The following is a 57,671-nucleotide window of genomic DNA, read 5'->3' as shown; positions in this document are numbered from 1 at the left end:
TAGAGCCGTTAAGAAAACCAGTTTCTAAACCTATAGCTGAAGAAGCACCGATTCAAGAAACAGAAGAAATGATGCAACTGTCTTCTCAGCGTTTTGCTCAGTGGAAGCAATATGAGGAAAATCAAAAAGAGAAGCTATCATTTCCTGAAGAAAAGCCAAGTTCTTCAGCAGCTGTAAAAGAACAGGAAGAGGCGCCAGCTTTTGAAGAATCACACGCGGTCGAACCGTTAGTGGGACAAGAGAGAACTCTTGGCTGGGATTTAGCGAAAGGTATGACAGCGGCCGAAGAAGTTCCAATTTCAGAGGAAACGCGTCCGTCTGAATCATCAGTTTCTCTCCAACAAGAGATAGGAAATGAGACTGAAGAAGTAGAAACAGAAACGTTGATGGACGGAAGCGCAGTGTTTTTACAAGCAGCAGAAGAAGTAGAAGCACTAAAGCCTAGAAAGAAAGAAGTTCCAGCTGCTGAGAAAGAAAGTGACGTCATTTTAGAAGAGCCAGCAAACAGTGTTCATATGGAAGCAGAACATGAGCTGAATTCTGAAAGTTTAAATTCATCGCAACCCGCAGCTGATGAACGGCAACCAGAAGCGGCATCGGCTGTTGTTCACCAAGAGCTTGAAAATTCGGTGATAAAAGAGGAAGGGAGCAGTATGCAGGAAAGTCAAGAGTTACAAGAACAAGTACAGCAAGAGTCAGCTGTAGAACCTCTTGTACCTGCAGAACAGCCAGGAAATGCTGAACGAGCTCGCGGTAAGCGATTAGTGCCTTTTAACGTGATGATGCTGAAAAAAGACCGCACGAAGATGGAGAACGGCTCTCGTGAGAAAAGTCAGCCGTCACAGACTTCCCACCAAAAGCAGGAGCCACAATCTCTGCAAAAAAAAACGGAAGTAAGTAGGCAAGAAGAAGTTCACGGTGAAAAAACCAAAGAAGCGGTTCCGCAGGCTTCGTTAAAAGCTGAAGAACCTGTAAATGTAAAGGCTTCTTCTCCTTATGCATTTCCTGGAATGAACTTGCTTAACATTCCTCCAGCTGCTATTGAAGAAGATAATCAATGGGCGGATGAGCAGCGTGAGCTTTTGGATATGACATTAAAAAACTTTAACGTTCGAGCTAAGGTCGTAAACGTCACGCAAGGTCCTACTGTGACCAGATTTGAAGTACATCCTGAACCCGGTGTGAAAGTGAACAAAATCACGAATTTAACAGATGATATTAAACTAAGCCTAGCCGCGCGTGATATCCGAATTGAAGCGCCGATTCCAGGGAAAAATACGATTGGAATTGAAGTGCCAAATCGTCAAAGTAAGCCGGTGTTAATTCGTGAAATTTTGAGGCATCCTTCTTTTAGAAAAGATAACTCTCCTTTAACGGTGGCATTAGGATTAGATATTTCAGGAACGCCGGTTGTGACTGACTTGAATAAAATGCCTCACGGTTTGATTGCCGGAGCGACAGGGTCTGGTAAAAGCGTGTGTATTAATACTATTATCGTCAGCTTGCTTTATAAAGCTGCGCCACACGAAGTCAAGCTTATGTTAATTGACCCTAAAATGGTTGAACTAGCTCCTTACAACGGTATTCCGCATTTAGTCAGCCCGGTTATCACGGATGCTAAAGCAGCTACTACAGCTTTAAAATGGGCAGTAGAGGAAATGGAGCGCCGTTATGAACTGTTTGCACATGCGGGCGTACGTGATATTACAAAATACAACGAACGTGTAAAAGAACATAATGAAAAAAGCGGGGAGCTGCCGTATCTAGTTATTATTATTGATGAACTTGCTGACTTGATGATGGTATCTCCAGGGGAAGTAGAGGAAGCTATTTGCCGTATTGCACAAAAGGCAAGAGCGTGTGGCATTCACTTATTGCTTGCAACGCAGCGTCCTTCTGTAGATGTTATTACAGGCTTAATTAAAGCGAATGTGCCAACGCGTATCGCATTTTCTGTTTCTTCGCAAGTTGATTCACGTACAATTATCGACACAGGGGGAGCAGAGAAGCTATTAGGTAAAGGTGATATGCTGCTTCTTGAAAACGGATCTTCTAAAAGCGTTCGAATTCAAGGGAACTTTGTTTCAGATGAAGAAATTGATCGCGTTGTAGATCATGTCAAAAAACAAATGAAGCCAACATACTTATTTGATCAAGAAGATTTGTTGAAAAAGCAGCAAAGCTTTGCTTCAAATGAAGAAGATGAGCTTTTCTATGAAGCATGCGAGTTTGTGCTAGATCAAGGCGGTGCATCTACTTCCAGTCTGCAAAGACGCTTCAGAATGGGGTACAATCGGGCAGCGCGTCTAATTGATATGATGGAGCAGCAAGGAATTATTTCAGAAGCAAGAGGAAGCAAGCCGAGAGATGTGCTCATTACCGAAAACGAGCTTCAGGAAATGGAAAGTCAAACAGCCACTTCTACATTTTAAGCTGTTTTTCAACATGTAGGTTAAAAAAGAGGCTATGCAAAATCAGCAGGATACAGCATTGTGTGAGCTAACGCTCTGTCACTGTATCCGTGGCTTCTTTTTTTCCTGCTTTAAGTTCGTTTATACAGAATTTGAGTAGAGATTTTGGAAGAAATCCATGAAGAAAAAAAGGAAAAGGTTTGTCAGAACTAGTAAAATGATTTACTATATGTAAGGATAATGTGTGTGTTGGTTTTTCAGCATGTGATAGTTTGCTATCATTTCTCACCAGCAGAAACATATGAGCTGAAGGCGTATAAAGAGGACAAACTAAAATAATTAGAGTACGAGTGAAGAGTAATGACAGAAGAAAATCATGAACTGATTAACTTTAATGAAATTCGTGAACAAAAGCAGCTTCAGTCTGATAATGCTATTTGCGACTTTTACAATCAATATTTCTTTTTTGTGAACCGCTATACGAATATACGAGAAAAAGTGCGGGCTTCACATTTATTTAAAGAATTAGTAAACTTGCCTCATGAGGCGCCTCTGTCTGATTCCCATGAACAATTATTTTTTCAGTGGTTTGCATTTGAATATGTAACCATTCAGGGGAAAACCCTGCTGCAGCTTTTTTTAGCTGATCAGGCGAAGCAGAAAACAGAGTCGTTTTTGATTCAAGGAGCCTTTTTTTTGACGAGTGTACTAGAGCCAATTATTGTGTCTAAAGTACCTAATTCGTTTTTCTTAAAAGGATATACCCCATTGACAAATGAGCAGGTTATCATCAAAGATGTAAGAGGAAGATTTGCAAATTTAGAGGAACAACAAGTAATTTGGATTCGAAAAATAAAATCAATCGGATATGACGTGTTAATTGACTCTTTCTTTTTAGGACATAAACAACGCATTGAACAGTTAGTAACGCAATATAATGACAAAAAAAATGCAATGACATGGCGCTCGTTTTTAAAACAGCAGGCTATATACTATGTGATGAAGCCAAAATAAAAGGCCGTTTCGCAAGGGAAGAGAGTAGAAATGGAGTCATGGAGTTATGTTATAAGAAGTGATATAATGTACGAATGTTATCGTGAAATCAGCAATCAAACGACATTTATATACGTTTGTAAGAGCAATTCTAGATAACCGTCATATACTGTCTTACAGATAGACGAATGTTGGAGGTTCTTTATATGACAGTTTACCATTTTGTAGGTATTAAAGGAACAGGAATGAGTGCGCTTGCGCAAATCCTAAACGATATGGGCTTTCAAGTTCAAGGATCGGATATTGAAAAAGAAATTTTTACGCAAAAAGCACTAGAGCAGCAGGGAATCCCTGTTTTACCATTTGATAAAAATAATATTAAAGACGGCATGACTGTAATCGCAGGAAATGCTTTTCCTGATACGCATGAAGAAATTGCAGAAGCAGCTTCAAAAGAAGAAGTCAAGCTTGTACGCTATCACCGTTTCTTAGGTGACTTTATGAAACAGTATACGAGTGTAGCCGTAACAGGAGCACACGGAAAAACATCCACAACGGGTATGTTAGCGCATGTGATTCAAGGAGCTGAACCTACTTCATATTTAATTGGAGACGGTACGGGTAAAGGTGTAAAAGACAGCAAGTATTTTGCGTTTGAGGCATGTGAGTATCGCCGCCACTTCTTATCTTATACGCCAGACTATGCAATTATGACGAATATTGATTTTGATCACCCTGATTATTTTGCCAATATCGATGATGTATTCAGCGCGTTCCAAGAGATGGCACTTCAAGTCAAAAAAGGAATTATTGCCTGTGGTGACGATGAACATCTGCAGCAAATTCAAGCGAAGGTACCTGTTCTTTATTACGGATTAGGCGAAGAAAATGATTTCCAAGCACGTAATATTGTAAAAAGCACAACAGGCACAACATTTGATGTGTTCGTTCGTAATACATTCCACGCATCATTTGAAATTCCAGGGTATGGCGACCATAACATCTTAAATGCACTTTCTGTTATTGCACTTTGTCATTATGAAGAAATTGATGTTGCTGTGCTGCAAGAGCGTTTTAAAACATATCAAGGTGTAAAGCGTCGTTTCAGTGAAAAGAACGTTGGCAAACAAGTGCTAATCGATGATTATGCACACCATCCAACGGAAATTAATGCAACGATTTCAGCTGCTCGTCAAAAATATCCAAACCGTGAAGTTGTAGCTGTTTTCCAACCGCATACTTTTACGCGTACACAAACGTTCTTAGAGGACTTTGCAGCAAGCTTACAGCACGCTGATAAAGTATATCTATGTGACATTTTTGGATCAGCTCGTGAGCATCAAGGTAAATTATCAATCGAAGATTTACGAAGCAAAATCAGCGGAGCTGAATTAATTAATGAAGAAACAATTGAATCGTTAAAAGACCATAATGAAGCTGTATTAGTATTTATGGGTGCTGGAGACATTCAAAAGTTTGAAAAACTATATCAGCAAACTGTATCATAAAAAAAAGGCACTCAGGAGAGTGCCTTTTTTTATTTCAAAACTCATTTTAAATTTTCAGGATTTAACGCTTTTAATTCCTCAATGACAAATAGCCCGTCTTTACGAATTAACACGTCATCGAAATAAATCTCACCGCCGCCGTATTCTGGACGCTGAATCATCACCATATCCCAGTGAATATTTGACTTGTTTCCATTATACGCATCTTCGTAGCACTCGCCAGGAGTGAAGTGGAAGCTTCCGTCAATTTTTTCATCAAATAAAATGTCTTGCATTGGATGTTGAATATATGGATTTACGCCAATCGCAAATTCGCCAACAAAACGTGCGCCTTCATCCGTATCAAAAATGCCGTTGATGCGTTCTGTATCATTAGCGGTTGCTTCAACAATCTTACCGTCTTTAAATGTTAAGGATACATTTTCAAACGTAAAGCCTTGATAGTTAGAAGGAGTGTTGTAAGAAATTGTGCCGTTTACAGAATCACGTACAGGAGCGGTGTATACTTCACCGTCCGGAATATTCATTTCCCCGGCACACTTCACTGCAGGAATATCTTTAATAGAGAACGTTAAGTCTGTATTCTCACCTGTTAAACGCACTTTGTCCGTACGGTTCATGAGCTCAACTAAAGCATCCATCGCTTTGCTCATTTTGCCATAGTCTAAGTTACATACATCAAAATAAAAATCTTCAAATGCTTCTGTACTCATTTTAGCAAGCTGCGCCATTGAATTGTTTGGATAGCGAAGAACAACCCATTTTGTTTTTGGAACGCGAATTTCTCTATGTACTTTTTTACCGATCGTATTTCCTTGGATTTTCATTTTCTCTGCCGGAACATCTGATTGTTCAAAAATGTTTGAACCGGAACGCAAGCCAATATAAGCATTCATTTCTTTCATTACATTTGCTTCAAAGTCTGCCATCATATTGAACTGCTCTTCTTGTGCACCGTTTAAAAGAGCTCGGTCTACCGAATGATCTTTTAGCAGTACAAATGGATAGCCACCCGCCTTGTACGCTTCATCTACAAGTGCTGTCACAAGTTCGCGCTGAAGTCCAAAGTTTTCGATTAATACTTTTTCTCCTTTTTGAAGGCGAACAGAATAATTAATTAAATTTTTAGCTAATGTCGCAATTCTAGGGTCTTTCATAAATAGTGCCTCCTTAAAATAACAATGATTGGTGATTCACTTTCTATTGTACCCCACTGAGCTTATTTTGTTTGTTTTTATGCTTTAAAATCCTTTTTTTCTTTAGGAAGGGAAATAACTCATATATCGCGAAATAATGTAGCAATCTTCCCTTTTTCTGAATAAAAGCAGAGAGAATATGGTAAAGTTAAAGAGTCTATAGGGAATAGAAGGTTTAATTGTTTATAAAATTGGGAAAGTAGTTATAACAAGAGAGAAGAAAATAGGAGGTGCCTTGCACAGATGGTTATTATTCTTTATTTAAGCGCTGCTATTGTTGCCATTGCGATTTTTTACCTGGTGGTTTCCGTGTCCAAAACATTGAAATCCGTTCAGCACACATTAAATTCAGTGGCAGGTACTTTAGACGGTGTAGAAAAACAAATGACAGGAATCACAGCCGAAACAACTGCACTTTTACATAAGACTAATCTGTTAGCTGAAGATATTCAGCGTAAATCCGAAGCGCTGAACACAGTGGTGGATTCTGTTAAAGGCGTAGGTGACTCAATTCAAGACCTAAATAAGTCTATTAAAAGCGTATCATCAAGCGTTTCAGAAAAAGTAGAAGAAAATAAAGAAACTGTTGCTCAAGTCGTTCAATGGAGCAATGTTGCATTAGACGTATGGGAACGTATAAAATTAAGAAAACAGAAAAAAGTTGATGCAGAGCCTGTACCTGTTGAAGTAAAAGAAAAAGCGGTTCAACGCTCACGCTCATTTTCATAAGGATGAACTTTAAAGGAGGAGACGCATATGTCAAACAAACCAAATAAACCAAACAACACTTCAAATAAAGGCTTTTTAGTAGGAACAGTGATTGGAGGAGTTGTAGGAGCTGCAACGGCATTACTACTTGCTCCAAAATCAGGTAAAGAGTTCCGTTCTGATTTAAATGAGCAGGCAGCTTACGTTCGTTTAAAAACGGAGCAAGCGAAAAACAGCGCTGTTGAAAAAGGACAAGGGTTTGCTCAAACGGCTAAAGAAAAAACGGCTGGTTTATCACAAACACTGTCTGAGCAATCTTCACAAGTAGTGGACAAGGTGAAAAACTTCCGTAAAGTAGATCCTGAACACGAAGCATTACCGCCAACAAGCTTAGAAGTGCTTGCTGATGAAGTTGAGTCTCAAAGCAACGAAGACGTTCAGCAGAAGCTCACAGAAGCTCAAAAAGCACTAGATGAAGTGGAAAGCACAGTACCACGACCATAATAAAGAATCAAAAGCGTTTACCCTATAGGGTGAACGCTTTTTTTGTATGTCATGTAGGTGGGATAACAGCAAGTAAATAATCTTTTCATTGCGGAAAAAAACTCCACCTTATAAATGAATTTATGAGCATCATACATAAAGCTGAGCACTCTTTTTGTATGGGAACGGTCAAACCATGTAAACTTAAGAGTAAGTACAGAAAGGGTGAAAAAAATGAAAAAAATTTCAACAGTTGAAGAGTTCGAACAAGTTGTAAAAGAAAACAATCGCTTTTTATTTTTAAAACACAGCACAACGTGTCCAATTAGTGCAGCTGGTCATGAGGCATTTTCAGCGTTTGCTTCTAGTCATGAAGACATTCCTTCTTATTATCTTCATGTTCAAGATTCACGTGATGTATCTAACTATATCGCTGAGACGTATGAAGTGAAGCATGAATCACCTCAAGCGCTTCTGTTTGAAGATGGAAAAGTGAAGTGGCATGTTTCTCACTGGAACATTAACGAAGACGAATTAGCGAAAAACGTAGCTCACTAATCGAAAAAGTATTTTAGTAAAAGAAAAATCCGAACATTAATCGTTCGGATTTTTTCAGTGGCATGGTGAACGTAGGTTTACTGTATGTAGCTGCTTCTAGCGGTATGACAAGCAATCCATAATAGATTGTTTATCCCATTTGTTCGCCTTTAGATTGGAGCGATTTAGCTATGCCTCAACCTCTTTTTTTTATAAGCTGATTGCGGTTTCATCCGCTTTTTCGTACAATAGATGTAGTTTAGCACATAAAAGCAGAGAAGCCCCTTACATATATCCTCCATCATCTATCATCTTATGTAGTAACCCTGCTAAACGGATTGTTTAAAATCAGTGAAAGGGTGGACGTACATGACGAATTCAGATCTTCAGCATTTGCGATCTCAAATTGACGAAGTAAATATGAAACTGTTAAAGCTTATTAATGAGCGAGGCGAGCTTGTTCAAGAAATAGGAAAGTTAAAAGGAATGCAGTCAACCAAACGGTTTGATCCCGTTCGTGAACGATCAATGCTTGATGCGATTTTAAGCAAGAATGAAGGACCGTTTCAAACGTCTACGCTTCAACATATTTTCAAAGAGATCTTCAAAGCTCATTTAGAGCTTCAAGAAGATGATCATCGTAAAGCACTTCTTGTATCCCGTAAAAAGAAGCCGGAAAATACAATTGTTACGGTAAAAGGAGAAACAATTGGTGACGGACTTCAGCGTTTTGTAGCAGGACCTTGTTCCGTTGAAAGCTATGAGCAAGTAGCAGCCGTAGCAAAAGCCGTGAAGCAGCAGGGCGTGCGGATGCTTAGAGGCGGAGCCTACAAGCCAAGAACATCTCCTTATGATTTTCAAGGCCTTGGCTTAGAAGGATTGCAAATTTTAAAAAGAGTAGCTGACGAATACGATTTAGCTGTTATTAGTGAAATTGTCGATCCTGCTGATATTGAAACAGCTGTAGAATACGTAGATGTGATTCAAATTGGTGCTCGTAATATGCACAATTTTGAGCTGTTAAAAGAAGCGGGTGCGGTGAAGAAGCCTGTCTTATTAAAGCGAGGCTTAGCCGCTACGATTGATGAGTTCATTAACGCTGCTGAATACATTGTTTCAAAAGGAAATGATCAGCTGATTTTATGTGAACGAGGAATTCGTACGTATGAGCGAGCAACGCGAAATACGCTGGATATTTCAGCTGTGCCCATTTTAAAACAAGAAACTCATTTACCTGTTTTAGTCGACGTCACGCATTCAACGGGAAGAAGAGATTTACTTGTTCCAACGGCTAAAGCAGCTCTTGCCATTGGTGCAGATGGAATTATGGCAGAAGTTCATCCGGATCCTGCGGTAGCACTTTCAGACTCAGCTCAGCAAATGGATATCCCGCAATTTACAGAATTTATGAAGCAGCTAAAACCTATATGTAACTTAAATTTATAAAAAAACGTAAAAATGAAAAATTCGTATACTTTTATGACAAGTTTGAAGCACTTAATGGTTTCAAGCTTGTTTGCCTTTCGTTATAATAAAGATAAGCGAAATTATCCCGTATTTTGAAAACAGTCGATAACTTTTGTCAAAATAGGAAAGAATAAGTGCAAATCCAAAAAACAAGAATTTATGAAATTCTCGTGAAACTTGTCGGAAAAAGGCGGTAAATACGTTGCGATGAAGCACATAGTATCGTATAGTAGTTACAGATATTCGCTATCATTCTGTGAGTGCATATGATATAAATTCGCGATTCACTTTTTTTATTTACTTAATATACACCGTCTTTTACATTGTTACATATAAACTGGTAAAATTGTCTTTGCCACGTAATAATAAGGGCATAACAGGAATGATTTAGATGCATACAGGGTATCTAAGCTGTATGTAAGAGTGAAGGAGCTAGAAATAGCCATTCTATAAAGGAAGATGGATTTATATACGTAAATACAAGAAATGAAATAAGGATAAAATAAACGAAATGTTTTTCGATAAGGAGTGTTTGTTGTGAACGTAACAATTTATGATGTAGCAAGGGAAGCAAGCGTGTCGATGGCAACGGTTTCTCGTGTGGTAAACGGAAATCCAAATGTAAAACCATCAACTAGAAAAAAAGTATTAGAAACAATTGAAAGACTAGGCTATCGTCCGAACGCAGTAGCGCGTGGATTAGCAAGTAAAAAAACAACGACAGTAGGAGTTATCATTCCTGATATTTCAAATATTTTCTATGCAGAATTAGCGCGTGGAATCGAAGATATTGCAACGATGTACAAATATAATATCATCTTAAGTAACTCCGATCAAAATCAAGATAAAGAACTTCACCTTTTAAATAACATGCTTGGCAAACAAGTAGACGGAATCATCTTCATGAGTGGAAACGTAACGGAAGAACACGTAGAAGAGCTAAAAAAATCACCGGTTCCAGTTGTACTTGCAGCATCAATCGAATCAACTAACCAAATCCCATCTGTAACTATTGACTATGAACAAGCAGCTTTTGATGCAGTGCAATCACTAATTGACAGCGGTCATAAAAATATTGCATTCGTTTCAGGTACGCTAGAAGAACCAATCAATCATGCGAAAAAAGTAAAAGGGTACAAGCGTGCTCTTGCTGAAAGCGGATTGCCTGTGCGTGATTCTTATATTGTAGAAGGAGACTACACGTACGATTCAGGTATTGAAGCGGTTGAAAAACTATTAGAAGAAGATGAAAAGCCAACTGCTATTTTCGTTGGAACGGATGAAATGGCATTAGGCGTTATTCACGGGGCACAAGATCGCGGGTTGAATGTACCAAACGATCTAGAAGTTATCGGTTTTGATAACACAAGACTTTCAACAATGGTTCGTCCTCAGTTAACATCTGTTGTACAGCCAATGTATGATATTGGTGCAGTAGCGATGCGTCTCTTAACGAAATACATGAACAAAGAAACGGTAGACAGCAGCATTGTACAGCTTCCTCACCGCATCGAGTTCAGACAATCAACAAAATAATACCTGTGAATGAATAAGAACGAATCCAAAGTTCAGACACGGGGAGATAGAATATGAAAAAAATTGATATGCTCACACCTATAGGGATACTAATTGGTATCTCTATGGTTGTGTTTGGGGTTATTTCAAGTGGAGGAATGAGCGGTTTTTTAGCTTTTATTGATGTACCATCGATTTTAATTGTACTAGGAGGCGTTTTTGGTACGCTGTGCGTGAGCTTTCCTTTAAAACAATTAAAAAATATGGGAAGAGTAGGGAAACAAGCGTTTCAATCTAAAGATATAAATGTAGAAGAAATTGTAGGAACATTTGTACATTTATCGGAAAAAGCGCGTCGAGAAGGCCTTCTATCGTTAGAAGCAGAGCTTGAGCAAATCGATGATTCATTTGTGAAAAAAGGTATTCTGCTAGCCATTGATGGAGTAGAACCGGAAGTGATTCGAGAGCTGCTTGAAGCTGAAATAGCTGCAGTGGAAGAAAGACATGCGAGAGGTCGAAGTATGTTCGAAAAAGCAGGCGATTATGCCCCCGCTTGGGGAATGATTGGGACGCTCGTTGGGCTAGTGCTAATGCTTAAAAGCCTTAATACCCCTTCATCGCTTGGGCCTAACATGGCAATTGCTCTTTTAACGACTTTCTACGGGGCGCTGCTTTCAAACTTGTTTTTTCAGCCAATCGCAGCTAAATTAGCTGGTAAAACGGAGCATGAGCTTTTTGTTAAAGAAGTGATTATTGAAGGTGTCATCGGCTTGCAGGCGGGTCAAAATTCTCGCTTTGTGCAAGCAAAGCTAAAAGTATTTGCCCCTGTTGAAAAGCGAAAACTGGAAGAAAAGAGAGAACACGTTCGTGAAGCGTAGAAGAAAAAGGTATTCGGCACAGTCGCCAAAATGGATGGTAACATTTGCTGATTTGGTGACGTTAATATTAGTTTTTTTTATTTTACTATTTTCAATGTCTAGCGTTGATAATCAAAAGTTTCAGACCGTTGTCAATTCGCTTACAAGCGGTGGCTTATTAGCTTCTGTAGAAAAGAGCGAGCAGTCTCAAAACCTGGATAACATTTTAGCAAAAGTGCAGAATTACCTGAAGGAAAATAAGCTTCAGAATGTCATTACTGCTAAGCGAGATGAACGCGGAGTTGTGCTTATTTTACAAGAACAGGTGCTGTTTGAAACAGGACAAGCGGACATTTTGAAAAAAGGTACCCCTTTTCTGGATGAATTAGGAAGGTTATTCAGTACTATTCCAAATGATATTAAAGTAGAAGGTCATACCGACAATCGACCCATTCACACCTATCGTTATCCATCGAATTGGGAACTATCGGCAGCGCGTGCTAGCGGCGTCATACGTTATTTAACGAACCATTTTTCTCTTTCTGCTAACCGCTTTGAAGCACTTGGATACGGAGATACAAAGCCGCTTGTTCCGAACACGTCTAATGGCAATCTACAAAAAAATAGACGCGTCGAAATTATTATTTCAGATCCCGAAGCACAGTGAAAAAGGCCATACGCTTGTATAGCCTTTTTTTAAGAATGAGATGTATGAGAACGAATAGGATAAAGAGCGCGCTCAAGAGTTTGAGCGTTTTTTTCTGTTATTTCTGGTTTTCTTGGAATTGGCTGATAGATATTAGGTTCATCATCCCACTGCGTGCAAACGGGTTGAGGTGATATTTTTGTCCATTTTTCAAGCCATGACAGAGGAAGCATGCCTTCTGCCTTTCGTTCAACCATTTCAAGCCAAATGAATGACCAAGCCCGAGGAACAACCCGCCAAATATCATAACCTCCTCCGCCAACCGCAATCCATCTTCCCTGACAATATTCATGGGCAATTTCATGAGCAATTTTAGGAATCTCACGGTATATTTTCGTGGTGCCGCATAAATGAGTGAGCGGATCGTAATAATGAGAATCGGCTCCATTTTGTGTCAAGATAACATCTGGTTTAAAAAAAGCAGCTACTTCTTTTAAAGAGGTCTTATAAACATCGAGCCAAGACTCATCTTCGGTATAAGCATCAACAGGCACATTAAATGAATAACCATAGCCTTCACTGTGCCCGCGTTCGTTAACGTTTCCCGTGCCTGGAAACAAGTAGCGGCCCGTTTCATGAATGGAAAGAGTACAAACGGAAGGGTCGTCATAAAATGTCCATTGAACGCCGTCACCGTGGTGAGCATCTGTATCGACATAGAGAACGCGCGCGTTGTACTTTTGCTGCATATATTTGATGGCTACCGCGCTATCGTTATAAATACAGAAGCCGGAAGCTTTTCCTCGAAAGCCGTGGTGCAATCCTCCTCCTAAGTTTAGAGCGTGCTTAGCTTTTCCAGTCATCACATAATCTACAGCAGTAAGTGTACCCCCAACTAAAAAAGCACTGGCTTCATGCATGTTGGGAAACATAGGTGTATCTTCTGTTCCAAGACCAAAATCTGCTGCTTTTTCAACAGAAAGCTCGCCGCTTCCTGCTAATTTTACCGCTTGAATATAGCTAGTATCATGGACAAGCTGAAGTTCTTCATCAGATGCCATCCGCGGTAATACAATATCTTGATTGCCTAAAGCGCCAAATTCCCGTAACAGTTCATATGTTAGTTGAACACGAAGCTGGTTAAACGGATGATTATTGCTGAATTTGTACGAAAGAATATCATCTGAATAAATAAATACAGCATTACTAGTCATTACGTCATCTCCGGTAATTTAGGCCACAACACCTCATAGCCGTTTTCTTTTAATGTATTTATACTAATCAATGGATTAATAGCTTGAATGCGAAGCACAAGGATTTTATATCGTTCATCTACATCAGGGTAGACAAGTACGCTTAAGATGTTTGTTCTCGTTGAACCAAAAAGGGATGTAACTTCAGCGAGCACGCCAGCCTTATTTTCTACTTTTATTTCAATTTGTGAACCTGGCTTATTAGTGCCGGTAAGCTGAATAAACGTATGTAATAGATCTCTTTCAGTAACAACGCCTACTAACCGCTTGTTTTTTGTGACGGGAATACAACCGATTTGATGTTCATAAAAAATGCTTGCAATTTCTTCAACAAAATCAAGAGGGTGAGCTGTAATGACTTCTGTTTGCATAATCATCCGTACGGGTTCGGATAGAAGAGCAGATGTATAAGTATTATCTAAAATAGATGGACTTGCATCTCTGACGTCTCGATCAGAAATGATGCCAACTACGTGATGAAGGTCATTAACGATAGGAATATGTCTAATCTTATGTGTATCTAAAAGTTTCATAGCTTCAGCAATCGTATGGTCGGGGGTTAAGGTAACGAGATCAGTTTTCATCATCTCTTCAACAATCATCAGACACAGCTCCTTTTCTTAAAGGTCAGCTTAATACATAAAGCGATTTCGAAAGCGCAGGCTATCAAATTCTTGTATGCTTTCTTGAGGGACTCTGCTCCCGATTCTTACCATCAAACAATTAGCAGGGTGGGAGCTAATCTCCGGATCATCTGTGGCAAACCACGTCAGTCCGCCTTTATTCATCATTTTCTCCATAATTTTGCGGTAATCCCACACATTTAGCCCTGTTCCTTTTAAATCCCAATGCCAGTAGTATTCTGTCGTAATGACAATATAATCTTCCATTGCATCATCCATCATAGATACGATAAGCAAGTTTTTACCAACAGCGTAGCTGCGAAATGGAGCGGCTACCTCTATAGCTCCTAATTCGATTAAATTCTCCATATTTCCTTCCGACCATCGTTCTAGAGGATCGGGATATAAAAAGGTTACATAACCAATGATTGTATGATGATGGCGAGCAATAATGATTCTACCTTCAGGCAAGTTGGCAATCTCGATCAATGCTTCTTTTTGCTGTTCAGGTGGACGAAAGGCCGTTAGTTGCTCATGAAAATCAAGTTGTTGCAAGGTCTTGGAGGAGACAGGTCCTTCAATAACAATTGTTCCAACAGCTGTTTTTAGTTCTTTCATATTGTATGTTTGGGAATGTTTCACATGAATCACCACCTTCAAGCAGTCTTATCTGTATTATAATACAAAAAAAACTCTGTATTAAAGCGTTTTCAAAAAATTAAATAAAAGAAAAGGAGTTTTTTAAAAAACATAGAATAGGAAATTAAAAGAGATTCTTGTTAATTCGACACTTCTATAACAAAGGTTGTCATATAACAAGGGAGACTATTATCCCAATTCCGACAAATAATTTTTATAAAATTGTGAAAAGTCTATTTTTGTTATATAATAGGTTTGTAAATTTTATACATAAGGGGGAGTTTGTGATGAAGGTGGAAGCGCTTCCTGTAATTGAAGGGGTATACAACTTACAGGACTATGATAAAACGTATCAAACCTTTGACTGGTCACAAGTGGAGAAGGAATTTTCATGGCATGAAACAGGTAAATTAAATGCAGCTTATGAAGCAATTGATAAGCACGCAAACTCTACGCGTAAAAATAAAGTTGCGCTTTATTATCGAGATGCGCAGCGCAATGAAAAATATACATTCAAAGAAATGAAAGAATGGTCAAACAAAGCCGCAAACGTGCTAAAACAAGCAGACGTAGAGAAGGGAGATCGCGTGTTTATCTTTATGCCTCGCTCTCCGGAACTTTATTTTGCATTGTTAGGCGCGGTTAAGCTTGGCGCTATTGTTGGGCCTTTATTTGAAGCGTTCATGGAAGGTGCAGTAAAAGATCGTTTGCAAGACAGTGATGCAAAAGTGTTAATTACGACGCCTGAATTGCTGAGCCGCGTTCCGGTGAAAGATTTGCCAGCTTTAAAACACATTCTCCTGGTAGGGGAAAATGTAGCAGAAGAAGGCATTCAACTAGATTTTCTGAAGCGATTAGAAGCGGCGAATAAAGAGGTGGAGATTGAATGGGTAGATAGAACAGATGGTATGCTGCTTCATTATACATCAGGTTCAACTGGAAAACCAAAAGGGGTGCTTCACGTTCATAATGCAATGCTTCAGCATTATCAAACTGCTAAGTGGGTGCTCGACTTAAAAGATGACGATGTGTATTGGTGTACAGCAGATCCCGGTTGGGTAACGGGGACTTCCTATGGGATTTTTGGTCCTTGGCTTGCTGGAGCAACCAATGTGATTGTGGGAGGACGATTCAGCCCAGATGCATGGTATCAAGCGCTTGAAGATTTTGGCGTAACGGTTTGGTACAGTGCACCTACAGCATTTCGTATGCTAATGGGTGCTGGTGATGACTTAGTTAAACGCTATGATTTAAGCAATCTCAGACATGTATTAAGTGTGGGAGAACCGTTAAATCCTGAAGTGGTACGCTGGGGAATGAAGGTGTTCCAAAAACGTATTCATGATACGTGGTGGATGACTGAAACTGGGGGTCAAACGATTTGTAATTATCCGTCTATGAAAATTAAGCCAGGATCTATGGGAAAACCAATTCCAGGTGTACAAGCAGCAATCGTTGACGATCAAGGACAAGAGCTTCCACCTTATCGAATGGGTAATTTAGCAATTAAAAAAGGCTGGCCATCTATGATGCATACGATTTGGAACAACAAAGAAAAGTATGAATCATATTTTATGCCAGGTGATTGGTACGTATCAGGTGATTCGGCGTATATGGATGAAGACGGTTATTTTTGGTTCCAAGGCCGAATCGATGATGTTATTATGACGGCAGGAGAACGCGTGGGTCCATTTGAAGTAGAAAGTAAACTCGTTGAACACCCTGCTGTAGCAGAAGCGGGTGTCATTGGTAAGCCTGATCCTGTGCGCGGGGAAATTATTAAAGCATTTATCGCACTTAGAGATGGATATGAATCTTCAGATGAACTGATTGAAGATATTCGTCAATTTGTGAAAAAAGGGTTAGCTGCTCATGCAGCCCCGCGTGAAATCGAGTTTAAAGATAAGCTACCTAAAACACGAAGTGGTAAAATTATGCGTCGCGTTTTAAAAGCGTGGGAATTAGATTTGCCAACGGGCGATTTGTCAACGATGGAAGACTAAGGAGTAAATGTTTCAATCTTTGTAGGGAAAATAAGTGGTTTTTATAAAGTTCAAACAGCCAGCTGTTTGAACTTTTTTTTGGACTTGAATTTTAAAATGAAATCATTCATAATTGTGGGGTGTAAACTTTTAAATAAAATAAACTGCAGTGATAGGAAGAAGTAATACTTGTCTCCCTGTTTAAGAGAGCTGATGGTTGCTGAAAATCAGTACATAGACAAATATGAAATACGTCCTTGAGCATCTTTTGTGAACTTACAGTAGCAAAAGACGGGTAGACCGTTACATCATTTAAGTGGGAAATAATTTATTTCCAAATAGGGTGGTACCGCGATATTTTCGTCCCTTCTTTTTTAAGAAGGGGCGTTTTTTATGTTGTTCAACAAATTGTAACGAGCAATTAGATAAAGGAGAGAATATATAACATGGATATTTTACAAGATCTTGAGTTTCGAGGGCTCATTAACCAACAAACGGATGAAAAAGGTTTAAGTGAACTTTTGAGTAAAGAGTCTGTTCGTTTATACTGCGGATTCGATCCGACAGCCGACAGCCTTCACATCGGCCACATGCTTCCTGTTTTAATTTTACGTCGCTTTCAACAAGCTGGACACCAACCAATTGCATTAGTTGGTGGAGGTACGGGTCTTATTGGAGATCCAAGCGGTAAAAAAGCAGAGCGTACGTTAAATGAAAAAGAAACGGTTGCCATGTTTAGTGAGCGTATTAAAGGTCAGCTTTCACGCTTCTTAGATTTCGAAGAAGGTGAAAATGCAGCAGTTATTGCAAATAACTATGACTGGATTGGATCATTAGATGTTATTACATTCCTACGAGATATCGGTAAAAACTTTGGTATTAACTATATGATGGCAAAGGATTCTGTTCAATCTCGTATCGAATCAGGCATTTCATTTACGGAATTTAGCTACATGATTTTACAGTCATACGATTTCTTGAATTTATACCAAACATATAACTGTAAGCTTCAAATTGGCGGCAGCGACCAATGGGGAAATATTACGGCTGGCTTAGAATTAATTCGTAAATCAGAAGAAGATGCAAAAGCATTTGGATTAACAGTTCCGCTTGTAACAAAAGCGGACGGGACGAAGTTCGGTAAAACAGAGGGCGGAGCAATTTGGCTAGACCCTGAAAAAACAAGTCCGTATGAATTCTACCAATTCTGGATTAATACAGATGATCGTGATGTTATAAAATATTTAAAATACTTTACATTCTTATCACACGAAGAAATTAATGAATTAGCAGCTTCTGCAAAAGAAGCTCCTGAAAAACGTGAAGCACAAAAAGCACTAGGGGCAGCGATGACTACGCTTGTACATGGTGAAGAAGCTCTTGAGCAAGCAATTCGTATTTCGCAAGCTTTATTTAGCGGAAGCATTTCAGAGTTAACAGCAGAAGAAATTAAGCAAGGATTCAAGGATGTTCCTTCTTATACGCATACAGGTGAAGATATTGGTTTAATTGATTTACTTGTAGAAAGTAAAATTTCTCCTTCTAAACGTCAAGCACGTGAAGATATTTCAAACGGTGCGATTTACTTAAACGGTGAGCGCGAGCAAGATTTACAAAAAACAGTAGGTGCAGAAGACCGTATTGAAGGTCAATTCACAGTGATTCGTCGAGGCAAGAAAAAATATACGCTTATTCAATACGCATAAAAAAAAGGCCGAAAGGCCTTTTTTTTATATATAGACAGTAAAAAAGCCGCTCCATAAGGAGCGGCTTTTTACTATTAACGAGAGTAGAACTCTACGATTAGTGCTTCGTTGATTTCAGCAGATAATTCAGAACGCTCTGGTAAGCGAGTGAATGTACCTTCTAATTTCTCAGCGTCTACTGTTAAGTAGTCTGGTACGAAGTTGTTAACTTCAAGCGCTTCTTTCACGATTGAAAGGTTGCGAGATTTTTCGCGAACACCGATCACTTGACCAGGTTGTACACGGTAAGATGGGATGTCAACGCGTTTACCATCAACTAAAACGTGACCGTGGTTAACTAATTGACGAGCTTGACGACGAGTGCGTGCAAGACCCATACGGTATACTAAGTTATCAAGACGAGCTTCTAAAAGAATCATGAAGTTCTCACCGTGCTTACCAGTTAATTTACCAGCAGCAACGAATAAGTTACGGAATTGACGCTCAGTTACACCATACATGTGGCGTAATTTTTGCTTTTCTTGTAATTGTAAACCGTACTCAGAAATTTTCTTACGTTGACCTGGGCCGTGTGGACCTGGAGCGTAAGGGCGTTTTTCTAATTCTTTACCTGTACCACTTAGAGAAAGACCTAAGCGACGAGAGATTTTCCAACTTGGACCTGTATAACGAGCCATGATGACTCCTCCTTGTTTGTGTTTTTATTTTATGCAAAACAAAAACAGACACATTCTAGCGATATGCTCATTTTGTTTTCATGTACCATCGCTCTAGCAGCAGAGAGTTACACGATACACCATCTTGTTAAAAGGATTGCTACTTCTGTAAAACAATCTTTTAATGAGGAACAAAATGAAAAAACATAAAGAAGATTGTATAAGCTGCAATATTTCACACAACGAGTATTATAGGTGTTTCCTCGTATAAAGTCAAGGGAGATTGAAGATTAAAAGAATGTAAAAGAAAGGATATATTCTTTTGAAGTATGAAAGGAGAAGAAAGAACATAAGAAAATGGTGGCGATGGGCTAATCAAACGTTTGTTTAATAAGCAAAAACCGCTGATGTACAGCGGTTTTTTTGCTTATTCATATTCAAAGAAAAGAAGTGAGTTCTTTGACGAATTCTTCAAGATACTGTTGATCAATTTCATCAAAACGATTTTTGATTGGACTGTCAATATCAAGAACACCTAAAAGTTTACCGTCTTTTACCATTGGCACAACGATTTCAGATTGAGAAGCAGCATCACATGCAATGTGGCCAGGGAATGCATGAACATCTTCAATTCGCTCTGTTCGTTGATTTTGAGCTGCTGTACCGCATACGCCTTTTCCAAGTGGAATGCGAACACAAGCCGGCAGCCCCTGGAAAGGACCGAGTACTAACTCGCCGTCTTCCATTAAATAAAAACCTACCCAGTTTACTTCATTTAAAAATTGATTTAGTAAAGCTGAAGCATTTGCTAGGTTAGCAATGGTATTGCTTTCTCCTTCTGATAGGGCGCGTAATTGCTTAATTACTAATTCATAATCCTTTTGTTTTGAGCCGCTGTAGTTTTCGACATTAAACAATGTATTCTCCTCCATTCAACATAAGATTTAATGAATTTTTATCAGGAAACGTCAGTTTTAACGCTACTTTGTCGATAAAAGATTACAGGAACTAAAAAGCCTATCACGAATTATGTAGAGAGGCTACTAAAATCCTTTTTAAATACTGTAACGATTTCTACACAATTTTGCAATCATATGTGTTTTGTAAAAATAAATCGAAATGAGGTGTAGATAGATGGCTGTACAGTCAAAAACGAAAGAGAAAATTATTGATGCGGCTGTTTCTCTTTTCAACGTAAAAGGTTTTGATGGTACGTCGGTGCGCGAGATTGCAGGGAAAGCGAAAGTGAACGTAGCGAATATTTCATATTATTTTCATAGCAAAGAAGGATTGCTTGAAAGTTTAGTGATTTCTTATTTTGAAGGTTATATTGGGGTGCTGGAGCAAGCATTCCAAGAAATGAAAAAACTGTCTCCAACAGAAAGTATGATCGTGATGATTCGAGCTATCTTACATTACCAGCACGAAAATAGGCATATTGCCCGACTCGTATATAGAGAAATCTCTCTTGACACGATTTTAATTCGAGAAGTTATGACTACGTATTTAACCAAGGAAAAATACTACTTAAAAACAATCCTTGAAAGAGGGATGAAAGAAAAGGAGTTTCGAAAGCTGCACGTTTCCTTTACAATCATTGAGCTTAAGGGCATGCTGTCTATGCCTTATCTTCATCCTCAGTACCTAAGTGAAGTTCTTCATATATTGCCTCACGAACCTTATTTTGTTCAGCAATATGCGATTGAGCTTGAGCAATGGGTGCACACAACAGTATGTTTGCCATATGAACGGACAAACAAACTGCGCGTTCAATTATCCTAAATGGAGATCTCCATAGCCTTGGCCTAAATCCTTCGCACAGTGGGCGTCTGACCCATATACGAGAGGGATTTTTTTCTGTTGGGCTGCTTTTACGACAAAGGGAGCTGGATACGCTTCCTTGCACAAAGGCTTAAACAACCCTGCACCATTATAATCCAAAGCCAGATCCTTCATTTTTATTTCATCGAGTATTGATAAAATGATAGGGGAAAGTGTGTCTTCATATGGAAAGTGAGTTTGAAATTTATGTACGAGTGTCATATGACCAATGCGCTTAGGTTTATAAACGCCTAAATTGGCCTGTACAGAGCGTAATACCGTGTTGTAATACTTATCATATACTTTGCTTAGGCTGCCAAACTTCTGTACAATATGTGCAAATACGTCAGAGCTAAAATCTAGGCAGTCATATCCTTCTTCATGTTTTAAGAAGTGGACAGAAAGGATGCTGTCATCGAGATAACGACCATACTCGTTTAAAAAATCTGTTGTTTCGTGTTCAAATCCTTCAATAAAGTCAACTTCCAATCCGATATTAATACGAATATCGCGCTCAAATTCTTTTTTAACTTGCTGTACGTTTTGAATGTAGCGATCAAGTTTGTCAGGATCCATTCCGCTGTCGCGATCAGGGGTCGGATCACTGAAGCTTTTTGGTAATGGAGCATGCTCTGTAAACGAAATCTCGTCAAAGTTCAGGGAAATCGCCTGTTCAACATATTGTTGCAATGAATCAGGTGAACCGTGTGGGCAAAATGGAGTATGAATATGTTTGTCAACTTTCATAAAAAATGCCTCCTTTTTTCTTCTTTTTCCATTGTAACGACACAAAGTGACTCCATGCCAATATTTTGTATAAAAAAATTTAATTTTTTGCTCAAAAGTTGGACTTTACATGGTATCATAAAAACATTGACGCAAAAAAATTTAAAGGATTAAATTCACCCTTTTTATAAATAAGAAACTTGTCATGTAGAACGCACTGTAAGGGGGCTTAGTATGGAATTCATTATAGCACTAATCATACTTATTATCGGATTAGTTGTGTACGGAATGTTTTCACGTAAAAAGATTTATCAAGAAATTGATCGCCTGGAAACGATCAAAGTCGAATTAGCAAATACGCCAGTTGCAGAGGAAATTTCAAAAGTAAAAGAATTGAACATGACAGGTCAAACTGAAGAGCTATTTGAACGTTGGCGTGAGCAGTGGGATGAAATTATATCAACTAATCTCCCGAAAATTGATAAAGAACTGTTTGAAACGGAAGAAGCAGCAGATAAATACCGATTTAAAAAAGCGAAGCAGTTGTCTATACATATTGATCAAGCCTTAGAACAAACCAAGATAGATATTGAAAACATACTTACTGAACTTCAAAATTTAATTGGTAGCGAACAAGATAATCGATATGATATTGAGGAATTAAATCAGCTTCACCGCCATGTGAAGAAAAAATTGCTCGCACATCGGTATTCCTATGGAAATGCTGAAAAAACGTTAGAATACGCAATTAATACATCTAAAGAGCAGTTTAAAAAATACGAGGAAGAGACGATTAACGGAAACTATCTTCAAGCACGTGAGATTGTTCTTCAATTAAAAACTGATTTAACAGCTATTGATTCGTATTTAGAACAAATTCCAAAAGTGTTAGTTGAGTGTCAGACCACTCTTCCTGTTCAGTTCAATGAACTGCTTGACGGGTTCCGCGAAATGAGTGAGCAGGGATATGTGTTAGATCATCTGCAAGTAGAAGAAACGATAGAGCTTTTAAAACAAGAAACTGCTGAAATTATTGCAGATATTGAAGAATTATATGTGGAAGAAGCGATTACAAAACTAGATGATGTGAACGAACGCTTAGAGCAGTTATATGACTCACTTGAGCATGAGGTTTTCTCCTATCATAAAATGAACCGTGAATCTCATACGGTATCTAACTTCCTTCGTATGCTTCAAGAACGAAACCGTGAACTTCGTGAAGAAACGCTATTTGTACAGCAAAGCTATCATTTTAAAGAGCGCGATTTAGACGTATATTATAAAATGGACCGCGAACTAAAACGATTGACTAACTTGTACTATAATATTTCGGACAAGGTGGCGGAGCACAATTTAGCCTACAGTGTGATTCAAGAAGAACTCGAAGACGTTTCCAAACAGCTTAACCAATTAAAAGAATCTCAGGAATCCTATAGCGATATGCTACAAGCTCTTCGCAAAGATGAGCTCTCAGCTAAGGACAAAATAGAAGAACTGAAATCTCAGTTGATTGAAGCACGACGCCTTATTCAAAAAAGCAACCTTCCTGGTGTTCCTGAAGAATATAAAGTGCAGCTTGAAAAAACGGTTCATATCTTAAATGAAGTAACCGCTAAGCTGAAAGAAAAACCGCTTAATATTCAAGCTGTTCAATCTTTACTTGAAGATGCTGTTGGTTTTGTTCAGGATACATTTGATGAAACAGAGGCAATGTTAGAAGAAGCGCAACTCGTTGAAAGAGTGATTCAATACGGTAACCGTTATAGAAGTACTCATCACTCGATTGCACAGTCTTTAGAAGAAGCAGAAGAAGCATTTCGTCATTACGAATACAAAGAAGCATTAAAACAGGCATCTGCAGCTATTGAGCAAGTAGATCCTGGTGCGCTGGATCGTATACAGCGTATTGTATCTTCACAGAGTTAAAAGGCTCGTGTCCAAAGGACACGAGCCTTTTCTTTTCTATCTGTTTGATGATAACCTTCTGCAACGCTATATAGCCTACGAACGTGCCAGCAACTGTTGGGAAGGACCAGTTAACACCTTGGTTATAAAGTGGTAAATAGTTTTTGAAAAGATGGTCTATACTTGTTATGATTACTAAGGCAAAGCCTAATTTAAAAAAGTACCAAGGTGTGATATGATAATACGTTGTTCCTAAAAAATGAAGAAGGGGGCGCGCATCCTTGATTTATTTAGATAATAGCGCTACAACAAAACCCTATAATGAAGTCATACAATCTTTTACTAAAGTAGCTACAACTTATTATGGCAACCCATCGTCCCTCCATCAATTTGGCGTACAGGCGGAGAATTTGTTGAGCCGTTCACGTGAGCAAGTAGCAGAATTGCTGCACGTATCGTCAAATGAAATTATCTTTACATCAGGAGGAACGGAAGGGAATAATTTGGCTATTAAAGGCGTAGCGATGCAATATAAAAGCCGAGGTCAGCATATCATTACGACAAATATTGAACATGATTCTGTTCATGAACCATTCAAGCAGTTAGAAGCCCTAGGATTTAACGTTATGTATGTTCCGGTAGATTCCAGTGGATTTGTATCACCTGGGGCTATTGAGTCAGCTATTACGGATGAAACCATTTTAGTGTCTGTTATGCATGTAAATAATGAAATTGGCACCATTCAGCCAATTGAAGAAATTGGACAGATGCTGTCGAACTATTCGAAGGTACTTTTTCATGTGGATCATGTGCAGGGGATTGGAAAAGTTCCCCTTTCTTTAGCGGATCATAAAATTGATTTATGCACATTATCAGGACACAAAATTCACGGCTTAAAAGGGACGGGAATTTTATATAAACGAAATGGAGTTCAGCTTCATCCGTTGCTTAGCGGAGGCTCTCAGGAAATGCAGCATCGATCAGGCACGGAAAATGTCCCGGGAATCGTAGCATTTGCTAAAGCACTTCGTTTAACACTTGAACATGCTGCTCAAAATCAGCAAAAAATGCGGAAAATAAAAGCAGAACTGATGGACAACCTTTCTGCTCACGAAAGAATCACGATTAATACGCCGAATGAGCATTCGGCCCCCCATATTATAAATTTTACAGCACAAGGTATTAAAGGTGAGGTTTTTGTTCACGCTCTTGAAGAAAAAGGAGTGTTTGTATCCACTACATCTGCTTGCTCATCAAAGCGAAAAAAGCCAAGCAAAACGCTTTTAGCTGTCGGTAAAAATTACGAAGAAGCCGATCAGTCCATTCGATTGAGCTTGTCAGGCTTAAATGATTATAATGAAGTAACGCCCATTGTAAATGCTATTTTTACAGTAATTGAAGATCTAAAGAAAGTAATGAGGTAAATGATTATGATATATAACCATATTTTAATTCGGTACGGAGAAATCTCAACTAAAGGACAAAATAGAAAAAAATTTGTTGCCCAGTTAAGAAAAAATATTGTAACGGCTCTTAGTGCATTCCAAAATATTCACGTAAAATACACAAGAGACCGCATGTATATTCACTTAAACGGTGAAAATCACGAGCCTATCATCGAACGTCTTCAGCAAATCTTTGGTATTCAAAGCTTTAGTTTAGCATTAAAAGTTGAAAATGAGCTTGAAGCGATTCAAGAAGCAGCGTTAGAAGCAATGAAAGAATTTGATGCAGAAGGAAAAACATTCAAAGTATCTACTCGAAGAGCGTATAAACAATTTCCTCTTGATACAAACGAATTAAATTATGAAGTAGGAAGTCATATTCTACGGAATACAGAGCATCTAAAGGTAAACGTAAAAGAACCAAGCGTAAATGTACGAGTAGAAGTGAGAAGTGAAGCAACGTATATTACATGTTTTGATTATCGCGGAGCAGGAGGTCTTCCAGTTGGTACGAGTGGAAAAGCGATGCTGATGCTTTCTGGAGGAATCGACAGCCCGGTTGCAGGATACCTAGCCATGAAACGCGGTTTAGAAATAGAAGCGGTTCATTTTTACAGTCCGCCTTTTACAAGTGAACGTTCTAAGCAAAAAGTCATCGATTTAACGCAAAAATTAACGGCTTATCACGAAAAAGTAAAGCTTCACATTGTACCGTTTACAGCTGTACAGCAAGCGATTCAAAAGCAAATTCCAGAGAATTATACTATGACCTCTACACGCCGTATGATGCTTCGAATTACCGACCTTATTCGTGAAAAAAATGAATCGTTAGCTATCGTAACTGGCGACAGCTTAGGGCAAGTAGCTAGTCAAACGGTTGAGAGCATGTATGCGATTAATGAAGTGACTAATACGCCAATTTTGCGTCCTCTTGTAACAATGGATAAAACGGAGATTGTGGAAATCGCCCGCAAAATTGATACACATGAAATTTCGAATCGACCGTATGAAGACTGCTGTACCATTTTTACGCCAAGCTCACCAAAAACGAAGCCAAAGCGTGAAAAAATAAATCGATACGAACAATTTTATGATTTTGAAACATTAATTCAAGAAGCGGTAAATAATGTAGAAACGCTTGAGATGACAGCTTCTTCGGCTATAAATACCGAAGACAGCGTAGAAGATTTGTTTTAAAAGTTAAATTTCATAAAATTACCAAAAAAATAATGTATGATGCCATGTGTTTTGACACAATCTATATTCAACAAGGAGGTGAAAACACATGGCAAACACAAACAAATTAGTAGCTCCTGGTTCAGCAGCTGCTATCGACCAAATGAAATACGAAATCGCTTCTGAATTCGGTGTAAATCTTGGACCAGAAGCAACAGCTCGCGCTAACGGATCTGTTGGTGGAGAAATCACTAAACGCTTAGTTCAAATGGCTGAGCAACAACTTGGTGGTAAATAAGTCATATTAACTAAATAATGATGGCTAAAAAGAGTGGGGGAAACCTCACTCTTTTGTCTTGTTTGTTTTGTCACGTATAATAGAGATAAGGTCAAGCTTTATAAAGTAAAGGAGATGTTGGCGATGGGGACTTTATTTTACGGCGGCAAAATATATACGATGCTAAAAGAAGGTGAGCATGTAGAAAGCGTATATGTTGAAAAAGGATTCATTGAAGATATAGGCGCAGAAGAAGATCTAAGAATCAAATGGGGTGCTGAGATTAACAAAGAAGTACACCTCAAAGGATATCCAATGTATCCGGGCTTTGTAGATAGCCATCTTCACTTAATTGGTCACGGTGAAAAGCTTCTTAGGCTTGATTTGTCTCAAGCTACTTCTAGGAAAGACGTGCTGATGCGCGTTCGGCAAAAAGTAGAGAGTACACCAAAAGGAGAATGGGTAATTGGAGAAGGTTGGGATGAAAATCAGTGGGAAGATTCCTCTTTGATTCAGTATCAAGATCTTGATCAACTTTCAACAGAACATCCTATTATGTTGAAGCGAGTCTGTCGTCACGGATTAGTAGTAAACGGGACTGCTCTTAAAATAGCCGGGATTACAGCTGAAACACGCGACCCGGAAGGAGGTATTATCCAGAGGGATGAAGCGGGAAATCCTACCGGTTTTTTGGCTGATCAAGCGCAAGAATTAGTAACGGCTCATATTCCTCAAGTATCAGAAGCATACATCCGACAAGCTCTTTCAGTAGCCATTAAAGATTGTGTTCAGCACGGATTGACGGGTGGACATACGGAAGATTTAAATTATTATGGAGGCTTTTTGCGTACATATCAAGCATTTCAAGACGTTATTCATAAAGAAAAGCAGCTGTTTCGTGCTCATTTGCTTGTTCATCATGAAGCTGTAGATGATATGTATACATACGTTGAAGAAAAGAAAGACACATCCGCTTTTATTGAAATAGGGCCAATGAAGATTTTTGCTGATGGTTCTCTCGGCAGTCAATCTGCTCTTTTAAGTTTTCCATACAAAAGCGCCCCTTCTACAAGAGGTGTAGCTATTCAATCACTAGATGAATTAAAACAGCTAGTGAGAAAAGCAAGAGAATTGGGCATGACGGTTGCAATTCATGCAATTGGTGATTTAGCGTTTCAATATGTAGTAGAAAGCATCGAACAATATCCTCCTCAAGCAGGGCAAAGAGATCGTATTATTCATGCGCAAATTCTACGAAAAGATTTAGTTGAGCGTGTAAAAAAGCTCCCGGTTGTATTGGATATCCAGCCTCGGTTTTTAGCCAGTGATTTTCCATGGGTTATTGAAAAAATTGGAGAAGAGCATTTGGACTATTGCTATGCTTGGAAAACGTTATTGAACGAGGGCGTAATGTGTGCAGGCGGATCGGATGCGCCTATTGAACCTATCAATCCCATGTTAACGATTCATGCAGCAGTTTCTAGAAAAACTTCTCCAAATAGCTCGGTCGTTTACATACCGTCTGAGCGACTTACAGTATTTGAAGCTGTTCAGCTGTTTACTTTAGGAAGCGCGCAGGCCATTCATCAAGAGCATAAAAAAGGATATGTTCAAAAGGGCTATGTAGCTGATTTTACCGTATTAGAAAGAGATCTGTTTGAGATACATGTAGATGATATCCCAGGGGTACAGGTGCAGATGACTGCTATTAATGGAGAAATTGTATATCAAAAATAAAAAGCGCCCTTGGGCGCTTTTTATTATAGAAATGTACGCTTAACTCGTTGCCAGAAAGAGTTATCTTTCAGTTTAACCGTTTTAATTTGACGGTCGCTTAAACGAATTTGAACTTGATCAACTTGGCGTGCATTTAATGCTTCGTTATCTATTCCAATAATTGGACTGTGGTTGTTGTCATTGGATAGTTTTAAAGTGAGCGTATGCTCAGCGCTTAGGATGAATGAAGATCCTAATGTACGATAGTTATTATTATTTAACGATGCCAATTCGCTGACTTGCATACAAGGAATTAACGGATCAACTACGGCTCCACTTACCGATTTATTATAAGCCGTACTGCCTGTTGGTGTTGAAATAATCATCCCATCCCCACGGAATGTTTCAAAGTGATTTTCATTAATAAAAACATCTAGACTGAGTGTTTTTATAACACCTGATCGAATCGAACATTCATTTAAGCAATAAAAAGAAGTTCCTTGATCAATTTGAGTTTGTAAAACGGGAAATCGACGTACTTCTATATTTTCTGTCGTAATAGCTTCAATCATTTTATCCGTTTCATCGATATGAAAATCGCAATAAAAGCTTAGTTGATCTGAAGTTGTGACACCAGCATATAAGCAGTCATCTCGAAAGCCAGATTGACGGACAGCCTGTAAGAAAGCTCCGTCACCGCCAATACTTACAATGATGTTAGCGCTGTCGAAATGATCTACTACTTGAAAGTCATATTGTTTTGCAAGTTCAATAAGTGGACTTACAAGCGCCTTTGTTTCCTGGTTTTTTGGATGAAAGAAATAAACGTTGCGACGATTTGGCATAGATAGTTCCCCCTTGTTTGTCTGATATGTAAAATATTAGCGATAAAGTAAACTTTTTAAAAAAAGTTTGTTACAATAATTATAGCATTATTGCTTTAAGAATTAAAAGAATAATCTTTTAATTCTGACACCTAAAAAGGAGGATTTTCATGAACAAAAAAAGGTGGATTGCTCTTTTAATTGCGGCCTGCTTATTCATTTTTTCTGCGATTGTTAATATTGGTTTTTCAGTCAAAGAAGAAAAAGATGACGGTCTGGCAGGCATCTTTGGAGGAGACGACAGCGAACTATCAGAAACAGTTATCGAAAAAGGGAATGCAGCTAAGAAAATTGCAGTGCTAGAGGTCAATGGAACGATTCAAGATACAGGAAGCGGTTCCTCTCCGCTTATGTCCCAAAATGGTTATAATCACCAAGCATTTTTAAAGCAGCTAGAGGCTGCAAAAAATGATAAGGCAGTTAAAGGAGTCATTATTAAGGTGAATTCACCGGGCGGCGGCGTCGTTGAAAGTGCTGAAATACATAAAAAAATTGAAGAGCTGAAGAAAGAAACGAAAAAGCCAGTGTATATTTCAATGGGATCAATGGCTGCCTCAGGAGGCTATTACATTTCAACAGCTGCTAATAAAATCTATGCAATCCCGGACACTTTAACAGGTTCACTAGGTGTAATTATGCAAAGCGTTAACTACGGCAAGCTGGCTGATAAACTAGGAGTAGAATCTGTTGTTATCAAAAGCGGAGCTCATAAAGATATTATGTCTCCAACAAGGGAAATGACCGGAGAAGAAAAAGAAATTATGCAAACACTTGTAGACAACTCGTACGATGGTTTCGTCAATGTTATCTCTCAGGGACGTCACTTGTCTAAAGAAAAAGTACGTTCTATCGCAGACGGACGAGTGTACGATGGACGTCAGGCTAAAGAGCTGAAGCTGGTTGATCAACTAGGCTATTTTGAAGATGCGGTAACAGGAATGGAGAAAGATTATAAGTTAAAAGGTGCACAAGTAATTCAATACAATCAAGGATTCGGACTGCCTTCTTGGCTTTCAATGAGCATGCAAAAAGTAATAGGTGGAGATGAACAAGTTACTGCAATGTTAAAAACATTTGCGCAGCCAAGCTCTCCGCGTCTGATGTATTTATATGCAGAATAGAGGTGAGAACATGGAAAATCAGTCTCATTCAACCGAATCAAACGACAATATAAAACATGTGCCAGGGGTAAGTACTCCAATAAGTAGTGAATTCCATTATGCAGGCTTTTGGATGCGCTTTTGGGCATATCTTTTAGATCTAGCTGTGGTAGCTAGCTTGAACTCTCTGCTGATCAAGCCCATTTTCCATTTAGCAGGTATTTCTCGAGGAGATGGATTTTTTTCTCCCTATACGATTGTAACGGTTATTATCTTTTATGGTTATTTTGTTTTAATGACCAAGTATTTTGGACAAACGCTTGGAAAGATGGTGTTTGGGCTTAAAGTAGTATCGCTGAAAGACTCCACTTTAACTTGGCCTGTTGTGCTGTTTCGTGAAGGAGTTGGACGCTATATTTCTAAAACAGTTTTTTTACTTGGCTATTTATTAGTTGCGTTTTTACCTAAGAAGCAAGGAGCCCATGATTACTACGCAGATACAACTGTCATACATGAAGGTACAATCAGCAGATAATAAAAAGAGGCTGGGACAAAAGGGTTTTAGACGAAGTGAAAAACGCACCACTGATCAAGACTTTTGATTCGTGGTGCGTTTTTTTGGTTATGGTAAACGCAGGTTTCATTTGTTTAGATTCTTCTAGCAGTTGAGTGGAGGGCAAGGCGAAGACTCCTGGGGGAAAAGCGGAGCAGGTAAGACCCCACAGGAGCATATGCGACGAGGAGGCTCAACGACCGCCCGCGGAAAGCGAAGCCTTGCACGGAAATCAACTGCGGTGTCGCAAGCTGTTAAGCTCATGTATACTATTTGTTCGTCTTTAAATTGGATTCATTTCGTTATGTCTCAACCTCTTTTTATTGTTTTCATAAGGTTTAATATTCTGTGTTTTGGAGATAATGTGAAGCTAAGAAGGAGTGAAGGATGTGCTATGGCTTTTATGGATATTGCTAGCACTTTTAATTGTTATTGTACTTATTGTATGGACAAAAATCACGCTATTTGTAGAGCTTCATCATGTCCGAGATAACGATTATTACAGAGTGAGACTCAGGGCTTGGTTTGGTCTTATTCGCTATACATATGAAATTCCGGTAGTGAAAGTAAAAAAAGATTCTCCTCGTTTGCTTGTTGAAAAGAAGAAAGGAATAGGTGATCAAGGAAAAGAAGACGAGAATTCATGGAGTGATTATTCTGTAGAAGACGGGTTAAGCATGTTAGAAAATGCGAAGCAATTCCTTGAACAGGTAGTCGGTTTTCATAAAATTTTTCGTCGTTTCTTACAGAAAGTGACGGTAAGTGATATTAGATGGCACAGCCGTTTCGGCTTAGGTGATGCTGCGTTAACAGGCGTACTTACCGGGGCTGTATGGTCTGCAAAGGGGGGCATAGTTGGTATAATCAGCCGTTATATGAAATTAAAAGATATGCCTGTCATGAGCGTTACTCCTGTATTTCAACATCTTTGGTCAGAAACGGTATTTGAGTGCATAATTTCTTTTCGAGTTGGTCAAGCTATTCTAGTAGGTTTACGGACCTTGAGATACTGGCGGCATACGTCCAAAAAGCGTCGCAAAAGATGGAAGTCGTCAAATAAGAACAAGACACACTCTGTGAAAACATAAGGAGGTTATCTTAATGGCAGAACATCCAATTAAAAGTTTAATGTCGACAGCTATGGAAAATTTAAAGGAAATGATTGATGTTAATACAATCATTGGTGATCCTGTAGAAACACCTGATGGCAGTGTTATTTTAACTGTCTCAAAAGTAGGTTTTGGTTTTGCAGCGGGCGGAAGCGAGTTTGGAGTAGAAGGGCATGCACCATCTTCTCCAGGACAGCATCAGCAAGAATCAGGTCATCCGTTTGGCGGAGGTAGCGGTGGCGGTGTATCGATTACGCCAATCGCCTTTTTAATTGTGAGTGGAAGCGGAATTAAAATGCTTCACCTTAACGAAAGTACACATTTATATGAAAAGATTCTAGATACAGCACCTCAAGCAATTGAACGCGTGCAGCAAATGTTCAAGCGCAACAATCATCAGCAAGATCAGCACAATCAACAAAGTCAGCATCATGACAGTTCAAATGATTTTAATTTGTAGAAATAATATAAAGCTTTGCTTGCTTCTTCAAACGGTAAAAGAAGCAGGCAAAGTCTTTTTTTTTTGCGTTTATTTTTTAGGATACAGCTCCATGTTTTGTATGTCATTTAATTGCAATATAGAGACAGACAAGCTAATATGAACAGTGTACATACTTATTTAAAGGAGGAATTATTCGTGACTAAATTTAAAGGTAACGATGTAACATTGTTAGGAAATCAAGTAAAGGTTGGAGACAAGGCGCCAAACTTTACGGTTTTAGCAAATGATTTATCAGAAGTAACGCTTGATAGCACAAAGGGTTCTGTTCGCCTAATTAGTGTAGTTCCTTCTATTGATACTGGAGTTTGTGATGCGCAAACTCGTCGCTTCAACGAAGAAGCAGCTAAATTAGATAACGTAAAAGTATTAACAGTAAGCGTAGATTTACCGTTTGCTCAAAAGCGCTGGTGTGGTGCTAACGGCATTGATAATGTTCAAACTTTATCTGACCACCGCGACTTATCTTTCGGAGAAGCATATGGTGTAGCTATTCAAGAATTACGCTTATTAGCTCGTTCAATCTTTGTAGTAGACTCAAATGACAACGTAACGTATGTTGAGTACTTACCAGAAGTAACTGAGCATCCGAACTACGAAGCAGCAATCGAAGCAGCTAAAACAGCTAAGTAAGATTGTCAGTGGCGTTCGGCAGAAGGCGGAAAACAATGTTTTTCGCCTTCTTTGTGTTTTAAGAAGTTTTTATGATAAAATATGATGTTCCAAATAGGACGTTTACTCATTTATATAGATATTATTTCATTACACAGGAGGCAGAATATGAGTCAGTTAGCTAGTATGGAAAAGCTATTTGGTGTAATTGATCAAACAGCTATTATTTTAAGAAAAGAACTAAACTGCGTATATTTAGAAGCAGTAGCTGAAACGGGAGAAAATTTGTTTCAAGGAACTATTTTACAAGAAGAGCTAGATGAGGTAACTAAAAAACGTTTAAAAAAAGAATACGATTCAATCACGCTTGATCATTTTGAAAAAGAAACGATTCGAAAAGCGTATCAGCTGGCTATTTTAAAAGGCATGAAAGAAGCAGTTCAGCCTAACCATCAAATGACGCCTGATGCTGTAGGACTATTTGTCAGCTATCTAGTTGGAAAGTTCATGGCAGGAAAAGATAAATATACGCTTTTAGATCCCGCAGTAGGAGCAGGGAATTTATTAACAACCATTTTAAACACACATGCTGCGTCAATTGAACACGTATACGGTGTAGACGTGGATGATTTATTACTTCAATTAACATATGTAAATGCAAATTTACAGAAGCACGGCGTTCAATTATTCAATCAAGACAGCTTACAGCCGCTTTTTATTGATCCTGTGGATTTAGTTGTCTGTGACCTGCCGGTTGGTTATTATCCAAACGACGAAGGGGCAAAAGAGTATAAAGTAAGAGCTGAAGAAGGTCACACTTATGCTCATCACTTATTTATTGAACAAAGCTTGCGTCATGTAAAAGACGGAGGATACGTAGTGGCTCTTATTCCAAATAACTTGTTTGAATCTGAACAGTCTCATTTATTACAGCCGCTCTTAAAAGAGGAAGCAATCGTGCAAGGGATTATTCAGCTGCCACTTTCAATGTTTAAACAAGAGCAGGCTGCTAAAAGTATTATGATTCTTCAAAAGCAGGGAGAAGGAGTAACAGCACCTGAAAACGCGCTGCTTGTGAATTTGCCGAAGTTCAGCAATCGGGAAGCAATGAGTGATATTATGACTCAAATGGACCAATGGTTCCGAGTGAATAAAAAGTAAGTCTTTTTCGAAAATAATGAATATTTGTCGGTAGCGTTTTCATGATGTATAGCTCTTGAAATCTATTGTCGTGAATGATTAAATGAATAAGGATAGAAATCGTGTCGAAATGCATAGAATATTGTAGAGATTACACTTTTATGTTCTGTTCGTTATGTTTATGATGCACGTATAATAAAGAAGGAGCTGTTTTTTTATGTCAAAAATCATGGCAATCAACGCCGGCAGTTCTTCACTTAAGTTTCAATTATTTGAAATGCCAAGTGAGACGGTATTAACAAAAGGTTTAGTAGAACGAATTGGTTTAGATAACGCTGTTTTCACGATCTCGGTAAATGGTGAAAAACAAACGGATATTACAGAAATCCCTGACCATGCTGTTGCAGTTAAAATTTTAGTTGAAAAGTTACTTTCTCAAAACATCATTCAATCATACGATGAAATCACTGGTGTAGGTCACCGTGTAGTACACGGCGGAGAGAAATTTGCTGATTCTGTTTTAATCACAGATGAAACACTAGCGGAAATTGAAGCTTTATCTGATTTAGCACCGCTTCACAACCCAGCAAACATTGTGGGAATTAAAGCGTTCCAAGATATTCTTCCAAATGTTCCAGCTGTGGCAGTCTTCGATACAGCATTCCATCAAACAATGCCAGAAAAATCATTCTTGTACAGCTTACCGTACGAGTACTATGAAAAGTATGGCGTTCGTAAATACGGTTTCCACGGCACATCTCATAAATATGTTTCTGAGCGTGCAGCTGAGCTTCTTGGCCGTCCAATCGAACAATTACGCTTAATTTCTTGTCACTTAGGTAACGGTGCAAGTATCGCTGCAATTGAAGGCGGCAAGTCAATTGATACATCAATGGGCTTCACACCATTAGCTGGTGTAGCAATGGGAACTCGTTCAGGTAACATTGACCCTGCATTAATTCCATTTATTATGGAGAAAACAGGAAAAACTGCTGACGAAGTATTAAATGTATTAAATAAAGAAAGTGGTCTTTTAGGTGTATCTGGTATTTCTAGTGACCTACGCGATCTAATCAAAGCAAGCGCTGAAGGCAATGAACGCGCTGAAACAGCACTTGAAGTATTTGCTAGCCGTATCCATAAATATATCGGTTCTTATGCTGCTCGTATGTCTGGTGTAGATGCAATCATCTTCACAGCAGGTATTGGAGAAAACAGTGATGTTGTACGTGCTCGCGTTCTTCGCGGTTTAGAGTTCATGGGCGTTTATTGGGATCCAGCTTTAAATAGTGTACAAGGAGAAGAAGCATTTATTAGCTACCCTCATTCTCCAGTTAAAGTTATGGTTATTCCTACAGACGAAGAAGTTATGATTGCACGTGACGTTACTCGTTTAGCGAATATTTAAGTTCATAAAGTGCCTCTTCAATGCATGAATTCTCATAAATTGTCAGGCAAACTAACGAAAAGCTGATTTCCTTGTTAGGAAATCAGCTTTTTTATATAGCGCAAGTAGCTGACGATTGAAAGAAGGTTTACAACGTATAGAAGAAAGAAATAATATAGGAAGCAAAATGTAACGGATGCATTATTTGTTATAATAAAAATAAAACTACTCATTTCTTGAAAGGGTGACATGATGATACTAACGAATCGCGAAGAACAGCTTTTAGAAGAAATCTATAAATGGGAAGAGAGCTTACAGAGTGTAGAAGCAACTGAGATGGAGTTATTATACGAAGAGTGGTTAGAAAAAGGGCTTAACTTAATTCCAGCTTCTGTTCGTGAGACCTATTTACATAAAATTGATGAGGGACTCTTTCAGTTAACTGCATTAATTCAAGGTACGGAAATGCAAACTCAAGCGACAAAACGAATTATTGAAACCGCTCGTGTATTCAAAGAGGATATCACAGATCTGTCAGAAATGAATTCCCTTCAAGTAGATCAGCTTTCTTATATATGCGAACAGCAAATGGCCAAGCTTCGATTGTATGCGCTGAGTCAAGGAGCACTTTCAGGAACCGGACAATCGCTGCTAGTCGGTATTGATATACCTGCTGTTTTATGCATGAATATTCAAGCGGTGCAACAGGCAGCAATGAGCTACGGCTATCATATCCAGACTCCTTCAGAGCTGATGCTAACGCTAAAAGTTTTCCATGCAGCAACGTTACCTAGACACCTTCAGGCTGAGGGGTGGCATCAATTAAAGAGTGAGTTGAGCCAAGAATTTGACCCGTATTTTTATGAAGGTGTTGATCAAATTGTAGATAAAACGTGGCTGCAAAAAATCGTTGTGCAAATCGGGAAAACGCTAGCTATATTTGCTGCGAAGCGAAAAGTTTATAATCGTTTGCCAATTGTGAGTATGATGGTTGGCGGAGGGATGAATTATCGAATGGCCAAGCAAGTGACAGATTATGCAAAGCGCTTTTATCAATACCGCTATTTGTTAGATAAGAAAAACGAGTCTCATTAATTTTTCATGAGACTCGTTTTTTTGTCTATCCGTGAACTTTTCTTGATATTTCCTCATTTGTTCGATACCAAATCCACAAATCATTAATAATAGAAGCAAGTTCTCCTATCTCGCTATTTAATTCACAGGAGCGGATAAAATTAGTCTCATCTTCTAACGCCGCCTGTTTTTGATTAATACTCTTTTCTAAAGATTGAATTTTGTCTGGGATCTGCCCCCGAATGGATTCCCATGTTAGGAGAATATCCTGCTGAACTTTTTCAGAATAGAATGTCCATTCTCTTTCAAGAGCAGGAATTTTTATACCAAGTCTGTTGTCATAAGTAAAAAAGCGCTCCATTTTTTCACCTCTTCCCTTCCATTTTATACAATGACAAAAGCCAGAGCTACTGTAAGTGAAAAATAAATCATTTATACTTGATTTATGCATATAAATATACACAGTATGTAAGAAAAAAATATTCATCCATGTTTATTTTTACAGTATTTTAAGAGATTTCACCCTGTTAAATTAAAATAAATGTGAATTTATATACTTTTTTTTGAATAACTATTGAAAATAGATTAAAAAGTTGTTAAAGTAATAGTAGATTAAATGAATAAAAATTAAAACGGTTGTATTAATATATATATAATTTGTAGGAGGAATAGATAATGAGTAATCCAAAAGTTGTTTTAGCATATTCTGGAGGTTTAGATACATCAGTTGCAATTAAATGGTTACAGGAAAAAGGGTACGATGTGGTAGCTTGCTGTTTAGATGTAGGCGAAGGAAAAGATTTAAAGTTCGTTAAAGAAAAAGCCTTAACAGTTGGAGCGGTATCATCATATGTGATTGATGCAAAAGAAGAATATGCCAATACATTTGCGTTAGCAGCACTTCAAGCACACACATTATATGAAGGAAAATATCCATTGGTATCTGCACTATCTAGACCGCTAATCGCTAAAAAGCTTGTAGAAGTAGCAGAACAAGAAAATGCAGTAGCTGTCGCACATGGATGTACGGGAAAAGGAAATGACCAAGTGCGTTTCGAAGTATCAATTAAAGCATTAAATCCACACTTAGAAGTTTTAGCTCCTGTTCGTGACTGGAAATGGTCTCGTGAAGAAGAAATCGAGTATGCAAAAGAAAAGAATATTCCAATTCCAATTAACTTAGACAGCCCATTTTCAATTGACCAAAACTTATGGGGAAGAAGTAACGAGTGCGGCGTTCTTGAAGATCCTTGGGCAGCTCCACCTGAAGAAGCATATGACCTAACAGCTTCTCTTGAAAATACTCCGGACACAGCCGATGTAGTAGAAATTGAATTCGTTGAAGGTGTTCCAGTAGCATTAAATGGTCAATCTTATACGCTAGCTCAGTTAATTCTAGAATTGAATGAAATTGCAGGTAAGCACGGAGTCGGACGTATTGACCATGTAGAAAACCGTCTTGTGGGAATCAAATCACGTGAAGTATATGAGTGTCCAGCTGCTATGACATTAATCAAAGCACACAAAGAGCTTGAAGATTTAACATTAGTGAAAGAAGTAGCGCACTTCAAACCAGTGATTGAGAAAAAATTAACAGAAGTTATCTATGAAGGTTTATGGTTCTCTCCATTAACAAATTCCCTGCTTGCATTCTTAAAAGACACGCAGCAATATGTGAACGGAACAGTGAGAGTAAAACTATTTAAAGGGCATGCTATCGTAGAGGGACGTAAATCTCCTAATTCTTTATACAATGAAAAACTTGCAACATATACAAAAGAAGATGAATTTGATCACAATGCAGCAGTTGGTTTTATCTCATTATGGGGTCTTCCAACACAAGTGAGCAGCATGGTAAATCAAAAGAAGGTGACAACGGTATGACCAAACTTTGGGGAGGGCGTTTTACGAAACGCCCTGAACAATGGATTGACGAGTTCGGTGCGTCAATTTCATTTGATCAGCATCTTGTAGAAGAAGATATTGAAGGCAGTTTAGCACATGTAACAATGCTTGAGAAATGCAGTATTCTTTCTGGAGATGAAGCGTCACAAATTAAAAAAGGCCTTCAAACACTGCTTGAAAAAGCTAAGAAGAAAGAATTAACATTTTCTGCTCAATATGAAGATATTCATTTGAATTTAGAAAAGCTATTAATTGATGAAATTGGTCCGGTTGGAGGTAAGCTTCATACGGGTCGAAGCCGTAATGATCAAGTTGCTACAGATATGCACTTATATTTAAAAAAGCATGTTCAACAAATTGTAGGACTGATCGAAAATCTAGAAGATGTATTGCTTACAAAAGCAGATCAGCATGTCGAAACTATTTTTCCAGGCTACACACATTTACAGCGCGCGCAGCCGGTTTCTTTTGCTCATCATTTAATGGCTTATGTTTCAATGTTTAAGCGTGATGCTGAGCGTTATGCGGAATCACTAAAGCGTATTGATTTATCTCCTTTAGGAGCAGGAGCTTTAGCTGGTACGACATTTCCAATTGATCGTCATTACAGCGCGGAGCTTCTAGGCTTTAACGGGATTTATCAAAACAGTATGGATGCTGTCAGCGACCGTGACTTTATTTTAGAGTTTTTAAGCAACAGTTCTATTTTAATGATGCATTTATCTCGTTTTTGTGAAGAGTTAATTTTATGGTCTAGTCAAGAGTTTCAATTTATTGAAATGGATGATACGTACGCAACGGGCAGCAGTATTATGCCTCAAAAGAAAAATCCTGATATGGCGGAGTTAATTCGTGGTAAAACAGGACGAGTATATGGTCATTTATTTAGCTTATTGACTGTGTTAAAAGGCACGCCTTTAACATACAACAAAGACTTGCAAGAAGATAAAGAAGGCATGTTCGATACGGTTACAACGATTGAAGGATGTTTGACTATTTTTGCTGGCATGATCGAAACAATGACAGTAAAAACAAATGTTATGAAAAAAGCTACGAAACAAGATTTTTCAAATGCAACGGAGTTAGCTGACTATCTTGCTTCAAAAGGTATGCCGTTTCGTGAAGCACATGAAGTGGTTGGGAAACTGGTTCTCGTTTGTATTCAGAAAAATATCTACCTAATGGATTTGCCGCTTGAACAATATAAGGAAGCATCAGATTTATTCGAGGAAGACATCTATCATGTATTAAGTCCAAAAACAGCTGTTAATCGCCGCAATAGCGCAGGAGGAACAGGATTTGAACAAGTGAAAAAAGCAATTCAGCTAGCTAAAGATGAATTGCATGAAAAAACATCGATATAAAAAAGTTATCAAAACGTCCGCAGAAAAATCTGCGGGCGTTTTTTGATGTGAGATAAATGGTATAACTAGAGCATTTAAGAAGAAAATAGAAAAGATCATGTAAGGGATTATGAAGTAAAGTTTACATTCGTAAAGAAAATAAAGTGAAAAAGGAGAAGTGACGTATGAAAGACAAAAAACATCCGCAGCATGTATATGAATATGATTTCGAAGGAGAAAAAGAGACATCAAGACAGCTAATGGATTCTTATTCAAGCGGCGTCATTGGCGATGCTATGGCTTCTGTAGTGGAAAATCCAGAAGCACAGAGTGATAACGAACTATATGAATAACTAGATGCATATACTGTATATAGACTAAGAAAAGCAGGATTATGCTGAGCTCTATCGAAAGGTAACGTCATAGTAAATCCGGTTTTCTAAAGGATTTGGTGTGGCGTTCTTTTTTCAGTTAATCACTGATATAAGAAAAGAGGGATAAAGGTGAAAATTGGAGTGCCGAAAGAAGTAAAAAACAATGAAAATCGCGTGGCTATTACTCCAGCTGGTGTTACAGCTTTAGTTAACGGTGGGCATGATGTATATATTGAAACACAGGCGGGAGAAGGATCTGGATTCCATGATGAAGATTACACAAATGCAGGAGCTTCTATTGTAAATACTGCAAAAGAAGCATGGGATGCTGAAATGGTTATGAAAGTAAAAGAACCGATTTCAGAAGAATACGGATATTTTCGTGAAGGACTTATTTTGTTTACCTATTTACATTTGGCAGCTGAAGAAGCATTAACGAAAGCATTGATTGATAAAAAGGTGGTAGGCATCGCTTATGAAACTGTACAGCTTCCAAACAAAAGCTTGCCTCTGTTAACGCCGATGAGCGAAGTTGCAGGAAGAATGTCTTCTCAGATCGGAGCTCAATTTTTGGAGAAAACCAAAGGTGGCAAAGGGATTTTATTAAGTGGAGTTCCAGGCGTGCAAAGAGGAAAAGTAACAATTATTGGAGGAGGAGTAGCAGGAACCAACGCTGCTAAAATTGCGGTCGGATTAGGGGCTGATGTTACAATAATTGATTTAAACGCTGATCGCCTTCGCCAGCTTGATGATTTATTTGGTAAAGAAGTGACGACATTAATGTCAAATCACTACAATATCGCACAATCTGTAAAAGAGTCAGATTTAGTGATAGGAGCGGTTCTCATACCAGGAGCTAAAGCGCCAAAGCTTGTCACCGAGGAAATGGTTCAAACGATGTCAAAAGGGTCCGTTGTAGTTGATATTGCTATTGATCAAGGGGGAATTTTTGAAACAACTGATCGTATTACCACTCACGATAACCCGACTTATTCGAAGCATGAGGTCTTGCATTATGCTGTTGCTAATATGCCCGGAGCTGTTCCACGTACGTCGACCTTAGCGCTGACCAACGTAACGGTTCCTTATGCTCTGCAAATAGCAAATCAGGGATATAAAAAAGCGTGCTTAAAAAACCCTTCCCTTCTTCAAGGCATCAACACCCTAAATGGGTTTGTCACTTACGCGGCTGTGGCAGATGCACACGGTCTAACTTACGCTGATGCAACAACTTTATTAGAGCAAGCATAATAAGGCATGTTTTTGCGCAGTTTGTGATATGATAGCCGCGTATTCACTTGTTTTGTAACCAAAACAGACGGGTAGAATATAGAAAAGGTTAGTGTAAAAGGAGAGAATATATGTTGCACGTTTCTTATCATGGACATTCTGTTGTTAAAATTGAAACAAAAGGAAAAACAATTTTAATTGACCCGTTTATCACTGGAAATGAATTAACAGATTTAAATGCTGAAGATGTAAAAGCAGATGTGATTTTACTGACTCATGGCCATAATGATCATGTAGGCGACACGGTGGAAATTGCTAAGCGCAGCGGTGCACTTGTTGTGGCAGTAGCAGAATTAGCTACATATCTTAGCTGGCAAGGTTTAAACGTACATCCAATGAGCATAGGTGGAGCCTATACATTTGATTTTGGTACGGTGAAATTGACCCAAGCTTTCCACGGTTCAAGTTATACAGAAAATAATGAGAAAATTATTTATACAGGAATGCCAGCTGGTTTGCTTTTAACGATTGAAGGAAAGACAATTTATCATGCTGGAGATACGGCTTTATTTTCTGATTTAAAGTTAATTGGTCGCCATGAGCCTGACGTAGCATTTCTTCCAATTGGAGATAACTTTACAATGGGACCTGAAGATGCGGCTATCGCAGCGGAATGGGTGCAGGCAAAGCTTGTTGTGCCAATTCACTACAATACATTTCCTGTAATTAAGCAAGATCCTCATCAATTTGTTGAGTCTTTATCCGATATTGAAGGAAAAGTATTAAAAGTTGGAGAAGGATTGGAACTTTAATCATAAATAGAGGCTGGGACAAAACGATTTCAGTTAAAGTTAAAAAAGAACGAGTAATCGATAATATCGATCACTCGTTCTTTTTTTATTGTTATGGTGAACGTAGGTTTCGTATATGCAGCGGCTTCTAGCTGTTGATTAGAGGGCAAGACGAAGACTCCTGGGGGAAAAGCGGAATAGGTGAGACCCCACAGGAGTGCAAGCGACGAGGAGGCTCACCGACCGCCTGCGGAAAGCGAAGTCTTGCACGGAACTCAACTGCGGTGTCACAAGCGGTTCAGCTCATGTCTCACATTTGTTCGTCTTTAGATTGAATCGATGCAGTTATGTCTTAATCTCTTTTTATTTGCAAAGAAACGTTCTGCTTTTTTTACTTCCCTGCATACGATAGTAATAATAAGGAGGGAGAGCTATGGAAAAAAATCGAGTTATTTTATCGCTTTTACTATGCGGAGTGATGCTTTACTATGCAATGCCGCACTTAGTGTTAACAACTTCGAGTTCGCAAGGAATTTTTAGTATAAGCTGGCTTACCTTTGCTCTTTTTGTAGCTGGAGGCAATTTGTCATCACTGCTTTATGCACCGCGCCGCAAGAAGGCAGGTATTCAAAAAAATAGTGTGAGAAAGCCTTTGCGTCAAAGAGGTTAGATTGAATCCATTTCACTTCCCCCGTATAATAAAAGAAAAGACATATGAAACGTAAAAACGTTTTAGAAGGGTGAAGTACACGTGGCGACAAAACATGAGCAAATTTTACAGTATATCGATTCGCTTCCAATTGGTGAAAAAATTTCAGTGCGCCAAATTGCCAAAGAACTGAATGTCAGTGAAGGCACGGCGTACCGAGCAATAAAAGACGCAGAAAATAAAGGATATGTTTCAACGATTGAACGAGTTGGAACCATTCGAATTGAACGAAAGAAGAAAGAAAACATTGAAAAGCTCACGTTTGCTGAAGTAGTAAACATCGTGGATGGACAAGTGCTGGGCGGACGTGAAGGCTTGCATAAAACGTTAAATAAGTTTGTTATTGGAGCGATGAAGCTTGATGCTATGATGAGATATACCGAGGCCGGAAACCTTCTTATCGTTGGGAATCGAGTAAACGCTCATGAATTAGCTCTTGAAGCAGGAGCAGCCGTGTTAATTACGGGCGGCTTTGATACGGAAGAATGGGTTAAGAAGCTTGCGGATGATCTTAAGCTTCCTATTATTTCAACGAGCTATGATACGTTTACAGTGGCAACAATGATTAATCGTGCTATTTATGATCAGCTGATAAAAAAAGAAATTGTGCTTGTAGAGGATATTTTAACACCTATCTCTGAAGCGGTTAGCTTGCAGTTAACCGATACGATTGAAAAATGGCATGAATGTAATGATAAGACTCACCACAGCCGTTTTCCTGTAGTGGATCAGCATATGAAAGTTCACGGTATGGTCACCTCAAAAGATGTTATTGGATATGACCTTTCTACTTCAATTGAAAAAGTAATGACGAAAAATCCGATGACCGTTCACGGGAAAACATCGGTCGCTTCTTCTGCGCATATGATGGTATGGGAAGGGATTGAAGTGCTGCCTGTAGTGGATGATTACCACCGGCTAGAGGGCATTATCAGCCGTCAAGATGTTTTAAAGGCGCTGCAAATGATTCAGCGTCAACCGCAGGTAGGAGAAACCATTGACGACATTGTCACCAATCAATTTATGGATGTACAAGAGACAAAAGAAGCACCGGTGTATCGCTGTGAAGTAACGCCGCAAATGACGAATTATATGGGGACTATTTCATACGGGGTTTTCACTACTATTGTAACGGAAGCCGCCAATCGTGTTCTTCGCTTATATAAAAAAGGTGATTTGGTTATTGAAAACATCACCGTTTATTTTATTAAGCCAGTTCAAATTGAAAGCGTAATTGAAATTCGTCCTAAGCTATTAGAACTTGGTCGGAAGTTTGCTAAATTAGATGTAGAAGTCTACAATGCTGGGGTCGTAGTAGGGAAAGCGATGATGATGGCTCAGTTATTGGACAGAGTATAAAAAAGAAGCTGCTCTGCAGCTTCTTTTACATTTGATCAGCTTCTTTTATTGCATAAGGCTGATAGTACTTATAAGCTTTGATACCTGCTAATATGCTGCCTGAACCGAACAATACAAATAGTATGCCGATGATAAGCGAAAGGTTTGTTTCGTAAATAAACCATTGATTGACTCCAAAAAATAATACAAAAGAGCCAAGACAAATACTCGACTTAGCGGAAATCCACTTTCGTTCCATTGGGCGTTTCGAACGTACATATTTTACTTTTAAATACATGTAGAAAACAAAGGACACAACGATTAAAATCATAAAAAATGGCACAGACGCCCCTCCAGTCCGGTGTATTTCTATCCGTAATGTTCTAGATGCTAGTAATCAGTAGTGTTGAAAGTGTTTACAGTAGTATCTATTATTTTACAGGTCGATGACAGAAAATTCTACTATTGATTGATTCTTCTTTTAAAAAAGAGAAGAGATATGATTTAATAAATAATATGGATACAGCGCTGTGGAAATGTAAGTGCATGTGGTGCGTACATAAAACAAGAACAGTATTGACAGGAGAGAGAAAATGAAAGCACAAATATTAGAAGCTATTAAGCAGTTTGACACGATCATTATTCACCGGCACATTCGTCCAGATCCAGATGCATACGGATCTCAGTGCGGATTAGCGGAATTGTTAAAAACATCTTTTCCGGAGAAGAAGGTATACGTAACGGGAGAAGAAGCGGAGTCATTAAAATTTTTATACCGGATGGATGATATCGCTGATGAGACCTATGAGGATGCGCTTGTTATTGTTTGTGATACGGCTAATGAAGCACGAGTATCAGATCAGCGCTACGTAAATGGAAAAATGGTCATTAAAATTGATCACCATCCAAACCAAACTCCTTACGGTGATTTGCTTTGGGTTGAGACGTCTGCTTCTTCAACAAGCGAAATGATTTATGAATTTTACTTGGAAGGAAAAGAAAAGGGGTTATCTCTGAATGATGAAGGAGCAAAGCTGATCTTCAGCGGTATCGTCGGAGATACGGGTCGATTTTTATTTCCAAATACAAAGCCCAAAACGTTTTGCTATGCAAGTGAATTGATTCAATATGGTTTCAATTTTAAAGATGTATATGATCAGTTATACAAAACAAAAGAAAACGTCGCTCACTTACATGGATACGTGCTACAAAACTTTACGATGTCTCCATCAGGAGTTGCTCATATGAAAATTCCAAATGAAATTCTTCGCAAATATGATGTGACACCAGCTGATGCCTCTCAGCTAGTCGGTTCGTTAGGGCAAATTGATGGAGTAAAAACGTGGGTGTTTTTTGTGGAGGAAGAAAATCAAATTCGTGTTCGCCTGCGTTCAAAAGAGCTTGTCATTAATACAATTGCTAGAAAATACAACGGAGGAGGCCATCCTCTTGCGTCCGGAGCTTCCATTGATTCATGGGAAGAAGTAGAGCCTTTACTACATGATTTAGAAGAGCTCTGCAGTCAGGAGTAATTTGTAAAATAAGCCGTTGATTTTAAATCAGCGGCTTTTTACAGTACTTTTTCCATCTTTTTAATTCGAACTTCAATCGAAAGCGTTGTATAAAAATAAATTTGATGAACTTCAACTTCATAAATCGTTTTATCGAATTCGTATTTTTTATTTTCAATTGCTTTTTTTAAGATATCCCTGCTTCGATACGCACTTTCAATATCTTGGGCAATTAAGTGCTGTGCTTCTTCGTCGACGCTTTTTTGAATATTGTATTCAACCACAGAGTTTACTTTATAACGATGACCGTTTACTAATTTTACTTTCACATTCTGAATAATCAAATGCTGCTTCATTTCCTTGTTTAATGCTTTTACATCTTCTTGCCATGCGCTAATTTGCAAATTTGCTTTTTCTAGCTTATCATTAGCAATTCGAACTTCTTCTAGCTCTCTATCTCTTGAAACGCCGTAAATCGTTAAAAACACCCCCCAGCTAACAATTGCTCCAATGACTATACCGGCAAAAAAACGCTGCCAGTCGGAGCGCTTGAACATTCGCTCGCTGGGTACCCTCATACAAAATGCTCCTGAGTTAACCACTTGATGATAAGAGCCCCGGTCTGAGCTCCTCCCATAGCGGATAGAATTAAAAGGATTTGTTTGAATACATCTTTTGTGGCTCCTTCAAAGAGTCCGCGCTCAAAGCTATAAAACGTATCAAATGTTCCTCCAATTGCTCCGACAATTGCCCAGATTTTTAAACTATTGCTGAGGGTATGCATGACGTATAAAGGAGATTTTCCAATTAAAAACCCCGCAAATGCTCCAATTAATGAACCGCCTAAAATAATACCTAATGAAGTGAAGTAACTCCAAATGAAAAGAGACATAAAAGGCTCTTTTGTCATGACGTGTCCTCCTTTACTATTTTATCAATGAATCACGCTTCCTACATATATATGGACAAACGCTCAGAGTTATGTAATTTGTCTACGCCGGCAACAAAATTTATAATAAGAATAAAGAATTAAAGAAAGGTGGGAAGTCCTGTGCCTTTTGTTCACTTGCAGCTTCAAAGTTCTTATAGCTTACTAAGCAGTTCCGTTCGTATTCATGAACTTGTAGAAACAGCTAAGAAAATGAACTATGAAGCGATTGCTTTGACTGATGAAAACGTGATGTACGGAGTCATTCCTTTTTATAAAGCCTGCGTGAAAGCAGGAATCAAGCCAATTATTGGGCTCACATTATCAATCTTAGAACATGAAGAAAGCGAGCAAGCGTACCCTTTAGTTTTGTTAGCGGAAAATGATAAGGGATATGAAAATCTATTAAAACTAAGCAGTTTAGTTCAAACCAAGGAAAAACACGGTGTAAATAAAAAATGGCTCCATCATTACAACGGCGGGTTGATTGCTATTACACCCGGTGTAACTGGAGAAGTTGAAACCCTGCTAGCAGAAAAAAAACTTCAAGATGCTAAGCGAGTGCTTCAATTCTTTAAAAAAGTATATTCACAGTCTTTTTATATATCGATACAGCGCCACGGACAGGATGAAGCTTTTATAAATCAGCAGTTAACGGAACTTGCTGCTGAAGAAAATATCCCGCTTGTTGCGACGAATCAAGTGAAATATTTAAAAAAAGAAGATCGGGATGCGTATGAGTGTTTAGCAGCTATTCGAGACGGAGAGAAATTACATAGCGATGAAGAGGTAAAAAGTAAGAGCAGCGAGTACTATTTCAAATCACCTGATGAAATGGAAGATCTCTTTCATGACCAGCATTTTTTAATAGAAGAAAGTATAAAAATCGCAAGACGATGCGAGCTCGAAATTTCTCTAGGCGTAATGTCCATTCCAAAATATCCTGTTCCCCCGTCTGTTACATCATCAACTTATTTGCGCACTCTCTGCGAAAAAGGATTGCAAGAAAGAGTTCAAGTGGTCACGGAACAATATGAGGAACGCTTGGATTATGAGCTGAACATTATTGAAAATATGCGCTTTAGTGATTACTTTCTTATCGTATGGGATTTTATGAATTATGCTCATGAACACAGTATCCTAACGGGCCCAGGCCGTGGTTCAGCGGCAGGCTCACTGGTTTCATACGCCTTGGGAATTACAAATGTTGATCCAATTCAGCATCAGCTTTTATTTGAGCGCTTTTTAAACCCTGAACGTATTTCGATGCCTGATATTGATATTGATTTTCCTGATAACAAACGAGATCAAGTCATTCAGTATGTGGCTCAAAAATATGGAGCGCTGCACGTAGCTCAAATCATTACATTTGGAACATTAGCAGCTAAAGCAGCTGTACGTGATGTAGGGAGAGTGATGGGATATGATCAAGAGGCGCTCAACAAAATGTCCAAAGCGATTCCAACTAAACCAGGTACAACGTTAAAAAGCGCTCTTCGCGATTCAAGAGTTCTTCAAGACTATTTATCTGAAAATGAAGCCAGAAAACAATGGTACAACATTGCTATGAAGATAGAAGGACTGCCAAGGCATACTTCTACGCATGCAGCAGGCGTTGTGATTAGTGAGAAGCCTCTGACGCAATCTGTAGCCGTACAAGAAGGACATGATGATGTATATTTAACTCAATATCCAATGGAGGCTCTGCAAGACGTTGGACTTTTGAAAATGGACTTTTTAGGTTTGCGCAACTTAACCATTTTAGATCATATTTTAAAGAAAATTGAGCGGGACATGAATCGAAAGCTGTCACTGTCTCATATACCGTTTAACGATCAGAAAACTTTTGAACTGCTGAGTAAAGGGGATACGACGGGTATTTTTCAGCTAGAGTCAGATGGAATGAGAAGAGTACTTCAGCAATTAAAACCTACAGAGCTAGAAGATATTGTAGCAGTTAACGCGCTGTATAGACCTGGTCCGATGGAAAATATTCCAACCTATATTAAGCGCAAGCATGGAGTGGAGAAGGTAATATATGATCATCCTACGCTTAAAGACATTTTACAATCCACGCACGGAGTTATCGTATATCAAGAGCAAATTATGCAGATTGCTTCAAAAATGGCCGGTTTTTCTCTTGGAGAAGCAGATTTGTTGAGAAGAGCAGTTAGTAAAAAAGAACGGGCAGTGCTGGATCGTGAACGAGCTCATTTTATCCAAGGAAGCAAGAAGAAAGGATATGACCTATCCGTTGCTAATCGAGTGTATGACCTTATTGTGCGTTTTGCTGATTATGGCTTCAACCGAAGTCATGCCGTTGCTTACAGTATGGTAGCCTATCAGTTAGCTTATTTGAAAGCACATTACCCGCTACAGTTCTTTTCAGCTTTACTAACGAGCGTTATTGGAAATGAAGGGAAAATTGCTCAATATATTAATGAACTAAAAAGAAAAAAAATACAAGTTCTCCCACCTTCTATTAACAAGAGCATGTATTCGTTTAACGTAGAAGGTGAAAGTATAAGGTATAGCCTTGCAGCGATTAAACATATTGGTGCAGCAGCTATGCAGGAAATAACAGAAGAGCGAAAGAAAAAAAGATTTGAAGACTTATTTGATTTTTGTGCCCGTGTTTCACAAAAAGCCGTGAATAAAAAGGCGCTTGAAGCTTTGATTCTGTCTGGAGGCTTTGATGAGTTTGGAGAAAATCGAGCTACTTTATTAGCAACGATTGATGTAGCATTTGAACATGCAAGCTTGGTACTCCCAGATGATGACTTTGGATTTGGAGCTGAATTTTCGTTAAAGCCTAAATATATGGAAAAAGAGGAACTGAAAATAGAAGATCGGCTTCAGTATGAAAAAGATATGCTAGGTTTTTATTTATCAAGCCACCCTGCTTCTCAGTATGAAGCACTAAATTCCTTTTATTCTGTTGTTTCTCTTCACGATATGAAAGAATACGCTTCAGGAAAAGCGGTCTCTCTTTTAGTATTTGTGTTGGAAATTCGCGTCATTCGAACGAAAAAAGGAGAGCAAATGGCCTTTTTACGCATCACGGATGAAAGTGGAGAAGGAGAAGTTGTCGCGTTTCCCCGCGTATTCGAGCAGAATCGTCTGCTGTTTGAACAAGGTAAGGTTTTACTGATACAAGGAAAGATAGATGAAAGAAATGGGCAGCAGCAAATTGTTTGTCAACGTGCTGAAGCTGCTAGCGAGGCGGTTCAAAAACTACCGTCAGAAGAATTATACTTACGTATAGAAACAAAGCAAGGTACAGAAAAGCTGCTTCAAACTATTTACCAGCATTTTCAGTCTCATAGAGGGAAAATCCCCGTAAAAATTTATTATGAGGCAGAACGTCAATTGGTCAAGCTTCCCGTTCACTATTCTATTGAACGAAGCGATGAGTTAATAAAAACTTTAAAAGCAATGCTGGGAGAGAAGCACGTAGTGTTCAAGAAGATATAGTCTTTACAGATTTCATGTGATGTTATATGGTAAAATAGTTAAAAAAGTGGTCTGACCACCGTTTTTTATGAAATATACGAATTAGATGCGTTTTTCTTGAAATGAAATGCAATTGGATTTATAACATCATATGAGTAGTGTGGGAAAGAACATGGTTCAGGCGCAGTATTTGTTATCATTTTGTTTATTGGGAGTGAAATTCATTGTCTTTACGTGAAGAAGCATTGCATATGCACCGCATTAACAAAGGTAAACTAGAATCAAAGTCCAAAATTCCTGTTCGAAACGCAGAGGATTTAAGCCTTGCTTATTCCCCTGGTGTAGCAGAACCTTGCAAAGAAATATATGATGATGTAAACAATGTATATGAATATACAATGAAAGGAAATATGGTAGCTGTTGTATCTGATGGCACTGCCGTATTGGGCTTGGGCAATATAGGTCCTGAAGCTGCTCTGCCAGTAATGGAAGGGAAAGCTGTCCTTTTTAAAAGTTTTGCCGGCGTAGATGCATTCCCAATTTGTTTAAACACGACAGATGTGGACAAAATTATAGAAACTGTTAAATTGCTAGAACCTACTTTTGGAGGCGTTAATTTAGAAGATATTGCGGCTCCTAACTGTTTTGAAATTGAAGAGCGGTTGAAAAAGGAAACAAATATCCCGATTTTTCATGATGATCAGCATGGCACGGCTATTGTTACGGTAGCGGGTCTTCTTAATGCCCTGAAGCTGACAGGAAGAAAAATGTCACAAATCAAAGTGGTAGCGAATGGAGCAGGAGCTGCTGGCATTGCTATTATTAAATTATTATACAGCTATGGAGTGCGCGATATCATTATGTGTGATTCCAAAGGAACGATTTATGACAAGCGTCCTCACGGCATGAACCGTATAAAAGATGAAGTTGCAGCCTATACAAATCGAAGCAAAGTAGAAGGTACGTTAGCTGATGCGTTAGAAGAAGCTGACGTATTTATTGGAGTTTCGGTTGAAGGAGCACTCACGCCGGAGATGATTGGAAAGATGAATCCAGACCCAATCATTTTTGCAATGGCAAATCCGGTGCCTGAAATTATGCCAGAAGAAGCTAAAAAAGCTGGCGCGAAAGTAATCGGCACCGGACGTTCTGATTTTCCTAATCAAGTGAACAATGTCTTAGCGTTTCCGGGGATATTCCGAGGCGCACTAGATGTACGTGCTACTCATATTAATGAAAAAATGAAAATGGCTGCAGTTGAGGCCATTGCTAATTTAATTACGGAAGAGGACTTGAATACAGACTATGTGATTCCAGGTCCATTTGATGCACGAGTGGCTCCGGCAGTAGCCGCCGCTGTTGCAAAAGCAGCTATGGAAACAGGCGTTGCCCGAATAAAAGTAAAGCCAGAAGCCGTAGCTGAAAATACACGTCGCTTAGCGATTATTGAATAAGGTTACATCAACTGTTCTTTGACAGGCATGATGCTTCAAGCATGCCTGTTAAAGTAATGTAAAGTGAGTGGTAGTAAACTTGAAGAATGAACGTTCAAAAGTATATGTAGAAATTCTAAAACAAATTCGCCAGCTAATGGAAGACGATCGTTTAACTACGGGGGATAAAATCCCGTCAGAACGAGAGCTTTCTGAACGGTTAGGCGCAGGACGTTCTTCCGTTCGAGAAGCGCTCAGAGCGTTAGAGCTAATTGGATTGATTGAAACTAGAAGAGGTGAAGGTACGTTTATTAAAGAAGTAGGGGATCATCAATTTATTGATTTATTAGCTACTTTTTTAGTACAAGACGGTAAAACAAAATCAGATTTAATCCAGACGAGATATATTCTTGAAAAGAGCTGTTTGTATTTTGTTTTAGCGGAACAGGACGAAATCAATGTTTCGAAAGCAATTCAAAAGCAGAATGACGATTGTTTGAAGAACTTGTTTGACTATTTGTTTTCTTTGCAGCCTAATCGGCTATTACACCGAATCTGGCTAATTATTTGCCGTTTTTCTCAAACTTTTCAACAAAACTCAGCGCCAAGCGACACTCTGATAAGTGAATTAGTAGAGGCGTTAGCTAAAAAAGATGAAGCAGCTGTATTAAATCTTCACCATCAGTGCTACAAACAAGTGTGAAAGAAGGAATTTGTCGAAAGAGACATGCCATCTTTCTACACAAAATCAAGCAGTCATCTAGTAAAGTAAATAGCAACTAATAAAGTGAAGCGAACAATTCGTCCAATTTTTGTCTATCCGTCGCTTGTTTTATATTTAAGGCGGGTTTTCACAACTTGTAAATAGTAGAAGAAGAGGAAGAATAAAGGTTCTTATGGTAAAGAAAAGAACCAAAAGGAGGTTACACCTTGTTACGAGATTTATTTACAAAAAACACAAAAACTCCAAAAAAACGAAAATATGCTACGATTCCTTCTGAGCATATGAGACAAGATGTACCTGAAGGGATTATGACCAAGTGTAAAAAGTGTAAAAAAATAATGTATACGAAAGAGTTAAATAAAAACTTAAAAGTATGCTTAAACTGTGGATATCATCATCAAATGACAGCACCAGAGCGTATCGAAAGCTTAATCGACAGCGGAACGTTTGTTGAATACGACAAAGATATGACGTCAGAAAATCCTCTTGGGTTCCCTGATTATCTTGAAAAGCTCGAAAAAGATCGTGAGAAAACTAATTTGAGTGAAGCGATTGTTACGGGTGAAGGGGATATTGAAGGCATTAAAGTAGTAGTTGCTGTTATGGATTCACATTTCCGTATGGGAAGCATGGGCTCTGTAGTCGGCGAGAAAATTACTCGCGCCATTGAAAAAGCGAAGGAAATGCATGTTCCATTCCTTATTTTCACAGCTTCAGGCGGTGCACGTATGCAAGAAGGTGTTCTGAGCTTGATGCAAATGGCTAAAACTAGCGCAGCTCTTAAAATGTTCAGTGATGAAGGCGGCTTAATCATTTCGATTATGACACATCCTACCACAGGAGGCGTGTCAGCAAGCTTTGCTTCGTTAGGTGATTATAATTTAGCCGAGCCGGGCGCGTTAATTGGCTTTGCTGGAAGACGTATTATTGAACAAACAATTAGAGAAGAGCTTCCAGAAGATTTTCAGACGTCAGAATTTCTGTTGAAGCATGGTCAGCTAGACGGAGTTATTGACCGTCATGATTTAAAAGAAACGTTAACAACTATTTTAGATATACACGTAGCAGGAGGTGACATCGAGTGGTAAGCGAATTAGAATTTGAACGTCCAATTGTTGAGTTGCGAAACAAGATTGCAGAGCTTAAAGAGTTTGCTAAAAATACAGAAGTGGATTTATCTAGCGAAATTGATAAGTTAGAAAATCGCTTAGAAAAAGTAGAAAACGATATTTACAATCATCTAAGCCCATGGAACCGTGTTCAAATTGCTCGCCATCCTGAGCGTCCTACAACACTCGATTATATTTCTCGCTTGTTTACAAACTTTTTAGAGTGTCATGGAGATCGCTTTTATGGAGATGATGAAGCAATCGTAGGAGGAATTGCCAAGTTTAATGGCGTGCCTGTTACCGTGATTGGACATCAGAGAGGTAAAGATACGAAAGAAAATATTCGCCGTAATTTTGGTATGCCTCATCCTGAAGGCTACCGTAAAGCACTGCGTCTAATGAAGCAAGCGGAGAAATTTAACCGCCCAATTATTTGCTTTATTGATACAAAAGGAGCTTATCCAGGAAAAGCGGCAGAAGAGCGCGGACAAAGCGAAGCTATTGCGAAAAACCTTTTCGAAATGGCTGGCTTAACTGTACCTGTTATTTGCATTGTAATTGGAGAAGGAGGAAGCGGGGGAGCCTTGGCATTAGGGTTAGGAAATCACCTTCATATGCTTGAGAACTCGACGTATTCAGTTATTTCTCCAGAAGGAGCGGCAGCCATTCTTTGGAAAGATTCTTCTCTTGCGAAAAAAGCTGCTGAAACGATGAAGATTACAGCACCAGATTTGAAAGAACTGGGTATTGTAGATGAAATGGTTTCAGAGGTAAAAGGCGGAGCTCACCGAGATATCGATGCACAAGCTGGATACATGGAGGGCATTATTAAGAAATCATTAAAAGAGCTGATGAATTTATCAAAAGAAGAGCTAGTGGAAGAGCGTTATTTAAAATACAAAAAAATCGGACAATTTGCAGCTGAAAACGATGCCATTACTATAAAATAAAGAAACGTGCACTCTTGAAAAATAAGGGTGCGCGTTTTTGTGCGGTTTGTATAGCCCTTCTCTATTGTGTTTACAAGTTCTTCGTGGTATTTTATAGACAGCAAAAACCTTTAAGTAAAAGTACAAAAAGAGTATTTTTTAAAAATTTCCTATGGTTATTAGCAGCTGTGCGAGCGTTTGTCTTTTCTCCAAAACGCGAGATACATAAGACAAATCAGGCAGTAAGTATTGCTGTATGAATTGCAGGGAATAGTAAAACAAGAAGCAAACGATGAAGAAATTCATCGTTAAAGTGCTGTGTATTTGTTTGCTATTTGATTCAGCGCTACGTAGGTATTTTATAAGTTACACGTAAAGCAAGGTGAACAAGTCAGGGCAACAAACTATTTGTTCATAGCCTGCTAGTACAAGGTTAGTAAAAGAAATAGCTATTTGCCCTACCTAAAGAGTAAATAGTAAATATATAGGAGGAAATTTGAATGCGTAAAACTAAAATTGTATGTACTATTGGACCAGCGAGTGAAAGTGTAGAAAAATTAGTTGAACTAATTAACTCAGGCTTAAACGTTTGTCGTCTAAACTTCTCTCACGGTGACTTTGAAGAGCACGGTGCACGTATTGTTAACATTCGTGAAGCTGCGAAACAAACAGGTAAAACAGTAGGTATCTTACTTGATACAAAAGGACCTGAAATTCGTACAAACACAATGGAAAATGGTGCAATTGAGTTAGAAGAAGGCTCTGAAATCATTGTTTCTATGACAGAAGTAGTGGGAACAACTGAAAAATTCTCAATTACATATCCAGGTCTAATCGATGACGTACACGTAGGATCAAAAATCCTTTTAGATGACGGTTTAATCGGTCTTGAAGTACTAGACATCAATAAAACTGATGGTGAAATCAAAACAAAAGTACTTAACCCTGGTACATTAAAAAATAAAAAAGGTGTAAACGTGCCAAACGTAAGTGTGAACCTTCCTGGTATCACTGAAAAAGATGCAAGCGATATTGTATTCGGTATCGAACAAGGCATTGATTTTATCGCTGCTTCTTTTGTGCGTCGCGCATCTGATGTATTAGAAATTCGTGAACTACTAGAAAAACACAATGCAGCTCACATTCAAATCATCTCAAAAATCGAAAACCAAGAAGGCGTAGATAACATCAAGGAAATTCTTGAAGTTTCAGACGGTTTAATGGTTGCTCGTGGTGACTTAGGAGTAGAAATTCCTGCTGAAGAAGTACCATTAGTACAAAAAGATCTAATTAAACAATGTAATGCGCTTGGCAAACCAGTTATTACAGCTACACAAATGCTTGATTCAATGCAACGCAACCCGCGCCCGACTCGTGCGGAAGCAAGTGACGTTGCCAATGCTATCTTTGATGGTACAGATGCAATTATGTTATCTGGTGAAACAGCTGCAGGTTCTTACCCAGTTGAAGCTGTACAAACAATGCATTCAATCGCTTCTCGTGCTGAGCAAGCTCTAAACTACTCTGAGATTTTACAACAGCGCAGCAAGCAAGTTGGCCCATCTATTACAGATGCAATTGGACAATCTGTTGTACACACAGCGCTTAACTTAAACGCTAGTGCAATCGTAGCGCCAACAGAAAGTGGTTATACAGCGAAAATCGTTTCTAAATATCGTCCGCAATCTCCAATCGTAGCTGTTGCAGCAAACGATTCTGTTGCACGTCGTCTGTCTCTAGTATGGGGTGTTACACCAGTTGTTGGTGAGCGCGTAAATACAATTGACGATATGTTAGATCACGCTGTAAATGACGCAGTAAAAACAGGCGTTGTAGCACACGGCGACTTAGTGGTTATTACAGCTGGTGTTCCAGTTGGAGAATCAGGTGCAACGAACTTAATGAAAGTTCAAGTTGTAGGTGACGTTCTTGCTAAAGGCCAAGGAATTGGTCGTAAAGCAGCAGTTGGTAAAGTAGTTATTGCTAAAACTGCTGAAGAAGCAAATGCAAAAATGATTGAAGGTGCTATCCTTGTTACAAACAGCACAGATCGCGATATGATCAGTGCAATTGAAAAAGCAGGAGCTCTTATTACAGAAGAAGGCGGTCTAACAAGCCATGCAGCTGTAGTAGGGTTAAACTTAAGCATTCCTGTCATTGTAGGCGTAGAAAACGCAACAAGCGTATTCTCAGAAGATCAAGATATTACAGTTGATGCTTCACGTGGTGTTGTATACAACGGACACGCAAGCGTACTGTAAGAACACGTAGATGATAGAAAAAAGAGAAGGGGAATCCTTCTCTTTTTGTTTAGGCAATTCAATAAGCGAAGAGGTGATGATGGTGAGGAAGCTCCTTCCGCTCCTTCTTATTGTACCTGCTGTTGAGGTAATGATTTTGATTTATTCAAGTCATCTCATTGGTGTAATGTCAACATTTTTACTGATTATTGCTACTAGTTTTATTGGTGCGTTTCTAGCGAAAAAACAAGGAACATCTCTTTTTCAAAAAGCACAGCGTCAGATGAGCCAGGGACATGTTCCGAGCGGTGAAATCCTTGATGGTATGTGTGTACTATTTGGCGGACTGTTTCTGCTGTTTCCAGGCTTCTTGACAGATGTTGTAGGCTTTATCTTTTTACTGCCGTTTACACGCAGAATCGTTAAGCCTTTTCTTTTAACGTGGCTAAGAAGATTTTTTCAAGGACGTAATCGAATGACGATTATTCGTTAATTAGAAAGTGTGTGAAAGAAGCTTCTTTCACACACTTTTTCATTTTCCTATAATAAATTGCCACGTTTCTTTGAAAACCCCCGTTGTATGAAGAGTTTTTAGAATAACAAGAATAACAGGGCCGACTATTAATCCGAAAAATCCAATCAGTTGATATCCTACAAATAAAGCAATTAATGTAGCGAGAGGATCAAGACCAATGCTTGATGACAAAATTTTTGGTTCCATAATTTGTCGCTGCACAAGTACTACAGCATATAGTACCGAAAGCCCTACAGCAAATGACACGTTATCTGTGGCAAAGGCATAAATCATCCAAGGAACAAAAACCAGTCCCGTTCCGAGGTAAGGAAGAATATCTACTAAGCCAATTAATAAAGCGACTGTAATAGCATAATCAACCCTAAGAACAAGTAAACCAAAAAGAACGATGATTGTGGTAATCGAAATAAGCGTAAGCTGAGCTTTAATAAAACCAAACAGTGCATTTTTAAGCTCCACAACCACTGTCTGTCCATTTTCCCTTACTTTTTTAGGAATAAACACGCTGCTTTTAG

Annotated in this window: 55 protein-coding genes and 1 other annotated feature (2 of these 56 only partly in view); of the genes, 42 read left to right on the top strand and 13 right to left on the bottom strand. The window is 38.7% G+C overall.

The annotated features are described in order from the left end of the window. From MMB68_RS05405 to murC, 3 genes are all read left to right on the top strand, one after another. Positions 1-2,432: the 3' portion of a DNA translocase FtsK gene (locus tag MMB68_RS05405; protein WP_221784701.1), read on the top strand. It extends 670 nt beyond the left edge of the window; the window shows 2,432 of its 3,102 coding nt (coding positions 671-3,102); its start codon lies beyond the left edge, outside the window; its stop codon occupies positions 2,430-2,432. A 339-nt stretch (positions 2,433-2,771) separates the two neighbouring features. Continuing rightward, positions 2,772-3,425 carry a hypothetical protein gene (locus tag MMB68_RS05400; RefSeq protein ID WP_013059500.1) on the top strand — a complete coding sequence of 218 codons (654 nt, stop codon included), beginning with the start codon at positions 2,772-2,774 and terminating at the stop codon, positions 3,423-3,425. Between the two features lie 185 nt (positions 3,426-3,610). Then, positions 3,611-4,912: a UDP-N-acetylmuramate--L-alanine ligase gene (murC, locus tag MMB68_RS05395; protein WP_221784700.1), complete on the top strand. Its 1,302-nt coding sequence runs from the start codon at positions 3,611-3,613 to the stop codon at positions 4,910-4,912. Positions 4,913-4,953: 41 nt separating this feature from the next. Here the strand turns inward: murC and MMB68_RS05390 are convergent, their stop codons facing one another. Further along, a complete protein-coding gene (locus tag MMB68_RS05390) occupies positions 4,954-6,069 on the bottom strand; it encodes an aminopeptidase (protein WP_221784699.1) in 1,116 nt (371 codons plus the stop codon). A gap of 282 nt (positions 6,070-6,351) precedes the next feature. Here MMB68_RS05390 and MMB68_RS05385 point away from each other — a divergent pair, with 282 nt between their 5' ends. The 7 genes from MMB68_RS05385 (at position 6,352) to motS (ending at position 12,342) form a co-directional block, all read left to right on the top strand. Further along, positions 6,352-6,837, top strand: coding sequence for a DUF948 domain-containing protein (locus MMB68_RS05385; protein WP_013059497.1), 486 nt, complete (start codon positions 6,352-6,354; stop codon positions 6,835-6,837). A 27-nt stretch (positions 6,838-6,864) separates the two neighbouring features. Further along, positions 6,865-7,320, top strand: a complete 456-nt coding sequence (locus MMB68_RS05380; protein WP_013059496.1) for a YtxH domain-containing protein — start codon at positions 6,865-6,867, stop codon at positions 7,318-7,320. A gap of 213 nt (positions 7,321-7,533) precedes the next feature. Then, entirely contained in the window at positions 7,534-7,857 is a 324-nt protein-coding gene (gene ytxJ / locus MMB68_RS05375) for a bacillithiol system redox-active protein YtxJ (RefSeq protein ID WP_221784698.1), read from the top strand. Between the two features lie 348 nt (positions 7,858-8,205). Beyond that, a complete protein-coding gene (locus MMB68_RS05370) occupies positions 8,206-9,282 on the top strand; it encodes a bifunctional 3-deoxy-7-phosphoheptulonate synthase/chorismate mutase (protein ID WP_221784697.1) in 1,077 nt (358 codons plus the stop codon). A 558-nt stretch (positions 9,283-9,840) separates the two neighbouring features. Next, complete coding sequence (gene ccpA / locus MMB68_RS05365; protein WP_221784696.1) at positions 9,841-10,839, top strand: catabolite control protein A; 999 nt, start codon at positions 9,841-9,843, stop codon at positions 10,837-10,839. A 53-nt stretch (positions 10,840-10,892) separates the two neighbouring features. Further along, a complete protein-coding gene (gene motP, locus MMB68_RS05360) occupies positions 10,893-11,696 on the top strand; it encodes a flagellar motor protein MotP (RefSeq protein ID WP_221784695.1) in 804 nt (267 codons plus the stop codon). Next, positions 11,686-12,342 (top strand): flagellar motor protein MotS, encoded by a 657-nt coding sequence (gene motS / locus MMB68_RS05355; RefSeq protein WP_221784694.1) that lies wholly within the window; start codon positions 11,686-11,688, stop codon positions 12,340-12,342. Before motP ends, motS begins: the two co-directional genes overlap by 11 nt. Before the next feature lie 29 nt (positions 12,343-12,371). Here the strand turns inward: motS and MMB68_RS05350 are convergent, their stop codons facing one another. Genes MMB68_RS05350 through MMB68_RS05340 form a run of 3 tightly spaced genes read right to left on the bottom strand, consistent with a single transcriptional unit; the run spans position 12,372 to position 14,839 of the window. After that, positions 12,372-13,535, bottom strand: coding sequence for an acetoin utilization protein AcuC (locus MMB68_RS05350; protein WP_221784693.1), 1,164 nt, complete (start codon positions 13,533-13,535; stop codon positions 12,372-12,374). Beyond that, positions 13,535-14,176, bottom strand: a complete 642-nt coding sequence (locus tag MMB68_RS05345) for an acetoin utilization AcuB family protein (RefSeq protein ID WP_016765739.1) — start codon at positions 14,174-14,176, stop codon at positions 13,535-13,537. Before MMB68_RS05345 ends, MMB68_RS05350 begins: the two co-directional genes overlap by 1 nt. A gap of 30 nt (positions 14,177-14,206) precedes the next feature. Next, positions 14,207-14,839, bottom strand: coding sequence for an N-acetyltransferase (locus MMB68_RS05340; RefSeq protein WP_221784692.1), 633 nt, complete (start codon positions 14,837-14,839; stop codon positions 14,207-14,209). Between the two features lie 284 nt (positions 14,840-15,123). On the opposite strand from MMB68_RS05340, the gene acsA reads away from it, so the two are divergent. Together acsA and tyrS are read left to right on the top strand one after the other, a co-directional pair. Further along, positions 15,124-16,839, top strand: a complete 1,716-nt coding sequence (acsA, locus tag MMB68_RS05335) for an acetate--CoA ligase (protein ID WP_221784752.1) — start codon at positions 15,124-15,126, stop codon at positions 16,837-16,839. A 139-nt stretch (positions 16,840-16,978) separates the two neighbouring features. Next, positions 16,979-17,189 (top strand) — a binding site (T-box leader). A gap of 75 nt (positions 17,190-17,264) precedes the next feature. Next, a complete protein-coding gene (tyrS, locus tag MMB68_RS05330; RefSeq protein ID WP_221784691.1) occupies positions 17,265-18,524 on the top strand; it encodes a tyrosine--tRNA ligase in 1,260 nt (419 codons plus the stop codon). A gap of 74 nt (positions 18,525-18,598) precedes the next feature. Here tyrS and rpsD read toward each other — a convergent pair whose 3' ends face one another. Both rpsD and MMB68_RS05320 read right to left on the bottom strand, forming a co-directional pair. Then, a complete protein-coding gene (gene rpsD / locus MMB68_RS05325; protein WP_013059485.1) occupies positions 18,599-19,201 on the bottom strand; it encodes a 30S ribosomal protein S4 in 603 nt (200 codons plus the stop codon). 416 nt (positions 19,202-19,617) lie between these two features. Continuing rightward, positions 19,618-20,097 (bottom strand): GAF domain-containing protein, encoded by a 480-nt coding sequence (locus MMB68_RS05320; protein ID WP_013059483.1) that lies wholly within the window; start codon positions 20,095-20,097, stop codon positions 19,618-19,620. A 217-nt stretch (positions 20,098-20,314) separates the two neighbouring features. On the opposite strand from MMB68_RS05320, the gene refZ reads away from it, so the two are divergent. Next, entirely contained in the window at positions 20,315-20,962 is a 648-nt protein-coding gene (gene refZ, locus MMB68_RS05315; protein ID WP_050688629.1) for a forespore capture DNA-binding protein RefZ, read from the top strand. On the opposite strand, the gene hisJ is transcribed toward refZ, so the two are convergent. Further along, the gene (gene hisJ / locus MMB68_RS05310) at positions 20,954-21,748 is read right to left on the bottom strand and encodes a histidinol-phosphatase HisJ (RefSeq protein WP_221784690.1); all 795 of its coding nucleotides are present in this window, start codon (positions 21,746-21,748) and stop codon (positions 20,954-20,956) included. The genes refZ and hisJ overlap by 9 nt on opposite strands. 213 nt (positions 21,749-21,961) lie before the next feature. On the opposite strand from hisJ, the gene ezrA reads away from it, so the two are divergent. The 5 genes from ezrA to MMB68_RS05285 all read left to right on the top strand — a co-directional run bounded on the left by ezrA (position 21,962) and on the right by MMB68_RS05285 (position 28,267). Beyond that, positions 21,962-23,653, top strand: coding sequence for a septation ring formation regulator EzrA (gene ezrA, locus MMB68_RS05305; protein ID WP_221784689.1), 1,692 nt, complete (start codon positions 21,962-21,964; stop codon positions 23,651-23,653). 260 nt (positions 23,654-23,913) lie between these two features. Further along, positions 23,914-25,056 carry a cysteine desulfurase family protein gene (locus MMB68_RS05300; RefSeq protein ID WP_277548335.1) on the top strand — a complete coding sequence of 381 codons (1,143 nt, stop codon included), beginning with the start codon at positions 23,914-23,916 and terminating at the stop codon, positions 25,054-25,056. Between the two features lie 6 nt (positions 25,057-25,062). Then, the gene (gene thiI, locus MMB68_RS05295) at positions 25,063-26,274 is read left to right on the top strand and encodes a tRNA uracil 4-sulfurtransferase ThiI (RefSeq protein ID WP_221784687.1); all 1,212 of its coding nucleotides are present in this window, start codon (positions 25,063-25,065) and stop codon (positions 26,272-26,274) included. A gap of 88 nt (positions 26,275-26,362) precedes the next feature. Next, positions 26,363-26,551 (top strand): alpha/beta-type small acid-soluble spore protein, encoded by a 189-nt coding sequence (locus MMB68_RS05290; protein ID WP_013059477.1) that lies wholly within the window; start codon positions 26,363-26,365, stop codon positions 26,549-26,551. 123 nt (positions 26,552-26,674) lie between these two features. After that, positions 26,675-28,267: an amidohydrolase gene (locus MMB68_RS05285; protein ID WP_221784686.1), complete on the top strand. Its 1,593-nt coding sequence runs from the start codon at positions 26,675-26,677 to the stop codon at positions 28,265-28,267. Between the two features lie 23 nt (positions 28,268-28,290). Here MMB68_RS05285 and MMB68_RS05280 read toward each other — a convergent pair whose 3' ends face one another. After that, a complete protein-coding gene (locus MMB68_RS05280; RefSeq protein WP_013059475.1) occupies positions 28,291-29,091 on the bottom strand; it encodes an NAD kinase in 801 nt (266 codons plus the stop codon). 149 nt (positions 29,092-29,240) lie between these two features. Here MMB68_RS05280 and sppA point away from each other — a divergent pair, with 149 nt between their 5' ends. From sppA to MMB68_RS05240, 8 genes are all read left to right on the top strand, one after another. Then, positions 29,241-30,251, top strand: a complete 1,011-nt coding sequence (gene sppA / locus MMB68_RS05275) for a signal peptide peptidase SppA (protein ID WP_221784685.1) — start codon at positions 29,241-29,243, stop codon at positions 30,249-30,251. 10 nt (positions 30,252-30,261) lie between these two features. After that, a complete protein-coding gene (locus MMB68_RS05270) occupies positions 30,262-30,765 on the top strand; it encodes an RDD family protein (RefSeq protein ID WP_221784684.1) in 504 nt (167 codons plus the stop codon). 407 nt (positions 30,766-31,172) lie between these two features. Further along, entirely contained in the window at positions 31,173-31,871 is a 699-nt protein-coding gene (locus tag MMB68_RS05265) for a DUF2953 domain-containing protein (protein ID WP_221784683.1), read from the top strand. Positions 31,872-31,884: 13 nt separating this feature from the next. Continuing rightward, a complete protein-coding gene (gene ytfJ / locus MMB68_RS05260; RefSeq protein ID WP_057244975.1) occupies positions 31,885-32,352 on the top strand; it encodes a GerW family sporulation protein in 468 nt (155 codons plus the stop codon). A 177-nt stretch (positions 32,353-32,529) separates the two neighbouring features. After that, positions 32,530-33,024: a thiol peroxidase gene (tpx, locus tag MMB68_RS05255; protein WP_013059470.1), complete on the top strand. Its 495-nt coding sequence runs from the start codon at positions 32,530-32,532 to the stop codon at positions 33,022-33,024. A 147-nt stretch (positions 33,025-33,171) separates the two neighbouring features. Beyond that, positions 33,172-34,164 carry a class I SAM-dependent methyltransferase gene (locus MMB68_RS05250; protein ID WP_221784682.1) on the top strand — a complete coding sequence of 331 codons (993 nt, stop codon included), beginning with the start codon at positions 33,172-33,174 and terminating at the stop codon, positions 34,162-34,164. 196 nt (positions 34,165-34,360) lie between these two features. After that, positions 34,361-35,551 carry an acetate kinase gene (locus tag MMB68_RS05245; RefSeq protein WP_013059468.1) on the top strand — a complete coding sequence of 397 codons (1,191 nt, stop codon included), beginning with the start codon at positions 34,361-34,363 and terminating at the stop codon, positions 35,549-35,551. Between the two features lie 228 nt (positions 35,552-35,779). Further along, positions 35,780-36,625 (top strand): EcsC family protein, encoded by an 846-nt coding sequence (locus MMB68_RS05240; protein WP_223260323.1) that lies wholly within the window; start codon positions 35,780-35,782, stop codon positions 36,623-36,625. 25 nt (positions 36,626-36,650) lie between these two features. Here MMB68_RS05240 and MMB68_RS05235 read toward each other — a convergent pair whose 3' ends face one another. Beyond that, the gene (locus MMB68_RS05235) at positions 36,651-36,965 is read right to left on the bottom strand and encodes a hypothetical protein (RefSeq protein ID WP_221784681.1); all 315 of its coding nucleotides are present in this window, start codon (positions 36,963-36,965) and stop codon (positions 36,651-36,653) included. Positions 36,966-37,279: 314 nt separating this feature from the next. Between MMB68_RS05235 and MMB68_RS05230 the strand changes: the two genes are divergently transcribed. From MMB68_RS05230 to MMB68_RS05195, 8 genes are all read left to right on the top strand, one after another. Further along, the gene (locus tag MMB68_RS05230; protein ID WP_033579611.1) at positions 37,280-38,488 is read left to right on the top strand and encodes an argininosuccinate synthase; all 1,209 of its coding nucleotides are present in this window, start codon (positions 37,280-37,282) and stop codon (positions 38,486-38,488) included. Next, complete coding sequence (gene argH / locus MMB68_RS05225) at positions 38,485-39,873, top strand: argininosuccinate lyase (protein WP_221784680.1); 1,389 nt, start codon at positions 38,485-38,487, stop codon at positions 39,871-39,873. The genes MMB68_RS05230 and argH overlap by 4 nt, the downstream gene beginning before the upstream one ends. A gap of 164 nt (positions 39,874-40,037) precedes the next feature. Continuing rightward, positions 40,038-40,205: a hypothetical protein gene (locus MMB68_RS05220; RefSeq protein ID WP_013059463.1), complete on the top strand. Its 168-nt coding sequence runs from the start codon at positions 40,038-40,040 to the stop codon at positions 40,203-40,205. 150 nt (positions 40,206-40,355) lie between these two features. Beyond that, positions 40,356-41,477: an alanine dehydrogenase gene (gene ald / locus MMB68_RS05215; RefSeq protein WP_014458028.1), complete on the top strand. Its 1,122-nt coding sequence runs from the start codon at positions 40,356-40,358 to the stop codon at positions 41,475-41,477. 113 nt (positions 41,478-41,590) lie between these two features. Then, positions 41,591-42,268: a metal-dependent hydrolase gene (locus MMB68_RS05210; RefSeq protein ID WP_221784751.1), complete on the top strand. Its 678-nt coding sequence runs from the start codon at positions 41,591-41,593 to the stop codon at positions 42,266-42,268. Between the two features lie 134 nt (positions 42,269-42,402). Then, positions 42,403-42,582, top strand: a complete 180-nt coding sequence (locus MMB68_RS05205; RefSeq protein ID WP_221784679.1) for a hypothetical protein — start codon at positions 42,403-42,405, stop codon at positions 42,580-42,582. Between the two features lie 98 nt (positions 42,583-42,680). Beyond that, complete coding sequence (locus tag MMB68_RS05200; protein WP_221784678.1) at positions 42,681-42,917, top strand: hypothetical protein; 237 nt, start codon at positions 42,681-42,683, stop codon at positions 42,915-42,917. A gap of 81 nt (positions 42,918-42,998) precedes the next feature. Then, on the top strand, positions 42,999-44,315 hold the full coding sequence (locus MMB68_RS05195; RefSeq protein ID WP_221784677.1) for a CBS domain-containing protein: 1,317 nt from the start codon (positions 42,999-43,001) through the stop codon (positions 44,313-44,315). Between the two features lie 25 nt (positions 44,316-44,340). Here the strand turns inward: MMB68_RS05195 and MMB68_RS05190 are convergent, their stop codons facing one another. Continuing rightward, positions 44,341-44,637: a YtpI family protein gene (locus MMB68_RS05190; RefSeq protein ID WP_221784676.1), complete on the bottom strand. Its 297-nt coding sequence runs from the start codon at positions 44,635-44,637 to the stop codon at positions 44,341-44,343. 250 nt (positions 44,638-44,887) lie between these two features. On the opposite strand from MMB68_RS05190, the gene MMB68_RS05185 reads away from it, so the two are divergent. Continuing rightward, positions 44,888-45,826, top strand: a complete 939-nt coding sequence (locus MMB68_RS05185) for a DHH family phosphoesterase (protein ID WP_221784675.1) — start codon at positions 44,888-44,890, stop codon at positions 45,824-45,826. Positions 45,827-45,864: 38 nt separating this feature from the next. Here MMB68_RS05185 and ytrI read toward each other — a convergent pair whose 3' ends face one another. After that, complete coding sequence (gene ytrI, locus MMB68_RS05180; protein WP_221784674.1) at positions 45,865-46,383, bottom strand: sporulation membrane protein YtrI; 519 nt, start codon at positions 46,381-46,383, stop codon at positions 45,865-45,867. Then, positions 46,380-46,715 carry a sporulation membrane protein YtrH gene (gene ytrH, locus MMB68_RS05175; protein WP_013059455.1) on the bottom strand — a complete coding sequence of 112 codons (336 nt, stop codon included), beginning with the start codon at positions 46,713-46,715 and terminating at the stop codon, positions 46,380-46,382. Before ytrH ends, ytrI begins: the two co-directional genes overlap by 4 nt. A gap of 141 nt (positions 46,716-46,856) precedes the next feature. Between ytrH and dnaE the strand changes: the two genes are divergently transcribed. The 7 genes from dnaE (at position 46,857) to MMB68_RS05140 (ending at position 57,114) form a co-directional block, all read left to right on the top strand. Then, positions 46,857-50,207, top strand: a complete 3,351-nt coding sequence (gene dnaE / locus MMB68_RS05170; protein ID WP_221784673.1) for a DNA polymerase III subunit alpha — start codon at positions 46,857-46,859, stop codon at positions 50,205-50,207. 203 nt (positions 50,208-50,410) lie between these two features. After that, the gene (gene ystJ / locus MMB68_RS05165; RefSeq protein ID WP_221784672.1) at positions 50,411-51,640 is read left to right on the top strand and encodes an NADP-dependent malic enzyme; all 1,230 of its coding nucleotides are present in this window, start codon (positions 50,411-50,413) and stop codon (positions 51,638-51,640) included. A 79-nt stretch (positions 51,641-51,719) separates the two neighbouring features. Next, positions 51,720-52,322 carry a FadR/GntR family transcriptional regulator gene (locus MMB68_RS05160; RefSeq protein WP_029320009.1) on the top strand — a complete coding sequence of 201 codons (603 nt, stop codon included), beginning with the start codon at positions 51,720-51,722 and terminating at the stop codon, positions 52,320-52,322. A gap of 227 nt (positions 52,323-52,549) precedes the next feature. Continuing rightward, a complete protein-coding gene (gene accD, locus MMB68_RS05155) occupies positions 52,550-53,431 on the top strand; it encodes an acetyl-CoA carboxylase, carboxyltransferase subunit beta (RefSeq protein ID WP_013059451.1) in 882 nt (293 codons plus the stop codon). Further along, the gene (accA, locus tag MMB68_RS05150) at positions 53,425-54,402 is read left to right on the top strand and encodes an acetyl-CoA carboxylase carboxyl transferase subunit alpha (protein ID WP_013059450.1); all 978 of its coding nucleotides are present in this window, start codon (positions 53,425-53,427) and stop codon (positions 54,400-54,402) included. Before accD ends, accA begins: the two co-directional genes overlap by 7 nt. A 479-nt stretch (positions 54,403-54,881) precedes the next feature. Continuing rightward, on the top strand, positions 54,882-56,642 hold the full coding sequence (gene pyk, locus MMB68_RS05145; RefSeq protein WP_221784671.1) for a pyruvate kinase: 1,761 nt from the start codon (positions 54,882-54,884) through the stop codon (positions 56,640-56,642). A gap of 79 nt (positions 56,643-56,721) precedes the next feature. Next, on the top strand, positions 56,722-57,114 hold the full coding sequence (locus MMB68_RS05140) for an FxsA family protein (protein WP_025750656.1): 393 nt from the start codon (positions 56,722-56,724) through the stop codon (positions 57,112-57,114). Positions 57,115-57,153: 39 nt separating this feature from the next. Here the strand turns inward: MMB68_RS05140 and ytvI are convergent, their stop codons facing one another. Then, positions 57,154-57,671, bottom strand: the 3' portion of a protein-coding gene (gene ytvI, locus MMB68_RS05135) for a sporulation integral membrane protein YtvI (RefSeq protein ID WP_221784670.1). Its footprint extends 592 nt past the window's final position; the window shows 518 of its 1,110 coding nt (coding positions 593-1,110); its start codon lies beyond the right edge, outside the window; its stop codon occupies positions 57,154-57,156.

Source organism: Priestia sp. Y58 (assembly GCF_029522095.1).
In the GTDB taxonomy this organism is placed as follows: domain Bacteria; phylum Bacillota; class Bacilli; order Bacillales; family Bacillaceae_H; genus Priestia; species Priestia megaterium_E.
The sequence above is the reverse complement of the archived record's forward strand: the minus strand, read 5'-3'. Positions and strand labels throughout refer to the sequence as shown.

Excerpts from the sequence above, each read along its gene's own strand:
- MMB68_RS05350 (WP_221784693.1), bottom strand. The coding sequence starts at position 13,535 with ATGACTAGTAATGCTGTATTTATTTATTCAGATGATATTCTTTCGTAC.
- MMB68_RS05245 (WP_013059468.1), top strand. The coding sequence starts at position 34,361 with ATGTCAAAAATCATGGCAATCAACGCCGGCAGTTCTTCACTTAAGTTT.
- ytrI (WP_221784674.1), bottom strand. The coding sequence starts at position 46,383 with ATGAGGGTACCCAGCGAGCGAATGTTCAAGCGCTCCGACTGGCAGCGT.
- MMB68_RS05285 (WP_221784686.1), top strand. The coding sequence starts at position 26,675 with ATGGGGACTTTATTTTACGGCGGCAAAATATATACGATGCTAAAAGAA.
- MMB68_RS05240 (WP_223260323.1), top strand. The coding sequence starts at position 35,780 with ATGATGATACTAACGAATCGCGAAGAACAGCTTTTAGAAGAAATCTAT.
- MMB68_RS05235 (WP_221784681.1), bottom strand. The coding sequence starts at position 36,965 with ATGGAGCGCTTTTTTACTTATGACAACAGACTTGGTATAAAAATTCCT.
- ytfJ (WP_057244975.1), top strand. The coding sequence starts at position 31,885 with ATGGCAGAACATCCAATTAAAAGTTTAATGTCGACAGCTATGGAAAAT.
- MMB68_RS05345 (WP_016765739.1), bottom strand. The coding sequence starts at position 14,176 with ATGATTGTTGAAGAGATGATGAAAACTGATCTCGTTACCTTAACCCCC.
- MMB68_RS05400 (WP_013059500.1), top strand. The coding sequence starts at position 2,772 with ATGACAGAAGAAAATCATGAACTGATTAACTTTAATGAAATTCGTGAA.
- acsA (WP_221784752.1), top strand. The coding sequence starts at position 15,124 with ATGAAGGTGGAAGCGCTTCCTGTAATTGAAGGGGTATACAACTTACAG.
- MMB68_RS05185 (WP_221784675.1), top strand. The coding sequence starts at position 44,888 with ATGAAAGCACAAATATTAGAAGCTATTAAGCAGTTTGACACGATCATT.
- thiI (WP_221784687.1), top strand. The coding sequence starts at position 25,063 with ATGATATATAACCATATTTTAATTCGGTACGGAGAAATCTCAACTAAA.
- MMB68_RS05140 (WP_025750656.1), top strand. The coding sequence starts at position 56,722 with ATGGTGAGGAAGCTCCTTCCGCTCCTTCTTATTGTACCTGCTGTTGAG.
- rpsD (WP_013059485.1), bottom strand. The coding sequence starts at position 19,201 with ATGGCTCGTTATACAGGTCCAAGTTGGAAAATCTCTCGTCGCTTAGGT.
- refZ (WP_050688629.1), top strand. The coding sequence starts at position 20,315 with ATGGCTGTACAGTCAAAAACGAAAGAGAAAATTATTGATGCGGCTGTT.
- motP (WP_221784695.1), top strand. The coding sequence starts at position 10,893 with ATGAAAAAAATTGATATGCTCACACCTATAGGGATACTAATTGGTATC.
- MMB68_RS05385 (WP_013059497.1), top strand. The coding sequence starts at position 6,352 with ATGGTTATTATTCTTTATTTAAGCGCTGCTATTGTTGCCATTGCGATT.
- MMB68_RS05380 (WP_013059496.1), top strand. The coding sequence starts at position 6,865 with ATGTCAAACAAACCAAATAAACCAAACAACACTTCAAATAAAGGCTTT.
- sppA (WP_221784685.1), top strand. The coding sequence starts at position 29,241 with ATGAACAAAAAAAGGTGGATTGCTCTTTTAATTGCGGCCTGCTTATTC.
- MMB68_RS05370 (WP_221784697.1), top strand. The coding sequence starts at position 8,206 with ATGACGAATTCAGATCTTCAGCATTTGCGATCTCAAATTGACGAAGTA.
- ytrH (WP_013059455.1), bottom strand. The coding sequence starts at position 46,715 with ATGACAAAAGAGCCTTTTATGTCTCTTTTCATTTGGAGTTACTTCACT.
- MMB68_RS05280 (WP_013059475.1), bottom strand. The coding sequence starts at position 29,091 with ATGCCAAATCGTCGCAACGTTTATTTCTTTCATCCAAAAAACCAGGAA.
- murC (WP_221784700.1), top strand. The coding sequence starts at position 3,611 with ATGACAGTTTACCATTTTGTAGGTATTAAAGGAACAGGAATGAGTGCG.
- MMB68_RS05270 (WP_221784684.1), top strand. The coding sequence starts at position 30,262 with ATGGAAAATCAGTCTCATTCAACCGAATCAAACGACAATATAAAACAT.
- argH (WP_221784680.1), top strand. The coding sequence starts at position 38,485 with ATGACCAAACTTTGGGGAGGGCGTTTTACGAAACGCCCTGAACAATGG.
- MMB68_RS05230 (WP_033579611.1), top strand. The coding sequence starts at position 37,280 with ATGAGTAATCCAAAAGTTGTTTTAGCATATTCTGGAGGTTTAGATACA.
- MMB68_RS05220 (WP_013059463.1), top strand. The coding sequence starts at position 40,038 with ATGAAAGACAAAAAACATCCGCAGCATGTATATGAATATGATTTCGAA.
- MMB68_RS05200 (WP_221784678.1), top strand. The coding sequence starts at position 42,681 with ATGGAAAAAAATCGAGTTATTTTATCGCTTTTACTATGCGGAGTGATG.
- MMB68_RS05390 (WP_221784699.1), bottom strand. The coding sequence starts at position 6,069 with ATGAAAGACCCTAGAATTGCGACATTAGCTAAAAATTTAATTAATTAT.
- ezrA (WP_221784689.1), top strand. The coding sequence starts at position 21,962 with ATGGAATTCATTATAGCACTAATCATACTTATTATCGGATTAGTTGTG.
- MMB68_RS05290 (WP_013059477.1), top strand. The coding sequence starts at position 26,363 with ATGGCAAACACAAACAAATTAGTAGCTCCTGGTTCAGCAGCTGCTATC.
- hisJ (WP_221784690.1), bottom strand. The coding sequence starts at position 21,748 with ATGAAAGTTGACAAACATATTCATACTCCATTTTGCCCACACGGTTCA.
- MMB68_RS05250 (WP_221784682.1), top strand. The coding sequence starts at position 33,172 with ATGAGTCAGTTAGCTAGTATGGAAAAGCTATTTGGTGTAATTGATCAA.
- ytxJ (WP_221784698.1), top strand. The coding sequence starts at position 7,534 with ATGAAAAAAATTTCAACAGTTGAAGAGTTCGAACAAGTTGTAAAAGAA.
- pyk (WP_221784671.1), top strand. The coding sequence starts at position 54,882 with ATGCGTAAAACTAAAATTGTATGTACTATTGGACCAGCGAGTGAAAGT.
- tyrS (WP_221784691.1), top strand. The coding sequence starts at position 17,265 with ATGGATATTTTACAAGATCTTGAGTTTCGAGGGCTCATTAACCAACAA.